Raw genomic sequence first — 54504 nt, 5'->3', positions numbered from 1 at the left:
CCCGGACGATCGGCCTGGCGGACGCTCCGGCGGCCCTCGCGGCGATGGGCGACGTCCCCGCGGCGGGCGCCACCGTCATCATTCCTTAGGGGGCGTCCGGTGGATCTTCGTCCACCGGACGCCCCCTGGTCCTTCTCGTGCAGGTGGGCGAAGACCCGGCGCAGTAGCGCGTGCAGCACCGCGCGTTCCCGCTCGTCGAGGGGCGCCAGGACCTCCTCCTCCAGGGCCGTCGTCTCGGAGGTCAGGTCCGCGAGGGCCGTACGGCCGGCCGCGGTGAGGGTCACGGTGACCCGGCGCCGGTCGGCGGGGTCCCGGGCCCGCTCGACGTGGCCGGCGGCGGCCAGGTCGTCGAGGACCTTGACCACGTCGCTCGGATCGATCCTCAGGCGGGCCGCGAGGTCGCGTTGTGCCTGCGGGCCGAAGTCCGCCAGCGCCGCCAGGACGGCCATGTGCCAGAGGCGCAGGTCGCGCGCCGCGAGGCGCTCGATGATCCGGCCGCGCGCCGCCTTCCCCACGCGCGACAGCAGGTACGGGGTCAGCGCCAGCAGGCTGGGCGGTGTCTCTTCCATTCCGCACAGTGTAGGGTGCGAACCAATAATGGGTCTGCACCTACGAATTTGGAGACGTCATGGACGTGTTGTATCCCCGTCTGCTGGTCAGCCGGTTCGCCGAGTGCTTCGGGTTCTATGACGCGGTGCTGCCCGAGCTGGCCGGCGCGACCGTCGCGCGCGGCGGCGCGGCCGGGCCTTACGCCAGCTGGGACGTCGAAGGCGAGGGAGTGCTCGCCCTGTTCAGCCGCGCGGCGATGGCCGCGGCCGCCGGCACCGCGGACCTGCCGGCCGACGCGCCGGCCCAGGACGGCGTCATGCTCGTCGGCCGGGTCGCCGACGTCGACGCGGGATACACGCTGTGCCTGCGCCACGGCGCGAAGCCGGTCGCGGCCCCGTCCGACCGGCCGGAGTGGGGCCCGACCCTCCGTAACGCCCTGCTCCGCGACCCGGACGGCAACCTGCTGGAGCTGCAGTCGTACTGACCCCCCGCCGCCGGCCGCGGGCGTCCCTGACGGTGGCGGCCGCGATCCGGCGGTTCCCCGGTGCGGCGGTCGCCCCGTGCGGCGGTCGCCCGGTGTGGCGGACACCCGGCCGTTCCCTCGGCACGGCGGGCACCCGGCGAACCCCGAGGACGGAATGGCACGGCGGGTGAAGCGCCTCCGCGTCCGCCCGCCAACCGATATGTCGCGATGTTTGGAGGACGAGCAGGCGGCTACTCTCCCATGCGGGCATCAGTCGCCGGAAATGAGGCGCAAAGCCCGCGAATCTCACAAGACCCTGCTGTTTGAACGGGTTCAAATCTCCCGTACAGTAAGGTCTCGTGACCCTCGCCGTTGGACTGCCGGAACAGCTCGCCGTACGCACCGTTCCCGTGCGCACGCCAGAGGACCTGCTGGCGCGACTCCCCCACTCGTCCGTCCTGGCCTGGGTACGCCACGGGGAGGGGCTCGTCGGCTGGGGCGAGGCCGCGCGCGTCGCCGTCCCGCCGGGCGAGGACCGCTTCACGTGGGCGCGGCAGTGGCTCACGGCGCTGTTCGACGCCGCCACGGTCGACGATCCCCTGCGGGTGCCCGGGTCCGGGCCGGTCGCGTTCGGCAGCTTCTCCTTCGACCCCCGTTCCGGGGACTCGGTGCTGATCGTGCCGCGCACCGTCCTCGGCCGCCGTGACGGCCAGGCCTGGTACACCACGATCGGCGAGCGCCCCGACCCGCTGACCCTCCTGCGGCCCCCGGCGCCGCCCGCCGCCGTCCGGTGGGCCGACGGCGACGTCACCGCGCCGCGGCACATGCGGGCCGTGGCCGCCGCCGTGCGGCGCATCCGCGCGGGACACCTGTCCAAGGTCGTTCTCGCCCGCGACCTGCTGGCCGTGGCCGACGAGCCGATCGACAGCCGGATCCTGCTCCGGCGTCTCGCCGACCGCTTCCCGTCCTGCTACACGTTCGCGTGCGCCGGGCTGGTCGGAGCGACGCCCGAACTGCTCGTCCGGCGCATGGGCGGCCAGGTCGAGTCGCTCGTGCTGGCCGGGACGATCGCACGCGGCTCGGACAGCGACTCCAGCGCCGCCAGCACCCTGTTCGCCTCGGCCAAGGACCGGGAGGAGCACTCGTACGCGGCCGACATGGTCCGCGCCGCACTGGCCCCGCTCTGCCGGGACCTGACGGTGCCCGCGGAGCCGGAGATCCTGCGCCTGTCGAACCTCATCCACCTGGCCACCCCCGTACGCGGCCGGCTCGAGGAGGACCGCTCGGTCCTGGACGTCGTCGGCGCGCTGCACCCGACGCCCGCGGTCGGCGGTACGCCCACCGACACCGCCCTGGACCTGATCCGCGAGCTGGAGGCCATGGACCGCGGCCGTTACGCCGGGCCCGTCGGCTGGATCGACGCCCGGGGCGACGGCGAGTGGGGCATCGCGCTGCGGTGCGCGCAGGTCGAGGGGCCGCGCGCCCGCCTGTACGCCGGTGGCGGCATCGTCGCCGGCTCCGACCCGGCCGCCGAGCTCGAGGAGACCCAGACCAAACTGCGCGCGATGCAGTACGCCATCGAGGGCTGACACCCTCCCAGTCTCGCCGATCCGGGGCTCAGCCCGAGCGGGACTCCACGAGCACGCCGATCCCGTCCAGGATCCGGGCGAGACCGAACTCGAAGGCGTACTCCGGGCTGAGCGCGGCCTGATGGGCCTCGCCCGCGGCGGAGCCCACCCGCGCGGCGACGGGATATCGGTCGGCTTCGAAGACCTTCGCCAGCAGCGGACCGTGCGCCGCCCACCATTCCTCGTCCGTCATGCCCGTACGGCTCTGCGCCTCGGCCGCCTCGACGAGCAGGCGCGCCGAGCTCACCGCGTGCTGCAGGACGAGGGTGAGCACCGCGTCCATCTCCACGTCGGTCAGCCCGATCCCCTCCACCGCGCGCAGTTCCTCGTCGTACTTGGCCAGCGTGTTCGGGCCGAGGGCCGGGCGGGCCGTCGCGACCTGGAGCATCCAGGGATGCCGCCGATACAGGGTCCAGTTGGCGCGGGCGACCCGCTCGAGCCGCTCCCGCCAGCCGCCGGGCGTCTCGACCGGGCCTGAGCGCTCACCGTAGACGGCGTCGACCATCAGGTCGATCAGTTCCGCCTTGCCGGGGACGTACGTGTAGAGCGACATGGCGCCCACGCCCAGGCGTTCGGCGACCCGCCGCATCGACAGCGCGGACAGGCCCTCGGCGTCGGCGACCTCGATGGCGGCCCGGGTGATCTGCTCGGTCGTCAGGCGCGGCTTCGGTCCCCGCCGGGGGCGCGCCCGCACGCCCCAGAGCAGCTCCATGGTCCGCGTGGGGTCGCCGCTGCCGCTGTACTCCGTCGTCACCTCGCGATTGTCTCCGACCCGGCTCCGTGGCGCGAACTCCGTATGGCGTACGGTATTCTATCCCGCACACTACTCCGTACGACGTACTGAGTTAAGGGGATGGGATGACCACGACCGACCTGGCCGTCGCCGCCGAAGGCCTGCGCAAGCGGTACGGCGACACCGCCGCCCTGGACGGCCTGGACCTCGCGGTGCCCGCCGGCGCCGTCCGCGGGCTCCTGGGGCCGAACGGCGCGGGCAAGACGACGACCGTACGGATCCTGACCACTCTGCTCCGGCCCGACGAGGGCCGCGCGACCGTCGCCGGATTCGACGTCCTCAGCCGGCCCGCCGAGGTCCGCCACAGGATCGGGCTGCTCGGCCAGCGCACGGCGGTCGACGAGATCCTCAGCGGCCGGCAGAACCTGGAACTGTTCGGGCGGCTGCACCACCTGGGCGCGCGCGCCGCGCGGGCCCGCGCCGCCGAGCTCCTCGACCGCTTCGGCCTGGGCGACGCGGGGGCGAAGCCCGTCGGTCGCTACTCCGGCGGCATGCGCCGGCGTCTCGACCTCGCCGCGGCGCTCATCCTCGCGCCCGCCGTGCTGTTCCTGGACGAACCGACGACCGGGCTGGACCCGCGCGGCCGCCTGGAGATGTGGGACGCCGTCCGCGCGCTCGCCCGGGAGGGCACCACGGTGCTGCTCACCACCCACTACCTGGACGAGGCCGACCACCTCGCCGACACCATCTCGGTGGTCGACCACGGCCGGGTCGTCGCCGAGGGCACGCCCGACGAGCTCAAGGCCCGTACCGGCGACGACCGGATCGACGTCGTCGTCCGGGATCCGGCCGCGCTGCCCGCCGCCGCCGAGCTCCTGAGCCGCGTCAGCGGGACCACGGCCGAGGTCGACGCGGACCTGCGCCGCGCCGGCGCGCCGGTGCGCGACCGCGCCACGGCACTCACCCAGGTCGTCCGGGCGCTGGCCGACGCGGGCATCGACGCCGAGGACATCGCGCTACGGCGCCCGACCCTCGACGAGGTGTTCCTGCACCTGACCGGGCACCGCGCCGGCGACGCCCGCCACGACGAACAGGAGGTGCCGGCATGACCGGCCACGTTCCCTCACTCCCCCGCACGCCCGCGGCCCGCTTGCGCTGGGCCCTCGCCGACGGATGGACACTGACCCGCCGCGCCCTGACGCACTGGGCGCGGCAGCCCGCCCAGGTCGTCGTCGGCCTGCTCTTCCCGATCATGATCGTCCTGATGTTCCGCTACCTGTTCGGCGGCCAGATGCGGGTGCCCGGAGGCGGTGGCTACGCCGAGTTCCTGCTGCCGGGGATGTACGCGATGACGATGGCGTTCGGGCTGGAGACCACGTTCGCCGCCGTCAGCGGGGACGCGGCCAAGGGCGTCACCGACCGGTTCCGCTCCCTGCCGATGGCCTCCTCGGCGGTGGTCACCGGTCGTGCCGCCGCCGACCTGCTCCACTCCGCGCTCACCCTCGCCCTGATGCTGGCCTGCGGGCTCGCCGTCGGCTGGCGCTGGCACGACGGCACGGCACGGGCCCTCTGGGCGATCGCGCTGCTGCTGCTCCTGCGCTTCGCCCTGCTGTGGGCCGGGATCTACCTCGGTCTCGTCGCCGGCGACCCGCAGCTGCTCGTGGCAGTGCAGATCCTGGTGTGGCCCGTCGGCTTCCTGTCCAACGTCTTCGCCGCACCGTCCACCATGCCCGGCTGGCTCGGGGCGATCGCCGAGTGGAACCCGCTCTCGGCCACGGTGTCGGCGACCCGGGAGCTGTTCGGGAACCCCGGATGGGGCGGCGGATCCTGGGCCGCCCGTCACTCCCTCCTGCTCGCCGTCCTGTGGCCGGTACTGATCACCTTGGTCTTCTTCTCCCTGTCCGTACGGCGGTTCCGGCGGCTGAGCCGCTGAGCGGCGCCCGTCCCGGCCGGAAGCAGCACCCCTCCGGCCGGGACGGAGCGCATACCCGCCCCGTCACCGGCCCGCCGATCGGCGCGCCCCCGCACGACGAGGAACGGCCACCCGCGCCCGATAAGGTCCAGGTCATGAGCGAATGGATCGAACTGGAAGGCGCGGTCAACGTGCGGGACCTGGGCGGCCTGCCCACGGCGGACGGCGGCGCCATTCGTCCCGGCGCGCTGCTGCGCTCGGACAACCTGCAGGACCTCACCCCGGCCGACATCCGCCACCTGGTCACCGGCCGCGGCCTGCGCAACGTCGTCGACCTGCGCAGCGAGTCCGAGGTGAACCTCACCGGTCCCGGCCCGCTCACCCGCGAGCCCGCGGTCACGATCCACCACCTGTCCCTGTTCACCGAGGGCGGCCGCTACACCGACGTCGACGCCGACACGATCGACACGGACAAGATTCTGCCCTGGCAGAACCGTCAGGAGGACGGCCCGGAGACCGACCGCTCCGTGGGCCACTACCTCGGCTACCTCGCCGACCGGCCCGACTCCGTCGTGCGCGCCCTGCGGGTCATCCCCGTGGGCACCTCGATCGTTCACTGCGCCGCGGGCAAGGACCGCACCGGCGTCGTCATCGCCTTCGCCCTGCATGTCGCGGGCGTGCCCCGTGAGGAGATCGTCGCCGACTACGCGGCGACCGGCGAACGCCTGGAGGCGATCCTCGCCCGCCTGCGTTCCAGCCCCATCTACGCGCAGGACCTCGACTCACGGCCCGCCGACACGCACATGCCGCACCCGCAGACGATGGAGAAGTTCCTCGCGGTCGTCGACGAGCGCTTCGGCGGCCCGCTCGGCTGGCTCGAACGCCACGGCTGGACCGAGGAGGACACCACCGCCCTCCGCACCACCCTCCACGATGGCAGCCGGTGACGATCAGTGATGGAATTCAACTCTGCGTGTTAGGCTTCCGCCAAGCCACCGGCACCGAGCATTGGGGAATCATGTCTGTTATGACCTCACTGCCCGAGTGGCTCTATCCCGGGCCGGAGGGCGGCTGGACGTCGGACGATCTGGACGCCCTCCCGCCCGACGCCCCGAAGCATGTGGAGCTGATCGACGGAGCCCTCGTCCTGATGTCACCGCAGACCAAGTTCCACATGCTGGTGGTCGACCTGCTGACCGACGCACGGCTGGGCATCCGTCCGCCGGCGGGTCTCACCGTCGTGCGGGAGATGACCGTCAAGCTCGGCCTGCGGCAGCGTCCGGAACCTGACGTGATGGTCGTCGCGGATCAGCGGCCGGACGATCTCGACCGCACGTACTACCTCCCCGAAGAAGTACGGCTCGTCGTCGAGGTGGTCTCTCCCGACTCGGAGGACCGCGATCGATTCACGAAGCCGATCAAGTACTCGGAGGCCGGGATCAGGTATCTCTGGCGGATCGAGCGGGACGGCCACCGGCCGGTCGCCTACACCTACGAGCTCGATCCGTCCATCCGGGCATACGTGCCGACCGGCGTCCATCACGGCCGGCTGCGGACGAACATCGGATTCGAGGTCGACCTGGATCTCGACCTGGGCCGGTTCGGCCACCGCTGACCGAAGGGTCATTGCGGCCGGAAACCGACCGCAATCCGCCGTACGGTGCCGATCATGGAGATGCTTCGTTCCCCCGAGCCGGCCCCGTCCCCCACCACGGCGGCAGAGGGCGTCCTCGGCCGGCGGGCGCTGAACCGGGCGCTGCTCGCCCGCCAGATGCTGCTCGTCCGCGAGACCATGCCGGCCGTCCGGACGGTGGAACACCTGATCGCGATGCAGGCCCAGGCCCCGCTCGCGCCGTACGTCGGACTATGGACCCGGCTCGCGGGCTTCCGCACCGAGGACCTCGCGGACCGGATCGAGGGCCGCGACCTCGTCCGCGTCGCGCTGATCCGCGGCACGATCCACCTGGTCAGCGCCGCCGACTGCCTCGAGCTGCGCCCCCTCGTCCAGCCCGTGCTCGACCGCGCCCTCAAGACGGGTTACAGCCGGCACCTGACCGGACTCGACCTCGAAGAGGTCGAGTCCGCCGGCCGGGCGATCGTCGAAGAGCGGCCGCGCACGTTCGCGGACCTCGGCGCGGCGCTCGCCGAACACCTGCCGGAGCGTGATCCCGGCGCGCTCACCGCGGTCGTGCGCACCCAGGTGCCGCTCGTGCAGCTGCCGCCCCGGGGCATGTGGGGGCGGGGCGGGCAGGCGGTGCACACGTCGGCCGAGTCATGGCTGGGCCGGCCTCTGTCGGCGGCCCCTTCGCCGGAGGCGATGGTGCTCCGCTACCTGGCCGCGTACGGCCCGGCATCGGTCAAGGACCTGCAGAGCTGGTCGGGCCTCACCCGGCAGCGCGAGGTGGTCGACCGGCTCCGGCCCCGCCTGCTGTCCCTCCGCGACGAGAAGGGCACCGAACTGCTCGACCTTCCCGACGCCCCACGGCCCGGCCCGGAGACGCCCGCTCCGCCCCGTTTCCTTCCCGAGTACGACAACCTGCTGCGGTCGCACGCGGACCGTACCCGCGTGCTCCCCGAGGAGCATCGCCGGCGGCTCGCCACCCCGAACGATTCTCCACGGCCGGTGTTCCTCATCAACGGCTTCGTGCACGGCACCTGGCGGATCACCCGCGAGCGGGATCGCGCGGTGCTCACCGTCGAGCCGTACGCCCCGTTGCCCGCCCTGGACCGTACGGCGCTCCTCGAGGAGGGCGCCCGGCTGCTGGACTTCGCCGCCGGCGGCGCCGACCACGACATCCGGATCGCCGACTCTCCGAGCGGGTGAGGCGCGGAGCGCGGGTCACACGCCGAGGAGCGACCGGACCGCGTCCTGCGCCGCCTCGCGCATGCGGGCGTGGAACTCGGCGTTGGCCGCGCGGTCGGTGCGCGCCTCCACGATCCGCAGCCCCTCCCTGGCCACGACCTTCGGCAGGTCGTTCAGCGACTCCAGCCGGGCGTACGGGATGCCGTGCGCCGCCGTGATGGAGGCGATGTCCACCTGGTGCGGCGTGGCGAAGACCCGCTCGAACGACTCGGGAAACGACGCCTGCGGCAGCAGCGAGAAGATCCCGCCACCGACGTTGTTGATCACGATGATGGCCAGGTCCGGCCGCTGATCCTGCGGGCCGATGACCAGGCCGTTCTGGTCGTGCAGGAAGGCCAGGTCGCCCAGCAGGGCGTAGGCGCGGTTGCCGTGCGCCAGCGCCGCGCCCATCGCCGTCGAGACGAGGCCGTCGATGCCGCTCGCGCCCCGGTTGGCGAGGATGCGGATGCCCCGGCGCGGGTGCATCGTCTGGTCCAGGTCACGGATCGGCATGCTCGCCGACGCCAGCAGCAGCGAGCCGCCGGGGATCGTCGCGACGAGGTCACGGACGAGTCTGGGCTCGGTCAGCTCGTCGGTGGAGTCCAGGACCGAGTCGACCGCGTTGCGCGCGATCAGGTCGGCGGTCCGCCAGGACTTCAGCCACGAGTCGTCGCCCGACACGGCCGGGATCTCCGCCTCCTGGGCCACCTGCGTGGCCGACCGGACCGGGTCCGGCCAGCGCGCCAGCGACGGGGAGACGACGACGTGCTGCTCGGCGCGGCGCAGGAACGACAGCAGCGGGCGGGACAGGCCCGGCTTGCCCAGCGTCACCACCACGTCCGGGTGGTGCCGGTCGACGAACTCCGGCACGCCCAGCAGGAAGTGGTGTGCCGACAGGGCGTGGTCGCCGTAGCGGGCGTTGCCGTTCGGCTCGGCCAGCACGGGCCAGCCCGCCATCGACGCCGCCGCGACGTAGCGCTTGACGTTGACCGCGCCATCGCCGACCACGAGGACGCCACGGCGGGTCGGGGGCACGTGCAGCACCGAGCCCGGCGTCGCGGCGCGCACCTTCGTCCAGGCGCCGGTGACGTCGCCTTCCAGGGGCTCGCACCAGTCCTCGTCCCCATCGGGGATGAGCGGCTCGCGGAACGCGAGGTTCAGGTGGACCGGGCCCGGGTCGGGCTCCAGGGCCGCGTGCCAGGCACGGCTGGCCAGCGACCGCCAGTACGCCACCATCCCGGGGCGCTCCTCCGGCACGCCGACCTCACAGCTCCAGCGCACCGCCGTGCCGTACAGCTTGACCTGGTCGATCGTCTGGTTCGCGCCGGTGTAGCGCAGCTCCGGCGGCCGGTCGGCGGTCAGGATCAGCAGCGGCACGCCCGCCTCGTGCGCCTCGACGACGGCCGGATGGAAGTTCGCGGCGGCCGTCCCCGACGTGCAGATCACCGCGACCGGGCGGCCGCTGCGCTTGGCGATCCCGAGCGCCAGGAACGACGCCGACCGCTCGTCGAACCGCACGTGCAACCGGATCTTCGACTGCTGGTGCAGCGCCAGGGCCAGGGGCGCGGACCGCGAGCCGGGGGCCAGCACGGCGTCGGTCATCCCGCAGCGCGTCAGCTCGTCGACCAGCACGGTCGCCAGCGCGGTCGCCGGGTTCATCGCACGCCCTCGGCGTCCGTCACCAGCGGGGCCCCGCCCAGCTCACGCTGCGCCTCGGCCGCCCGGCGCCGCCAGGCCGCGCCGCCGGCCTCGTACCGTCGCAGGGCGTCCTCGTCGACCTCCGGGCGGCGCACGTCGATCGCGCCGTCGGTCACCGTGAGCGGGTCGGTCACGACATCGCCCTCCAGCAGCGAGAGGGTTCCGAGGCCGCAGGCGTACGGCAGCTCGGGCAGCGCGGCGGCCAGCGCCGCGCCCGCGGCGAGCCCGACCGAGGTCTCGACCGCGCTGGAGACCACCACCGGCAGCCCGCACGCCTCGGCCACGCGCAGGGCGGCGCGCACCCCGCCCAGGGGCTGCACCTTGAGCACGACGACGTCGGCGGCCCCGGCCGCCCGGACGCGCAACGGGTCCTCGGCGCGGCGGATCGACTCGTCGGCGGCGATCGGCGTCTCGACGCGGCGGCGCACGGCGGCGAGCTCGTCCAGCGTCGCGCAGGGCTGCTCGGCGTACTCCAGCTCACCGAGGAGCCGCAGCATGCGGACGGCGGTGTCGGGATCCCAGGCGCCGTTCGCGTCCACCCGGACCCTGCCGCCGGGGCCGAGCGCGTCGCGGACCGCCTCGACCCGCGCGAGGTCGTCCGCCTCCGTCTGCCCGGGCTCGGCGACCTTCACCTTGGCCGTGCGGCAGCCGGACACGCGGGCGATCCGGTGGGCGGTCTCCGCGTCGACCGCCGGCACCGTGACGTTCACCGGGATGCGGGAGCGCAGCGGCGGCGGCCATCCGTCATGCGCCGCCTCCTGGGCCGCAGCGAGCCAGCGGGCGCACTCCTTCGGCCCGTACTCCGGAAAAGGGGAGAACTCCCCCCATCCGGCCGGTCCCCGCACCAGCATCCCCTCTCGCCGTGTCACCCCGCGAAACCGCGTGCGCATCGGGATGGCGAACCCGCGCAATGGCCTGACCCCCTGTCCGGAGACGTTGCTTCCCGCCTTTACCTTAGGGCCGCGCGTCGCCCGCTCGTGCACGGGCCGGTCAGTAGTACCAGGGGAAACGGGACCAGTCGGGGGCGCGCTTCTCAAGGAAGGAGTCGCGGCCCTCGGCGGCCTCGTCGGTCATGTACGCCAGCCGGGTCGCCTCACCGGCGAAGACCTGCTGGCCGACCAGACCGTCGTCGATGAGGTTGAAGGAGTACTTCAGCATCCGCTGCGCGGTGGGGCTCTTTCCGTTGACCTTCCGTGCCCACTCCAGCGCGGTCCGCTCCAGCTCGGCGTGCGGCACGACGGCGTTGACCATGCCCATGCGGTGGGCCGCCTCGGCGTCGTACGTGTCACCCAGGAAGAAGATCTCCCGGGCGAACTTCTGTCCCACCTGCCGGGCCAGGTAGGCCGAGCCGAACCCGCCGTCGAAGCTGGCGACGTCCGCGTCGGTCTGCTTGAACCGCGCGTGCTCGCGGCTGGCGAGCGTCAGGTCCGCGACGACGTGCAAGCTGTGCCCGCCGCCGGCCGCCCAGCCGGGGACGACGCAGATGACGACCTTCGGCATGAACCGGATCAGCCGCTGCACCTCCAGGATGTGCAGCCGGCCCGCGCGGGCGGGGTCGATCGTGTCGGCGGTCTCGCCCTCGGCGTACCGGTAGCCGTCCCGGCCGCGGATCCGCTGGTCACCGCCCGAGCAGAACGCCCATCCGCCGTCCTTGGGCGACGGGCCGTTGCCGGTGAGCAGCACGCACCCGACGTCGCTGGACATCCGGGCGTGGTCGAGCGCGCGGTACAGCTCGTCGACGGTCTTCGGGCGGAACGCGTTGCGGACCTCCGGCCGGTCGAACGCGATGCGCACCGTGCCCTGGTCGACCGCCCGGTGGTACGTGATGTCGGTGAAGTCGAAGCCCTCGACCGCCTTCCACGCGTCCGGGTCGAACAGCTCGGAGACCATGCGGTGTTCCTTTCCAGCCCGCCGGCGGCCCGCTGCCTGTCGGCGCCCGCTCTATTCAAGCGTGCCGGTGGTGGGGTCCGGCGGGCGGTGTCCCCGGGACATCGTCGGACTCCAAGTGCCGGCCTTCACATAGTAATTGAAGAATCAACCTGGGCTAGGCTGGGCCGCGTCATGAGCCGAAGCCTGCACGCCGTCGTCCTGCCGCCCGGCCCCCTGCTGTTCCGCCGTCTCGAGGCGGCGCTCGACGGCAGCGGCCCGGCGATCTGCCCCCTCTCCCCCGACCTGCCCGCCCCGGCCCTGGCCCGGCTGCTCGACGTGCTGCGCCCGTCGTGGGTGGAGACCCCCCACGGGAGACGGCGCCACGACTGCGCGCCCGGCCCGGCGGTGGCCGACGACACGGCGGTGCTGATCGCCACCTCCGGGTCGACCGGCGCCTCGAAGGTCGTGGAGTTGTCGGCGGCCGCGCTGCGGCACTCCGCCTCGGCGACGCTGGCACGGGTCTCCGCCGAGCCCGGCGACCGCTGGCTGTGCTGCCTGCCGACCAGTCACATCGCGGGTGTCCAGGTGCTCGTACGTTCCCTGGTCGCCGGCACCGACCCGGTGATCCACCCGCGCTTCGACGTGTCGCGGGTGGCGGGATCGGGCGCGGCCCACATCTCGGTGGTGCCGACCCAGCTCCGCCGCCTCCTCGACGCCGGCGTCGACCTGAGCGGCTTCCGGTCGATCCTGCTGGGCGGGGCCGCGCCGCCGCCCGACCTGGTGGAGACGGCGCGCTCGCGCGGCGGCCGGGTCTTCACGACGTACGGGATGAGTGAGACCTGCGGCGGCTGCGTGTACGACGGCGTTCCCCTCGACGGCGTGGCCGTCGAGATCGGCGCCGACGGGCGCATCCGGCTGGCCGGGCCGGTGCTGTTCGACGGCTACCGGCTCAGGCCCGAGCTGACCGCCGCCGTGCGGGACGGTGCCTGGTTCGTCACCCAGGACCTGGGCGTCATCGAGAACGGCCGGCTGCGGGTGCGGGGCCGGGCCGACGACGTCATCGTCACCGGCGGGGAGAAGGTCGTGGCGGGTGAGGTGGCGGGGGTGCTGGCCCGTCACCCCGGCGTACGGGACGTCGCCGTCGTGGGACGCGCCGATCCCGAGTGGGGCGAGCGGGTGACCGCCGTCGTGGTCCCCGGCGACGACCCGCCGGACCTGGAGGAGCTCCGCGCCTGGGTCCGCGCGGAGCTCCCCGCGTACGCCGCGCCGCGTCAGGTCGAGTTCGTGGAGGAGCTGCCGCTGCTGCCCTCCGGCAAACCCGACCTGCAGCGCCTGCGCCGCGCTTGAGGGCCCTGGTGCCTGTCTCGAAGCCCGCGGACGGGGACTTCGAGACAGGCCCTACAGCCGGTAGAAGTCGGTGTAGTGGTTCGGCGAGAACCAGGTCACGCCGGTGCTGCGGTTGACGACGATCCGGTACGCGTCGCGCGCGGCGCCCTTGGCGCGGGAGTACACGTCGTACTCGTAGTAGGTGGCGCCGCTGGGCAGCTCGCCCTCGCGGTTGTAGAACCGCCCGCCGGTGTAGTTGTACTTACCGTCCGGCCAGGAGTACCAGCCGCTGGTCGTGGGGTAGCCCTTGGAGGCCCAGATCGAGTCGGCCGAGCGGGCGTCGGCGCAGCGCGAGATCGTGCAGGAGCCGTAGACCGACGCGCCGGCGTGGGTGGTGCCGACCACGCCGGCCAGGGACGCGGTCGCGGCGACGGTGACGGCGATCCGGGCCGTCCAAGTGGAGCGAGGGCGGTGGCGGGTGTACACGGAGCCTCCTTGTCAGGGGGACGGTCATCCGTCATGATCAGCCTTGTCAGGGCTTCGATGAAGGCCCGAACCGCCAAAAAATGGTGAATTCTTCCCCAGGGCGAGGAGACCCGCCGGGGCGACGCCCCGGCTCGGCGGGGTCCCCGACTCTGGGAGAATCCGTCGTCGTGGTGGTACGCCCTGCAATCGTCCTCTTGGCGTTGATCGCCGCCGCGGGTTGCGCGAGTGAGCGCCACCCGCAGGCGCGGCCGAGCGCCTCCCTGGTGATCCCGACGCCGTCACTCTCCCCCACCGGCAGGCCACGGCTCGCCCGGCCCGGCGCGGAATGCGGCCAGGTCACCACGGTGCGCGGCGCCCGCGCCACCGTCCAGGTCGTACGCGGGCGGACCACCTGCGTCGAGGCGATACAGGTCTTCGAGAAGTACAACGACCCCGACACTCCCGCGGAGGGGACCGCGGGCCTGGTGGTCATCGGCCACTGGACCTGCGGCACCAGGGGCACGATCACCACGTGCACATCGAAGATCGCGACCATCCGGACCCATCCCTGAGGCCGCTCACGCCGGGTGACATCGGTCACACCGGGCCACGACCCCCCGGCCGGGTCTCCTCGCAGGTGACGAAGGGGGCTGATAACCTGTGCGGTTGGCCGACGAGGGGCGACTTCACCACACCCGGGCGCGTGCGCACGTGAAAGTTTTCGCTCTACGGGAACAACCCGGCCACAATCGCGCGTTTCCGATAGTGCGCGCGTAAGCAGACGACATACGTCCCGTACCGCTAGGACATCGAAGGGAGGGAGGTGTCCTCATGCCGCGAACCGCTGCTGCGACCATGCCCGCAGGGCCGACGCCTTTCGAGGAGCTTCTCGACCGTGGCCGTTCTCAGGGGCACCTCTCACTGGACGAGGTGCGTGCTGCCTTCCACGAGGCCGGCATCACCCCCACACAGGGCCGCTCCATCATTCGTGAGCTGACCGAGGCCGGAGTCCGGCTGGCCAGTGAGGACAAGACCGAGGCCGCGTCCACCAAGAAGAAGGGTACGGCCGCTGTCAAGAAGGCCAAGCCCGCCCGCGCCAAGAGCAAGACCGCCGGCAAGGCGAAGGCCGCCCAGGCCGACACCGGGGCACCCCGGGCCGAGGCCGACCCCGACACCACGGACGCCCCCGTCACCGAGCTCGAGTCCGATGACTACGAGGTCGACGCCCCGACCGACCTGGACGACCAGTCCTCGGTCATGGGCGACTCGGTGCACACCTACCTGAAGGCGATCGGCCGCCGGCAGCTGCTCACCGCGGCGCAGGAGGTCGAGCTCGCCAAGCGCATCGAGGCCGGGCTCTACGCCGAGCACAAGCTGGAGACCGAGACCGGGCTGTCCGACGGCGACCGCGAGGACCTCGAGCTCGTCGCCGAGGACGGGCGCCGGGCCAAGTCGCACATGCTGGAGGCGAACCTCCGGCTCGTGGTCTCGGTGGCCAAGAAGTACGCCGACCGCGGCCTGTCGCTGCTCGACGTCGTGCAGGAGGGCAACCTCGGCCTGATCCGCGCGGTGGAGAAGTTCGACTACACCAAGGGTTACAAGTTCTCCACGTACGCGATGTGGTGGATCCGGCAGGCCATTCAGCGTGGCTTCGCCGACTCCGCCCGCACGATCCGGCTGCCCGTGCACGTCCTGGAGATGCTGAGCAAGCTCAGCCGCGTCGAGCGGGACATGCATCAGCGCCTGGGCCGCGAACCGACTCCTGAGGAGCTGGCCGAGGAGCTCGACAAGAGCCCTGCCCAGGTCCAGGAGCTGCTGCGGACCAGCCGCCAGCCGATCAGCCTGGACTCGACGATCGGCGAGGACGGCGAGACGCGCATCGGTGACCTCATCGAGGACACCGACAGCCCCGAGGCGTCCGAGCTGGTCGACCGCCAGCTGATGGCCGACCAGCTGCGCCGCGCGCTGTCCGTGCTGTCCCCGCGCGAAGAGAAGATCATGGCGATGCGGTTCGGGCTGTACGACGGCACGCCCCGCACGCTCGACGAGATCGGCAAGCACCTCGGGCTGACCCGCGAGCGGATCCGCCAGCTCGAGAAGGAGTCGCTGTCCAAGCTGCGGCACCCGAGCAACGCCCAGCCGCTGCTCGACTTCGCCAGCTGACCGGACCCAGCCGACCGACGAAGGCCCGCCGGGAGCCCACGCGCTCCCGGCGGGCCTTCGCGTCCTCTCATGAGGCCGACGCCACCGCCGGCTACACCGCCACCCTCACCGTCCCGGCCTGAGCCTCCAGGCCGGGCGGTCCCGGACCACGCGATGAGGGCCCGCTCCCGGCGGGCCCTCATCGTCTCGCGGGCACCGCCCTCAGGGGATGAGGACCGGACGGCCGCGCAGGCCGCCCTTCTCCAGGAGCCGGTGGGCCGTCGCCGCCTCCGCCAGCGGGAACGTCCCCGCCACGCGCGGCGTGAGCCGCCCGTCCGCCGCGAGCAGGGCGAGCTCGGCCAGGCGCGGTCCGTCCGCCCGGATCCACACGTTGGAGACACGCGTGCCGCGCAGCGCCGGCGGAGCGGCCCCGCCGACGACGGCCGCGAACGCGCCCCCGCCGCGTACGGCCTCCAGCGCGGGCAGGCCGACGACGGCCGCGTCGATCGCGGCGTCGACGCCGCCCGGCACCGCCGAGCGGACGGCCGCCGGCAGCTCCCGGGTCCGGGGCACGAAGATCTCGGCGCCGAACCCGCGGACGAGATCCTCGTCCGGCTCCCCCGCGACCGCGACGACGCGGATCCCGCGCAGCGCGGCCAGTTCGGTGGCGAACCCGCCGACGGCACCGGCCGCACCCGTGACCAGGAGGGTCTGGCCGGCGCGGAGGCCGAGACGGTCCAGGGCCTGGTCGGCGGTGAGGACGTTCAGCGGAAGCGTCGCCGCCTCCTCCGGGGACAGCCCGGCCGGCCTTCGCGCGATGGCGTCCGCGTCGAGGACGACCTGGTCGGCGTGGGTGCCCAGAGGAAGATCGAGCCGGTCGGACAGCCCGATCACCTCCTCCCCCGGAGCGAACCCGGCCGTTCCTGGACCGGCCGCCTCGACCACCCCCGCGACGTCCCAGCCGAGACCGGTCACCTCGCGCGCCGCCATGATCCCGCCCTGGACCAGGGCACCGGCGCGGGTCGCCACGTCGACGGGATTGACCGCGGCGGCGCGGACCCGCACGCGCACTTGACCGGGGCCCGGTTCGGGGACGGGAACCTCGGCGAGCTCCAGGGCCTCCGGGCCCCCGTAGGAACGAACGACGACCGCGCGCATGGCGTAGTCCTCCTCTGTGCTTCGGTTGGCGATACACAGGAACCTACGGACCGCTACTCTCTATCGGGAAGTATGTACCTCAAAGTGCGTAAGCCACCCGGAAGAGTGTCATGCCGACCCAGACCGCCGTCGAGCGACGGGCCGAGGCCCGCGCCGCGTACGACGCCTACCTCGCCACCTGTCCCGCCCGTGAACTGCTCGACCGGATCAGCGACAAGTGGGTCACCCTCGTCCTCAACGCGCTGGCCGGCGGTCCACGGCGCTACAGCGACCTCGGCCGGGCCATCGCGGGCGTGAGCCAGAAGATGCTCACCCAGACGTTGCGGGCCCTTGAACGGGACGGCATGGTCACCCGCACCGTCACCCCGTCCGTGCCGGTCCGCGTCGACTACGAGCTGACCCCGCTCGGCGTGAGCCTGCTGCCGCTCGTCCAGGCGGCGAAGGAGTGGGCGGAGACGCACATCGCGGAGGTGCACGCCGCCCGCGCGGCCTATGACGCGCCGGCCGGCGAGCCGGCGTAGCGTCGCGTCACCGAGGCCCGCGCTTCGTCGTAGCGGCGGAGGACGACCCGGGCCAGCGCGTCGTGCACGCCCAGCGGCGGGGCGACGACGTCGGCGCCCGCGGCGAGCAGGCGGTCGTGGAAGTGGCCGGGCGCCAGCAGGTAGGAGGCGACCGCGATCCGGCGCGCGCCCTGGGCCCGCAGGTCCTGAACGACCTCGGTGAGGGCCGGTCCCCCTCCGGCCGCCAGGCCGTACGCCACGGGGCGGCGCAGGCGGCGGCCCAGCAGGTGCGCGGCGGAGGCCGCGTCGGCGATCCCCTGAGGGTCGGAGGTTCCAGCCGCGCCGAGCACGACCGCGTCGGCGTGCCGGTCCCGTCCCAGCCGGTCGGCCAGCGCCCCGGCGAGCAGCGGGTGGGGGCCCAGCGGCCGGGCGACCGTGGCGTGCGGGCCGGCGCGGCCGGGGATGTCCCGCAGCGCGTGGTAGCCGCGGCCGAGCATCAGCGGCACCGCGACGACCGGGTCCGGCCCGGCGGGAAGCGCGGCGAGGGCGTCTTCCAGGGACGGCTCGGTGATCTCGGCGTACGACTCGGCGACGGTCAGGCCGGGGCGCAGGGCGCGAAGCCGGTCGAGGAGGGCGCGGATGACGGCGACTCCGGCCGGGTCGCGGGTGCCGTGCCCGACCGCGAGCAGCGTCACACCGCCTCCGGGGCGCCGGTGAACCGGGCCGGCTCGCCGCGGACCGGGTCGCAGGCCAGCCGGTAGCCGCGTTTGACGACGGTCTCGACGAGCCCGCCCCGGCCGAGGCCGCGGCGCAGCCGCGCGACCGCCATCTCCACGGCGTGCTCGTCCGGGGACGGGCGGCCGGGGCTCACCCCGCCCGGCAGGGTCCGGCTCGGCAGCACGGTGCAGAGTTCGGCGCGGGAGACCACGTGGCCGGGGCGCCGGGCGAGGGCCCGGAGGATCGCCATCGGCGCCGGCGCGATCGGCTTCAGCTGCCCGTCGATCAGCACGGCGTGCCCGCGCAGCTCGATGGCGTGCCCGGCGACGGCGACCCGGCTGGACCGCCGGACCGGCAGTTCGGCCGCCAGCGTCCGTACGAGCGCACCGAGGCGGGCGCGCTCGGGACGCACCGTCGCCACGTCCCGCTCCTCCAGCGGCGCGGCGGTCACCGATCCGACGCACGCGGCGACCACCTGGGTGCGCAGCGCCTCCAGCAGCGGATCCTCGAGGTTGTCGTCGGCCGCGACGGCCAGCGTCGCGGACACCGCCGGGGCGCTCGTGAAGGTGATCGCGTCGATGGTGCCGGCGACCGCCTGCCCGACCAGCCTGCGCAGCGGCGTCGGGTCGTCCGTGCGGGCCCACTGGTACACCGGGACCTCGACCACGTCGGCGCCCGCGCGCCGGAGCGTGCCGATGAGGTGCGGCGTCGGATCGCCGTACAGCTGGACGGCGATCCGGCGGCCGCGCAGGTCCTCCTCCAGGAGATGGCGCAGGACCTCGTCGCAGTTCTCCGACTCGGGCGACCACGCCTCAGCCATCCCGGCGGCGCGCACCGCGCCCTTGGCCTTCGGCCCGCGGGCCAGGATCCGCACGTCGCCCAGACGCTTGATCAGGTCGTCCCGCAGCCCCCAGCCGTCGGCCGTCTCCAGCCAGGCCCGGAAGCCGATCCCGGTCGTGACGATCACGTCGTCGACCGGGTCCGCGAGGATCTCGCGGGTGGCCGCCAGCAGCTCGGCGTCGTCGGCGAGCGGCACCAGCCGGATCGCGGGGGCGTACACGACGCGGGCGCCCTTGCGCTCCAGCAGCGCCGTCAGCTCCTCGTGCCGCCGCGCCGCCGTGACGCCCACGGTGAATCCGGCCAGGGGCGCGTCCTTCACGACTCGGCCACCTCCACGCGGCCGCCGGCGCGCCGCACCCGGAACGTCGGCACGGACACGGCCGGGTCGTCCAGGCAGCGGCCCGTGGTCAGGTCGAACACCTGCTTGTACATCGGGGAGGCCACGGTGGGCAGCCCCGCGCGGGTGCCGACGATGCCCCAGGCCAGGACGTTCGCGCCGCTGAACGGGTCATGGCCGGACAGGGCGTACAGCGCGCCCTCGTAGGTGCGGAAGATCGCGACCTGACGGTCGCCGACCAGCGCGCAGACGCCGCGCTCGGGCTGCAGGTCGTCGTAGTCGCAGACGGCGGTCCACCGGGGGGCGGCGAGCGTGCCGGTTCCGGCGGGCGCCGATGCCAGGGTCTCGGTCAACGGGTACTCCCTTCAGTCGGCCCGCCCGGCGGCTGCCCGCGGGCCGGCCACGCGCGCGCCGGTCAACGGGTCACCTCCACCATCGCGGGCTTGATCTGGTCACGTTCGGGTTCGAAGACGATGCTCGGGTCGGGCATGCCGGGCGCGTTGACGAAGGAGACGAAGCGGCGCAGCTTCTCCGGGTCCTCCAGGATCGCCCGCCACTCGTCGGAGTAGCCCGCCACGTGGCGTTCCATGGCCGCGTCCAGCTCGGCGCAGATGCCGAGCCGGTCCTCGACGATGACCTCGCGCAAATAGTCCAGGCCGCCCTCGAGGTTCTCCAGCCAGGACGCGGTGCGCTGCAGCCGGTCGGCGGTGCGGATGTAGAACATCAGGAACCGGTCGATGTAGCGGACCAGCGTGTCCTCGTCCAGGTCCTGGGCGAACAGGTCCGCGTGGCGCGGCCGCATGCCGCCGTTGCCGGCGACGTAGAGGTTCCAGCCCCGCTCCGTGGCGATGACGCCGAAATCCTTGCTCTGCGCCTCGGCGCACTCACGGGCGCACCCGGACACCGCCGACTTGATCTTGTGGGGGGCGCGCAGGCCCCGGTAGCGCAGTTCGAGGCGGATGGCGAGGGCGACCGAGTCCTGGACGCCGTAGCGGCACCACGTGGAGCCGACGCAGGACTTCACCGTGCGCAGCGCCTTGCCGTAGGCGTGGCCGGACTCGAACCCGGCGTCGATCAGCCTCTTCCAGATCTCCGGCAGCTGCTCGACGCGGGCACCGAACAGGTCGATCCGCTGCCCTCCGGTGATCTTCGTGTAGAGGCCGAACTCCCGCGCGACCTCGCCGATGACGATCAGTTTCTCCGGCGTGATCTCGCCGCCCGGGATGCGCGGCACCACCGAGTACGTGCCGTTCTTCTGCATGTTCGCGAGGAAACGGTCGTTGGTGTCCTGCAGGCCGGCCTGCTCGCCGTCGAGGATGTGGCCGTTGCCGAGGCTGGCCAGGATCGAGGCGACCACCGGCTTGCAGATGTCGCAGCCCCGGCCGTGCCCGTGCTCGGCGATCAGCTGGGAGAACGTCGTGATCCCGCGCACCCGGACGATGTCGAACAGCTCCGCGCGGCTGTGGTCGAAGTGCTCGCACAGGGCCTTGCTCACCTCGACGCCCGCGGCGGTCAGCTCCGCGTCGAGGATCTTCTTGACCAGCGGCACGCAACTGCCGCAGCCGGTGCCCGCCCGGGTGCAGGCCTTCACCGCGGGCACGTCGGTGAGACCGTCCTCGGCGATCGCGGCGCGGATCGTCCCGGCGGTCACGTTGTTGCAGCTGCAGATGACGGTCGCCCCGGGCAGCGCGCCGCCCGCCGCCTCGGTGCCGCCGAACAGCGCCTGCTCGGGCGTGCCGGGCAGCTTCGCGCCGACGTACGCGCGGAGGGTCGGGTAGGACGAGGCGTCGCCGACCAGGACGCCGCCGAGGAGGGTCTGCGCGTCGTCGCTGACGACGAGGCGCTTGTAGATCCCGGCCACCGGGTCGGTGTAGATGACGTCGAGGGCGTCGGCGGACGGGTCGCCGAAGCTGGCGACGTCCACGCCCATCAGCTTCAGCTGCGTCGACAGGTCCGCGCCGGTGAAGCGCGCCTCCCCGCCCAGCAGCCGGTCCGCGACGACCTCGGCCATGGTGAAGCACGGCCCGACCAGGCCGTAGACCATGCCGCCGACCAGGGCGCACTCGCCGATCGCGAAGACCCGCGGGTCCTCCGTGCGGCAGGCGTCGTCGACGACGACGCCGCCCCGCTCCCCCACCGGCAGGCCGGCGGCGCGGGCGAGGTCGTCGCGCGGGCGGATGCCGGCGGAGAAGACGACCACGCCGGCGTCGATGACGACGTCGCCGGCCAGGCGCACGGCGCCGGGCTCGACGCGGTCGAGGCCGACGCCGGTGTGCACGGTCATGCCCAGGGCCTCGATGTGGCGGCGCAGCATCGCGCCGCCGCCCTCGTCGAGCTGGCGGGGCATCAGCCAGGGCGCCACTTCGACGACGTGGGTGTCCAGGCCGAGTCCCTGCAGCGCGCGGGCGGCCTCTAGGCCGAGCAGGCCACCGCCGACGACCACTCCGGCCGCCCGCCTTGACATAGTAAGGTCACCGCTCGTGGCCACGGCGGCGCGCAGCGCGTCGAGGTCGTCGATCGTCCGGTAGACGAAGGCGTTCTCGGCGCCCGGCACCGGCGGCACGAACGGCACCGACCCGGTGGCGAGCACGAGCGCGTCGTACGGCAGAGTCGCCCCCGCGTCCGTGCGGACGACGCCGGCGGCGCGGTCGATCGCGGTGACCCGCTCCCCGGTCCGTACGGTCACGCTCTCGTCGTGCGGCGGGTAGCCCAGGTCGGCGCCGTCGGTGAGGTAGGACGTCAGCGCGACACGGTCGTAGGCCGTGCGTGGCTCCTCCCCCACGACCGTGATCCGCCACCGACCGGCGGAGTCGCGCTCCCGCAGCGCCTCGACGAGGCGGTGCGCCGCCGGTCCATGGCCGACGACGACAAGACGGCTGGTCATACGAATTCAGTCCTCCCCGACGCGACTTGACCTCGATCTTGACCATCGGGCGTTTCGCGTCTGCGTCCCGCTTGTTACCGCTGTGCTACAAGCCGCTCACCTACGGCCTGACCTGGTGGGGAACGTCACCTCCTGGGTTCCGAGCCACTCGAGGATGCCCTCGACCGTGTCCCGGCAGCCGCCGCAGCCGGTGGTGGCGCGGGTCTCGGCGGCGACGTCGGCGACGTCCCGCGCCCCGGCCTCCCAGCAGGCGCGGATGCGGCCCTTGCTGACGTTGTTGCACACGCAGACCGTCGCCGCGTCCGGCATCCGCACCGGTGTGTCGGCGGGCGTGGCCGGGTCCAGCCCCTGGAACAACAGCGCCAGGCGGTCGGAGGGCACCGGCGCCGCCCGGTCGTACAGCTGGGTGAGCGTCCCGGCCGTGGTCGTCTCGCCGAGGAGGATCGCGCCGATCAGCCGGTCGTCCCGGATGACGACCTTCTTGTACGTCCCGCGCGCCGGGTCGGCGAAGCGGATCACCTCGGCCTCATCGTCGCCGAGACCCGTCTCGCCCATGGCGGCCAGCTCGATCCCGGCCGCCTTCAGCCGGGTGACCTGCCGTGATCCCTCGTACCGCGCGTCACCGCCGGTCAGCAGGTCGGCGAGGATCCGGGCCTGCTCCCACGCGGGCGCGACCAGCCCGTACACCGTGCCCTGGTGCTGGGCGCACTCCCCGATCGCGTGCACGTCCGGGTCGTCGACCGAACGGAGCCGGTCGTCGACGACGACGCCCCGGTCGACCGTGAGCCCCGCCGCCCGCGCCAGACCGGTCTCGGGCCGGATGCCGCAGGCCAGCACCACCAGGTCGGCGGGCAGGACCACACCGTCGTCCAGCTCGACCCCGGTGACCCGCCCCCCGGCGGTGGGGGCCCCGGTCAGCCGCGCTCCGACGAGCGTGCGGACGCCGAGGCCCGCGATCGTACGCCGCAGGACCCCGCCGGCCTCGGCGTCCAGCTGCCGCTCCATCAGGTGCCCGCCCAGGTGGACGACGGTCACGCGCAGCCCGCGCCCGGCGAGCCCGCGGGCCGCCTCCAGGCCGAGCAGCCCGCCACCGACCACGACCGCCGACTCCGCGCCGTCGGCCATCCGGATGATCGCCCGGCAGTCGTCGAGCGTGCGGAAGGCGACGACGCCCTCGGCGTCCAGGCCCGGCAGCGGCGGGACGACCGGGGCGCTGCCGGTGGCGAGCACGAGCGTCCCGTACGGGGTGACGGTCCCGTCGGCGCAGGTCACCGTCTTGCGCACCCGGTCGATCGCGACGATCTCCCGCCCGAGGCGGGCGTCGACGCCGTTGGCGGCGTACCACGCCGGGTCGGTCAGGCCGATGTCCCCGGGCGCGGTGACGCCGGCCAGGACGTTCGACAGCAGCACCCGGTTGTACGGCTGAGCGGTCTCGGCGCCGAAGACGGTGATCCGCAGGTTCCGGTCGCGGGCGCGCAGCTCGGAGACGAGCCGGGAGCCCGCCATGCCGTTGCCGACGACGACGATCTGTCCGTTCACTTCTTCTCCAGTCGGACGGCGCACACTTTGAACTCCGGCATCCGCGACGTCGGGTCGAGCGCCGGGTTGGTGAGCAGGTTCGCGCGGGCGGGACCGGCCCAGTGGAAGGGCATGAAGACGGTGTCGCGGCGGATCGCCGTGCTGAACCGCGCCATGGCGACCGCGCCGCCCCGCCGGCTCGTGACGCGGACGTCGTCGCCCTCCTCGATCCCCAGCCGGCCGGCCAGGTCGGGGTGGATCTCGACGTACGGCTCCGGCGCCGCGTCGACCAGCGCCCTGACCCGGCGGGTCTGCGCGCCGCTCTGGTAGTGGGCGAGCACCCGCCCGGTCGTCAGGTAGACCGGGTAGTCCGCGCAGACGTCCTCGGCGGGCCCGCGGTGGTCCACCGGGACGAGGCGGGCGCGGCCGTCCGGCGTGGCGAACCGATCGAGGAAGACCCGCGGCGTACCCGGGTGGTCCTCCCCCGGGCACGGCCAGAAGACGCCGGTCTCGGCGACGATCCGCTCGTACGTGATGCCGGAGTAGTCGGCGAGCCCGCCGGCGCTGGCCGCGCGCAGCTCGTCGAAGACCTCGGCCGGCTCGGCGCCGAACCGGCCGGGGGCCGCGAGCCGCTCGGCGAGGGCGGCGAGGATCTCCAGGTCGGTGCGGACCCCTGGTGGCCGGGGCCGCGCCGCCCGGCGCAGCAGGACCCGGCCCTCCAGGTTCGTGATCGTGCCGGTCTCCTCCGCCCACTGCGCCGCCGGCAGCACGACGTCGGCGCGCACGGCGGTCTCGGACGGCACGAAGTCGGACACCACGAGGAGGTCCAGCGCGTCCAGGCGGGCCTGGACGCGGCCCGCGTCCGGCGCCGACACGACCGGGTTGGAGCCGAACAGCAGCAGGGCGCGCGGGCCGCCGGGCGTGCCGAGCGCGTTCAGGAGCTCGGTGGCCGACAGGCCGGGGCCGGGCAGGTCGCCGGGGTCGATGCCCCAGACGCGTGCGACGTGTTCACGCGCCGCCGGGTCGTCGATCCTCCGGTAACCCGGCAGCTGGTCGGCCTTCTGGCCGTGCTCGCGGCCGCCCTGCCCGTTGCCCTGCCCGGTCAGGCAGCCGAACCCGGACCCGGGACGCCCCGGCAGGCCGAGCGCCAGGGCCAGGTTGATGAACGCCGTCACCGTGTCGGTCCCGGTGGCGTGCTGCTCGGCGCCGCGCGCGGTCAGGATCAGCGCGTTCGCGGCCTCTCCCAGCATCCGCACGGCCGTCCGCATCGCCGGCACCGGCACCCCGGTGATGCGCTCGACGCGCTCGGGCCAGTAGCCGTTGATGACGGTGCGGACGTCCTCGAAGCCCGCCGTCCGCTCGTCGAGGTACGCCTTGTCGATGAACCCCTCGGTGATCGCCAGGTGCAGCAGCCCGTTGGCGAGGGCCAGGTCCGTGCCCGGCGTGACCTGAAGGTGCAGGTCGGCGCGGCGGGCGGTCGCGGTCTCCCGCGGGTCGACGACGATGAGCCTGCCGCCCCGCTCGCGCTGGGCGGTCAGGTGCCGGACGAACGGCGGCATCGTCTCGGCGACGTTGCCGCCGGCCAGCAGGATCGTGTCCGCGGCGGCGATGTCGGTGATCGGCACGGGCAGGCCCCGATCCAGCCCGAACGCCCGGTTCTGCGCCGCGGCCGCCGACGACATGCAGAAGCGGCCGTTGTAGTCGATGTTCGGCGTGCGCAGCGCGACGCGGGCGAACTTGCCGAGCTGGTACGCCTTCTCGTTGGTCAGCCCGCCCCCGCCGAATACCGCGACCGCCTCACGGCCGTGTGCCTCCTGGATCCGGCGGATCCCGGCGGCGATCCGGTCGAGCGCCGCGTCCCAGGAGACGGGCTCGAGCGGGGCGTCCCGGCGGGCCCGCATGAGGGGCACGGTCAGCCGGTCGGGGATGTCCAGGAGCTCCCCGGCCGTCCACCCCTTCTGGCAGAGGGCCCCGCCGTCACCGCCGTTGGCCGGGATGTCCTCGCGGGGCGCGACGGTGGTGCCGGGGCCGACGAGCATCCCGCACTGCAGCGCGCAGTACGGACAGTGGGTGGCTGTGGGCGACATGCCTCGATCGTGCGGTTAGGGCGTTTCCCGGCGGGGTCCGTGGTGTTACCGGCCCGCTACAACCACTTCACCGATCCCTCTGACCTGCGGTGCGGCTCACAGCACCCCTCGCGCACGGGTGCGGGGAAGTTATCAACGCCGCATTACGCGCCATACACCGGAGAAACGGGCGGTTCCTAGCGTCGGCGCAGCACCCCAGCCAGAGGAGCCCGTATGACCATCATCGAACAACGCCTTCCCGGCGCCGGCCCGGCCGGACGCCGGTGGATCACGGACTGGCACCCGGAGGACCAGGGTTTCTGGGAGGAGACGGGAGCGAAGGTCGCCCGGCGCAATCTCGCGTTCTCGATCTTCTCCGAGCACATCGGGTTCTCCGTGTGGAGCCTGTGGTCCGTGCTGGTGCTGTTCCTCGGCCCGGCGTACCACGTCGACCCCGCCGGGAAGTTCCTGCTGACGACGGTTCCGACGGCGCTCGGCGCGGCCCTGCGCCTGCCGTACACCTTCGCGATCGCCCGGTTCGGCGGCCGCAACTGGACGATGATCAGCGCCGCGCTCCTGCTGGTCCCGGCGGTGTCGGTCGCGGTCCTGCTCCGGCCCGGCGTCTCCTTCACCACCCTCCTGGTCCTCGCGGCCGTGGCCGGGGTCGGCGGCGGCAACTTCGCCTCCTCGATGGCCAACATCAACGCGTTCTATCCGCAGCGCCTCAAGGGGTGGGCGCTCGGCATCAACGCCGGGGGCGGCAACATCGGCGTGGCCGTCGTCCAGCTGGTCGGACTGGCGGTGCTGGCGACGGCCGGCAAGGACCACCCGCGGCTGGTCGCCGGGATCTACGTCCCCCTCATCGTCCTGGCCGCGCTGGGCGCGGCCCTGCGGATGGACAACCTCGCCGGGATGCGCAACGACAAGCGGGCCATGCGGGACGTCATGCGGGACCCGCACAGCTGGATCATGTCGCTGCTGTACGTCGGGACGTTCGGCTCGTTCATCGGATTCGGCTTCGCCTTCGGCCAGGTACTGCAGGTGCAGTTCAAGACGGACTTCGACACGCCGATCAAGGCGGCGTACCTGACGTTCCTCGGCCCGCTGCTGGGCTCGCTGATCCGCCCCGTCGGCGGCTGGGCGGCGGACCGGCTCGGCGGGGCCAAGGTCACCTTCTGGACCTTCGTGGCGATGGGGATCGGCGCCGCGATCGTTCTCACCGCCTCCGCCGAGCGGTCGCTGCCGCTGTTCCTCACCGGGTTCGTGCTGCTGTTCGTCCTCAGCGGCGTCGGGAACGGCTCGACGTACAAGATGATCCCCGCCATCTTCCGCGCCAAGGCCCCGACGCAGGACGAGGCCCGCCGGCTGTCGAGCGCCCTCATCGGCGTGGCCGGCGCGATCGGGGCGTTCGGCGGCGTCCTGGTCAACCTGGCCTTCCGCCAGTCGTTCCTGACCTACAAGACCGGCGACGGGGCGTACGTCGCCTTCATCGCCTACTACGTCCTCTGCGCGGCCGTGACGTTCCTCGTCTACCTCCGCCGGTCCCCGCGACGGCTGCCGGGCGTGTGAACCGCCGCGTGGTGCCACCCCGGGCCGGGGCGGCACCACGCGCGCCGTCACAGGACCGGCGGCAGGCCGAAGTGCGGGAACAGCGCCGGGCCGAAGGTCGTGATCTCTCTGATCCGGCCGTCCTCGACGCGCAGGACGTCGAACTTGAACGCCCGGAACTCCGAGTCGCCCGGCCGCCGCAGGTAGCTGGCGGCCGTCGGCATCCGGTTCGCCGACGTCGGGACCAGGCGCCAGTCGCCCTCTCGGTCCTCCCCGAACGCCCGCTCCAAGAGCGGCACGACCGCCGCCAGGCCCTCGTAGCGGTACGGGTACGGCGGCATCGTGACGCGCAGGTCCTCGGCCGCGATGGCGACGGCGGCCGCCGCGTCACAGCGTTCATGCGCGTCGATGAACCGTTCGAGCAGCGTGCGCTCCGCGCCGCTCAGCTCACCCGAGGACCACTCGGTGCGGCGCGCCGGCAGGCGCCGCTGCATCGTGGTCCGGGCCCGCTGCAGCGCGCTGTTGGCGGCGGCGACGCTCGTTCCCAGCAACTCCGCCGTCTCCGCCGCCGACCTGCCGAGCACGTCGCGGGCGAGGAACGCGGCGCGCTGCCTCGGCGGCAGCCCCTGCAGGGCCGCGACGAACGCCAGCTCGATCGTCTCCCGCTCGACCACGACCGCGTCCGGCCCCTCGCCGGCGGGCGCGGCCGCGTCGAGCAGGCCGTCCGGGTACGGCTGCAGCCACGGCACCTCGGCGAACGAACCACCGCGTACCGGCCGGCGCGCGGTGCGCCGGAGCAGATCCAGGCAGACGTTGGTGGCGATCCGGTAGAGCCACGCGCGGAACAGCGCGCCCCCGTCGAAGCCCGCCCGGCCCCGCCACGCCCGCAGCAACGTCTCCTGCACGGCGTCCTCCGCCTCGTCGAACGAGGCCAGCATCCGGTAGCAGTGGACGTGCAGCTCCCCGCGGTGCCGCTCGGCGAGCGCGGCGAACGCCCGCTCGTCACCCGCGACGGCCGCGGCGATCTCGTCCTGCCGTGCCTCCACGGTCCCGGTCACGCCTCGCCACCGCGCCGGATCTGCTGGAGCAGCCAGCCGTTGCCGTCCGGGTCGCTGAAGGAGGCGAAGTTCGCGTAGTCGCGCTCTTCCGCGTCATGTCCCGGCACCGGACCGCCGGCCTCGTGGTGGAAGACCTCGCTCACCTCCACCCCGCGCCCGGTCAGCTCGGCGCGCACGGCCTCGATGTCGGCGACCACCAGGTGCAGACCCTGCACCGAGCCGGCCGTCTCCTTGTTCTTCATCAGCGCGATCGAGCAGGCCGAACCCGGCGGCGTGAGCTGCACCACCCGGAAGTCCTCCCCCGCGCTGAAGTCGACGTCCAGCCGGAACCCGGCCCGCTCCGCGTAGAAGGCCTTGGCCCGGTCGACGTCCGCGACGGGGACGACGACGAGTTCGAGCTTCATGTCCATGGTGCTTGTCTCCTCGGGTCCGGCCGGCCGATCACCGACGCTTCGGCCCATGTAACGACAGTCCTACGACGAACTCATCGGTGCGGCGATGAGAATCCGCAGCCGTGCGATATTTGACCGATCGGTCTACTTTCGACTAGCGTCCTGAGGTGTGGCGAGGACGAAGGAGTTCGATCCGGACGCCGTGCTGCAGAAGGCGATGGAGCTGTTCTGGGAGCGCGGGTACGAGGCGACGTCGATGGCCGACCTCGTCGAGCACCTCGGCATCGCGCGGGCCAGCATCTACGCCACCTTCGGCGGCAAGCACGACCTCTATCTCAAGGCGTACGAGCGGTACGCCCGGACCCGTGACCTCAACATCGTCGAGCTGCTGTCCCAGCCGGGGCCCGTCCTGCCCGCCGTACGGGCGCTGGTGCGCGCCTACGCCGAGGAGTCCGCGGCCGATCCGCACCGGCGGGGCTGCATGGTGGTGAACACCGCGGTGGAGCTGGCCGGCCGGGACGCGCAGGCCGCCCGGCGGGTCGAGGCGAGCTGGGACACCGTGGAGACCGCGCTGACCTCGGCGCTGACCAGGGCGCGGGCCCAGGGCGAGCTGCCGGCGGACAAGGACCCGCGGGCGCTGGCCCGGTTCCTTCTCGTGCTGCTGCAGGGGATGCGGGTGCTCGGCCGGGCCCATCCCGGCCCGGACCGGCTCAGCGACGCCGCGGACCAGGCTCTGGCCGTCCTGGACTGACCCGGCGGGCGACCGGCGCGCTCACGGCGCTGTCAGCTGCATGTGAGCCCGGCCGCGACGACCGAAAGGAGCCGGCGCCGAGGAACCTCGTCGTCGACGCGACGCGGAACCTCGGCGTTGAGGACGTCAGGAGGTGAAGCCGGCGAAGTAGGCGGCGGCCATGTCCTCCTCGGCGTGGCCCGCGCGGCCGGCCCGGCGGAAGCGCTCGCGGGTGGCCTCCATGACGTCCATCCGGACCCCGGCGGACGCGGCGGCCGCGCAGATCAGCCGGGTGTCCTTCTCGGCGTTGGTCACGGTGAAGGTCGGCGCGAAGTCGCCGGCCATGATGGCCGCGGCCTTCTGCTGGAACAGCGCGCTGTCCATCGGCCCGGCGCCGACGACGTCGCGGAACGCCCGCGGGTCGACGTCCAGGGCCCGCGCCAGGGCGAGGGCCTCGCCGACCCCGGAGACGAGGGTGAGGGCCCAGGTGTTCGTGACGAGCTTGAGCCGGCTGCCCGTACCGGCGGGGCCGAGCCACAACGTCTGCTTGCCGACCGCGTCGAACACCGGCTCCAGGGGTTCCCGCGCGCGCTCCGGTCCGGAGGCGAGCACGATCAGTTCTCCGCGTTCGGCGGGCTGCCGGCTGCCCTGCACCGGGGCGTCGACGAAGACGAGGCCGTGCCGTTCGGCGAGCGCGCGAAGGTCGTCCAGCGGGCCGAGGCCGACCGTGCTCATCTGCGCCCAGATCTGCCCCTCGCGCAGGCCCGGGGCGGCCTGCTCCATCGCCCGGAGCACCGCCTCGCCGTCGTTCAGCATCGTGATGATCACGGTGGCGCCCTCGACGGCCTCGGCGGGGGTGCCGGCGACCTTGAGCCCGCCGACGGCCTCGGCCTTCGCCCGCGTACGGTTCCAGGCCCGCAGGTCGATGCCCTGAGCGAGCAGGTTGCGGGCCATCGCCGCGCCCATGATCCCGGTTCCCAGCAGTGCGACGGTCATGGTCCGGCTCCTCTTTCTTGACTGATCGTTACATTTTTTGGGCAGGGGGCGGCGCCGGGCGCCCGCGCCGTCACGGCAGCACGCCGAGGGCGGTCTCGACGACGACGGCCAGCCGCCGCCGGTCCGGGCCGGCCTTGGCCATGACCCGCAGTCCCTGGATGGCCGTGATGAAGAAGTCGGCCAGCCCCGGCACGTCGGTGTCCGCGGGGAGCTCGCCGCGCTCGCGGGCCCGGGTGAGCGCGGCCGCGATCGACTCGCGCACCCCGCCGAGCGCGTCGGTGACGATGCGCCCCGAGACGGCGTCGTGCGGAAGCCGCTCGATCGCGGTGTTCGTCACCAGGCAACCGCGCCGGTCGGCGTCGCGCGCCGCCTCGTCGACGAGCGACAGCAGCAGGTCGCGGAGCACCGTGCGGATCGGGACGTCGCGTTCGAGCCGGGCCGTCATCCGCGCCGACGACAGCTCGGCGTACCGCCGGAGGGCCACCTCGTACAGTCCGTCCTTGCTGCCGAACGCGGCGTACAGCGAGCCGCGCCCGAGCCCGGTGGCCTCGACCAGATCCTGGATCGAGGTGGCCTCGTAGCCCCGGCGCCAGAACAGCTCCATCGCCGACCGGACCACCGTCTCGGTGTCGAACTCCCGCGTCCGTGCCATGGCCGGGACGATAGCCGTATCTGTAACGGTCAGTCAAGAAAGCTCCGGCGGCGCGTCATCCGAGCAGGAATGATCACCGCTCGCTACGTTCGGTGACGTTCAGTGACGCCTTCGAGAAGGGACCATCGGGTGAGGTATCCGAACCAGCGGGTCATCGCCGTCGTGCTGGGCGGCCTGCTCGCCGCCGTGACCATGGCCGGACCGGCGCGGGCCGACGCGCATCCGCGCGTCCCCCGGCCGATGATGGGCTCGTCGAGCACCGTCACGCCGGGGCGGGCCGAGGCGGCGCCGATGATCCCGACCAGGCGGAGCGTCGCGATCGCCCGCGCCCGCACGTGGCTCACCGCCTGGCACGGCGGGCCGGTGCCGTACAGCCAGAGCCGTTACCTGGCCGGCTGGCGCACCGACTGCTCCGGATACGTCTCGATGGCCTGGAACCTCCAGACCGCGGGCGGCGCGCCGCTCAACTACAACACCGACAGCATGCTGCGCGGCGGTCCCGGGTACCCGGGACCGGTCGTGCACCCGATCGGCTGGGGCGACCTGAGAGCCGGCGACGCCATCGGGTTCCTCGGCGCGGGCAGCGCCGGCGACGCCGGGCACGTGATGCTGTTCGAGCGGTGGGCCGACCCGGCGCACACCACGTACTGGGTGTACGAACAGGCCGGTGACGGCGGGACGCACCACCGTACCCACCGGGTGTCCTACAACCACTACCGGCCGTACCGCTACAACCGGATCCTCGAGGGCTGATGCGGCAGGCGAACGGCCGGTCACACCCAAGGAGCCCGGGGGTCGGGTCAGGGTGACCGGCCGTTCGAGTGCCACGCGGCCGGTGTGGTCACGAGGTGGCACGTGTGTTCGGCTCGGTCAGGGGACAGGGACGGTGATGTCAGGGCTGGACGTTCTCCAGGTCCTCCAGCAGACTCGGGTGCGCCGGCTGCCACCCGAGAACATCGCGGGTGTGGGCGCTGGACGCCGGCTGGTCCATCGCGAAGATCGGGCCGAACGGGCCGAAGGCCCCCTCCGATACCGCCTCGACCGGCAGGCCCAGCCGCCGGCCGATGACCGTCGCGATGTCGCGCACCGCGTCGCCCTCGTCGGCCACGGCGTGCCAGGACGTCCCCGCCGGCGCCGATTCGAGGGCCAGCCGGAACAGGACCGCTGCGTCGAGGGCGTGGACGGCCGGCCAGCGCTGGGTGCCGTCGCCCGGGTAACCGGCCACCCCGGTGCGGCGCGCTTGGTCGGCCAACAGGCCGGCGAAGCCGCCCTTGCCCTCATTGTGAACGGTGCGTGGCATGCGGACCGCCGTCGCGCGCACGCCGCGCGAGGCCAGTTCCAGCAGCGCGTTGACCGAGCGGCCGCGACCGCCCACCGGCCCGTCGGTCGGCAGCGGATCGGCCTCGGTGGAGGCGCGGCCCGGCACCCAGGGCGTCCCGGAGACGGTGACGATCGGTCGATCGCTGCTGGTGAGCTCTTCGCCCAGTGTGGCCATGGCCGCGCTCTCCTCGGCGATGGCCGCCGCGAGCACGTCGGGGTTGCTGTAGTCGCGTCCGAACGCCAGGGAGATGACGCCGTCGGACTGCGCGACGCCGGCCCGCAGGACGTCGAGATCGGCCAGCTCTCCGCGCAGCACCTCGGCGCCGGCCTCCTTGAGGGTCTGCTCGGAGGCGTCCGAGCGGGCCAGCGCGAGAACGGTGTGGCCGTCGCCGAGCAGTTCGGCGACGACGGCGGATCCGATGGTGCCGGTGCCGCCGGTGACGAAGACGTGCATGGAGGACTCCCCAGAGTGATGGGACTGATGTCGCATCACCGTAGCAGAGCGATGGGACACATGTCGCATCACTCTGTTACAGTGATGACATGGCTCGATGGCAACCGGGGGCGCGCGAGCGACTGGTCGTCGCCGCCGTGGATCTCTTCACCGAACAGGGATACGACGCCACGACGGTGGCCCAGATCGCCGAGCGCGCCGGAGTCACCAGAAGTACCTTTTTCAGGCACTTCTCCGACAAACGTGAGGTCCTGGTGGCCGGCCAGGAGACGTTGAGCCGCCTCCTGGCCGAGGGGATCGCCGAGGCGCCTGCCGGCGCCGGCCCGCTCGAGGCGGTCGCCGCCGGCCTCGAGCGCGCATCGAGCGAAATGGGGCCGGTGAACCGCGAGCTCGGCCCCCGTCTCAAGGCGGCCGTCGCGGCCAGCGCCGAGCTTCAGGAACGGGACGCGCTGAAGAGCGTCGGTCTCGCGAGCGCCATGACGACCGCACTCCTCGCCCGCGGCGTCCCCGGCCCGATCGCACACCTCGCAGCCGAGATGGGGGTCCTCGCTTTCAAACGAGGCTATGCCGAGTGGTCCGAAGCCGATCGTGATGACGACAGAGGGCTCGCCCCCCATGCGCTGGCCGCCCTGGAGGATCTTCGCACGGCGACCACGAAGCTGAGCTGATCTCCCCATCACCACCGACCCGGCGTCCCGATCCCGAGGGTGGCGCCGGGCGCCCAGGCACGTTGTGGTGCCGAACGCGGCGGCCAGGCGTGACCAGGAAGGCTCCGATCCTGCCCGATACCGGGCAGGATTCTTGCTCTTTTCATCCCAGACCCGGAATTATCGGCGTTCGTGGCCGGACAACCCCATGACGAGCTCGTCGCCCACCTCAGCCGTACGTCGGCGCTGAGCCCCGGCGAGGCGGCGCGCGTCGTCGCGGACGTGCTCGCCTACTTCGCCGAGCCCGCCGAGGACTTCGTCCGCCGGCGGCACGCCGAGCTGAAGGCGCGCGGACTGACCAACGACCGGATCTTCGAACGCATCGCCGCCGAGCTGCCGTCGCGGCGCGTCGCTCCCCCGGAGCTCTCGCTGCGCCAGCTCCGCCGCATCGTCTACGGATGAAGGAGACCTGATGTGCGGAATCGTGGCCTACGTCGGCCCGCGGGACGCCGTCCCGATCCTGACCGAGGGGCTGGCCCGCCTGGAGTACCGCGGCTACGACTCGGCGGGCCTGGCCGTCCTCGGCCGCGCGGGTGACCTGCGCGTGCGCAAGGCCAAGGTACGGGTCGGCGAGCTGGCGGCCGGGCTGCCCGCCCGCTTCAAGGGCGCGCCGGGCATCGGGCACACCCGCTGGGCCACCCACGGCGAGCCCAGCGACCTGAACGCCCACCCCCACATCGCCGGGACGATCGCCGTGGTCCACAACGGCATCATCGAGAACGCCGACGAGCTGCGCGCCGAGCTGGCCGCCGACGGCGTCGTCCTGTCCTCCGAGACCGACAGTGAGGTGCTCCCCCACCTGATCGCCCGTTCCGGGGAGGCGGAGCTGGAGGACGCCGTACGGGAGGCGCTGTCGCGGGTCGTCGGGACGTACGGCATCGCCGTCGTGGACGCGCGCCACCCCGGGGTGCTGGTCGTCGCCCGCAACGGCAGCCCGGTCGTGCTCGGCATCGGTGAGAAGGAGATGTTCGCCGCCTCCGACGTCGCCGCGCTCGTGCGCTACACCCGGCAGGTCGTGCACCTCGACGACGGCGAGCTGGCGACCGTACGCGCCGACGGGTTCCGCACCTCGACGCTGGACCGGCGCGCCACCCGCAAGGAGCCGTCCCTCATCGAGGCCGAGGAGGCCGCGTACGACGCCGAGGGCTACACGCACTTCATGCGCAAGGAGATCCACGAGCAGCCCGCCGCCGTCGAACGCGCGCTGCGCGGCCGACTGGACCTGCGCTTCCACACCGCCCACCTCGGCGGCCTGAACCTCGACCCGCGCGAGGCCCGGGAGATCCGCCGGGTGAAGATCCTCGGCTGCGGCTCGGCGTACTACGCCGGGCAGGTCGGGGCGCAGCTCATCGAGGAGCTCGCCCGGATCCCGGCCGACGCCGAGCCCGCCTCGGAGTTCCGCTACCGCAACCCGGTCGTCGAGGCGGACACCCTGTACGTCGCGGTCAGCCAGTCCGGTGAGACCTACGACACCCTCGCCGCCGTGCAGGAGCTGAAGCGCAAGGGCGGCCGGGTCCTGGGCGTCGTGAACGCCGTCGGCAGCGCGATCGCCCGCGAGTGCGACGGCGGCGTCTACCTGCACGCCGGCCCCGAGATCGCGGTGGCCTCGACCAAGGCGTACACCTCCACGGCCGTGGTGTTCGCGCTGCTCGCGCTGCACCTGGGGCGCATCCACGACCTGTCCCCCGCCGACGGGCGCCGGATCGCCGAGGGGCTGCGGGCCCTGCCCGCGCAGATCGAGGAGATCCTGAAGCAGGAGGACCGGATCGCCGAGCTCGCGCGGGAGTACGCGGCGTACCGCAGCATGCTGTTCGTCGGGCGGGTCCGCGGCCGGCCGGTCGCCCGGGAGGGCGCGCAGAAGCTCAAGGAGGTCTCCTACGTCCACGCCGAGGCGTACCCGGCCAGCGAGCTGAAGCACGGCCCGCTCGCCCTGGTCAGCCCCGAGCTGCCCGCCGTCGCCGTCGTTCCGGACGACGAGCTGCTGGACAAGAACCTGTCGACGATCGGGGAGATCCGCGCCCGGCGCGGCCGCGTGCTGACGGTCGGGCACCGGGAGACCGGCGACGACGCGATCGTCGTGCCGAAGAACGAGCCCGAACTCGACCCGATCCTGTTGTCCATCCCGCTGCAGCTGCTGGCCTACCACGCGGCCGTCGCGCTCGGCCACGACGTCGACAAGCCCCGCAACCTGGCCAAGAGCGTGACGGTGGAGTGATGGCGCTGCTGGCGTTCGCCGGGGTCGCGGCGCTGCTCACGCTGGTCCCTGGCCCGGACTCGCTCCTCGTCCTGCGGACCACGATCGCCCAGGGCCGCCGCGCCGCGCTGGTCGCCGCGCTCGGCGTCCAGGCCGGCTGCCTGTGGTGGGGCGCCGCGGCCGGCCTGGGCCTGACCGCGGTGCTCGCGGCCTCCCACACGCTGTACGCGGTGCTGCGCTGGGTGGGGGCCGCCTACCTGCTGTACCTGGGCGTACGGCTGCTGCTGCGCCGCGAGGCGGCGGGAGAGACGACCGTCCCCTCCGGGCGGAACCGGTTCCTCACGGGCCTGCTGACCAACGCCCTCAACCCGAAGGTCGGGGTCTTCTACCTGTCGCTGCTACCGCAGTTCGTGCCGCCGGGCGCGCCGATGCTGCCGTGGAGCCTCCTGCTGGCGGGCGTGCACGTCACCGAAGGGGTGCTCTGGTGCGCGCTGCTGGCCGTCCTGGCGGACCGGCTGGGGCCGCTGCTGCGGCGGCCGAGAGTGGGACATGTGCTCGACCGGGTCGCCGGCACGGCGTTCCTCGGGTTCGCGCTCCGGCTGGCCCTGCGCCCGTGACGCGCCGCCGTCCGCACCCTTGACCCGCCGCCGTCCGCGCCCGCCACGCGCCGCCCTCCGCGCCCGCCACGCGCCGCCCTCCGCGCCGGAGCCGGCCGGCGGCGCGTGCCCGTGGGGATGTCAGGTGGCGTGCCCGGTGGGCGGGCAGGCGAGTTCGAACGGCCCGATGTCGTAGCCGTGGCCCTGCGGCCGCCTGACGCCGTCGTAGTCGGTGGCCGGCGCGCCCAGCGGCGTGCCGGCGTCGGCCTCCGGCGCGGCCGGCCGGAGGTGGTAGTCGCCGGTGCCGTCGTCGCGATAGTCCACCATGCCCAGCCCCGCCGGGTCGACGACCTCACCGTCCGCCCTGCCGGGCGTCCACGGATCGTCCTTGGAGTTGTTCCTGCCGAACGTTCCGTAGCCGTTGTGGAAGAACAGGTTGTGCCCGTACTCGTTCCCCGGATCGTCGGCGTTGGAGTTTACGTTGACGCCGTACATCGCGTTCCGCGCGATGACGTTGTTCGTTATCACGAATCCGCGGGCAACCCCGCCCGCGTCGTCGTCGCCGGAGATGTGGATTCCGTGATTCCGGTTATGGAAGGTCAGATTGCCGGAGACGGTGATTCCGACGATGTTGTGGTTGAAGCGGATCCCGGACCCGGAATTGCCGTAGGTGAGGTTGTTCCGCACCAGGTCCCGGGCCGCGGACGGGTATATCCCGTGCTTGTAGTCGCAGCGGGACGACGGGCCGATGCGCTCGACCCGGTTGCCGGTGATGACGTTGCCGGCCTCCTCCCCGTTGTCGCCGATCCCGTCGCCGGTGGCCGTGTACCCGGACCGGCCGCCGTCGCCGTCGTCGTTCTGGCAGCCGATCGTGGCGACCCTGTACACGTGGTTGCCCTGGACCACGTCGTGGGAGGCGTCGAGGAAGATCCCTTCCGACGCCGTCGGGTCCGTGATCTCGAATCCGATGATGCGCACGTAGTCTCCGTTGTTGCGGAAGGCGAACCTGCCGCTCGACGGCTTGATCAGCACCTTCCCGGGAGGGTCGGCGACGAAGGTGACGTACGCGTCCGGCCGCCCGTCCTTGTCGTTCACGACCGGCTCCCGGTACGTCCCGGCGAGCACGTGCACGGTGACGCCGCCCCGTCTCAGGCTCATCGTGTCCAGGACCGCCGTGGCGTGCCCCATCGTCGCCCACGGGTGTCTCCTGGTCCCGTCGGCGGAGTCGCTGCCGGTCGCCTGGGAGACGTACCGCTGCAGGCCCGCGTGGGAGGTCACGCCGAGCGCCGCCCGCTGCGCGCCCGGGCCGCACAGGGCGGTCGCGCAGCCCGCCGGCAGTGCCGCCAGAGCGGCGGCGACCGCACCGGCCGATCGATGTCCACGCGCCATGGAGGATCCTTCCGGGTCGGGGAGGCCACCCGCCGCGCCGCCGCCCCTGTGAAGGCGGCGCGGTCGCCGCGCCGGCGCCGTCGCCTGGGGACGGAGACGCCGGGGGTGCACTGAACGGCGGCGACCTCAGGCTGACCTGGGAACCCACCGCTCGCAACGGGCCGGCTGCCGGGCCGAACAAAACCCGATCAATCGAACATTCCCCGCGCCTGGACGTGGCGGTCGGGTTCGCGCGCGGTCCTCAGCGGGCGGCGGTCAGCACGATCCTGCTCAGCTCGGCGTTCGACGCCGTGTCGCGGAGCCTCCCGATGAGGAGTTCCGCAGCCTCCTGCGGGCCGAGCGCGTGCAGGACGCGGCGCAGCCGGGTGGCGACCTCCAGCTCCGCCGGCGACAGCAGCAGGTCGTCACGGCGGGTGCTCGACCCGGTGACCTCGACGGCGGGGAAGATCCTCTTGTCGGCGAGCTCACGGCTCAGCCGCAGTTCCATGTTGCCGGTCCCCTTGAACTCCTCGAAGAAGACGTCGTCCATGCGGGAGCCGGTCTCGACCAGGACGGACGCGAGGATGGTCAGCGAGCCGCCCTCCTCGATGTTGCGGGCGGCGCCGAGGAACCGGCGCGGCGGGTGGATCGCCGTCGTGGCCACGCCGCCGGCGAGGATCCGGCTGCCGGCGGACGCGCCGAGGTTGTAGGCCCGTCCCAGCCGGGTGATCGAGTCGAGGATGACGACGACGTCCTGCCCGAGCTCGACGAGCCGCTTGGCGCGCTCGATCGCGAGCTCGGCGACGGCGACGTGCTCGGCGGCGGGCCGGTCGAACGTCGAGTGGACGACCTCGGCGTCGACCGACCGCCGCAGGTCGGTGACCTCTTCGGGGCGCTCGTCGACGAGCACGACCATCAGGTGGCATTCGGGATGGTTGAGGCGGATGGCCGTGGCGATGGACTTCAGCATCATCGTCTTGCCGGCCTTCGGCGGCGCGACGATGAGCCCGCGCTGGCCCTTCCCGATCGGCGCGATCAGGTCCACGACGCGGCCGGCCAGGTCCTTCCCGCCCGTCTCCAGGCGCAGGCGGTCCCGGGGGTGGAGCGGGGTCAGACTCGCGAACTCGGGCCGCGCGGCGGCGTCGTCCGGCGGCAGCCCGTTCACGGCGTCGACCCGGACGAGGGCCTGGAACCTCTGCCGTTCGTCACCTGGCCGCGGGCGGCGGGCCGCGCCGTCGATCCGGTCGCCGGGACGCAGCCCGAACCGCCGGACCTGCGCGAGGGACACGTACACGTCGGAGGGGCCGGCCAGGTAGCCGGACGTCCGGACGAACGCCTGCTTGTCGCCGACGTCCAGGACACCGGAGACGGGCGTCGCCGGATTCTCCCGCCCGGCCGGCACGCGGGAGGTGGTGATGGATTCGAGGGTGGTGGTCATGAAGGATCCCTTCGGGAATTCGGCGCCGTCGCGAGAACGGCACGCGGAATTACGAGGCGGCGCGTCGGGCCGCCGGAGGAATCGCGTACGGCGAAGCGGTACGCGAGGAAGCGATGAGCGCGATGGACACGACCGCTTTTCGCGGAGCCTTCGCGTCTTTCAAAGAATCGAGATGCCCGCCGGACACTCAGGCGGCGAAGAATGGGGCGATGTCTCTGAGAGACAAGATGAGGTGATGCCCCTGTGAAGAAATGTGGGGCCGGTGCCCCTCAGTGAGAGAACGCCTTTCCCGATCGGGCGGGAATCCCGGCGTCGCACCCAACATATAGCACAGAGTGCCCGGAGCACCAGCCGTCTTCCCGGGCCACCGGAACCTCGCTCCTGCGGGGGAGGCGGGGCGAGCCGCCGTTCTGCGAGGATCTCGGCGTGAAGTTCCTGGTCCGCCCGCTTTTCAGCATGACGACGTACCGCCTCTGGACGTTCCTCCTCGGCGGCACGGCGCTCCTGGTGCCGTACCTCCTGATCTACGCCGGCCTGCTGCAGATCATGGGCACCGCCGGGCGGCTGCCCGCCGACCAGGTGCTGCAGTCGGCGGTCATGCTGCTCGCCTACATCGCCGTCTCCAGCGCGGTGGCCTTCATCCCCGCCGTGCGGATCCTGTCCCGGACCGCCGCGGAGACGCTGCTGGACGTACGACTGCCCGAGGAGACCGCGGAGGGCATGCGCTCGTGGCGATCACGCCGGCGCACCGCCGTCTGGTGGGCCCTGCACATCGGCGTGGGCGGCGGCACCGGGCTGGCCGCCGTGATCGCCCTGCCGGTGGCCCCGACCCTGCTGCGGGCGGTGTTCGGCCACTCCGCGGCACTGGTCACCGGCGGGGCCCTGCTCCTGGGCGTCTTGGGCCTTCCTTTGATCATCTGCCTCGGAGCGGCCGTCGGAGCGCTGCTGGCCCGGCTGGCGCCGGCGCTGCTCGGCCCGTCCCCGGCGGACCGGCTCGTGCAGCTCGAACGGCGCGCGGAGCAGCTGATCGAGCGTAACCGGCTGGCCCGTGAGCTGCACGACTCCATCGGGCACGCGCTGACCGTCACCACCCTTCAGGCCGGCGCCGCGGCCCGCCTCCTCGACGCGGACCCGGAGTTCGTCCGCCGCGCGCTGTCGGCGATCGAGGAGACCGGGCGGACCGCCCTGGACGACCTCGACCACGTGCTCGGCCTGCTGCGCGAGGACCCGAGCGCCCGGACCCCGCAGCGGACGCTCGCCGACGTCGCCGCGCTGGTGGAACAGACCCGGGCCGCCGGCGTCGAGGTCCGCGCCGAGGTCGGGGCGACCGGTGGCATCCCGGCCGTGGTCTCCCGGGAGGCCTACCGCATCCTGCAGGAGGCGCTCACGAACGTCCTCCGGCACGCCGGCAAGGTCTCCGTCGACGTGCGGATCGAGGTCCGCTCCGACCGGCTCGAACTCGAGGTGACGAACCCGGTCGGGTCCGGCGCCACGCCACGGACCGGCGGCGGCAGCGGCCTGCGCGGCGTCCGGGAGCGCGTCGCCCTCCTCGGCGGGCACTCGACCGCGGGCCTCGACGGCACACGGTGGCGAGTACACGTCACGATCCCCGTCGTCCCCCTGCTCGAACTGGAAAGACAGTGACAGACATCCTCATCGCGGACGACGAGCCGCTGATCCGCACCGGCCTGCGCGCCATCATCGACGCCGAACCGGACCTCACGGTCGCCGGCGAGGCCGCCGACGGCGCCGAGGTGCTGCCGATGGTCCGCTCGGTGCGCCCCGACATCGTCCTGATGGACGTCCGCATGCCCGCCGTCGATGGCATCCAGGCCACCCGCACGATCCTTGACGCGGTCCCCGAACCGCCGCGGATCCTGGTCATCACGACGTTCGAGAACGACGACTACGTGTACGAGGCGCTGCGCGCCGGCGCGAGCGGGTTCCTGCTCAAACGGGCCCGCCCGCCGGAGATCCTGCAGGCGATCCGCACCGTCGCGCTCAGCGACTCCCTGCTGTTCCCCGCGGCGATCCGGGGGCTGGCCGCCCGGCACGCAGCGGGCCGCGAGGCCGACCGGGTGCGGCGGGCGCGGCTCACCGAGCGCGAGGAGCAGGTCCTCACCCTGATGGCCCGGGGGCTGTCGAACGCGGAGATCGCCGCGGACCTCGTCGTGAGCGTGGAGACCGTGAAGACCCACGTGGGGAACGTGCTGGCCAAGCTCGGGGCCCGGGACCGCACCCAGGCGGTGATCGCGGCGTACGAGTCGGGGTTCGTCCAGCCTCTGTGACCCGCCACCCCCTGCAACCGCCGGGAGCACGGATCTGTTCCCGGTGTTCCCGGCGGTCCCGGGGTCGCGAGGCTCCCGGACGTCCCGGCTCAGGGGCGAGCGCGGTCGCCGTTCTTGACGGAGGCGGCGTAGACGTCGACGTACTCCTGGCCGGACAGCTTCTGGATCGCCGCGATGATCTCATCGGTGACGGCCCTGGGGTCGGCGTCCTCGGCGAACCGCAGCGGCTCGCCGAAGCGCACCTCCACCCGCGCGATCCTCTTGGGCATCCGGTGGCCCATGGGCTGGACCCTGTCGGTGCCGATGAGGGCGCACGGCACCACCGGCGCGCCCGAGGCGAGGGCCAGCCGGGCCACTCCGGTCTTGCCCCGGTAGAGCCGGCCGTCCGGGGACCGGGTGCCCTCCGGGTAGATGCCGAAGAGCCTGCCCTGCCCCAGCACGCGCAGCGCCGTGTCGAGCGCGTCGGCCGCGTCCGAGCCGCCGCGGCGGTCGACCGGGATCGTACCGACGCCCCGGAAGAAGGCCGCGATGAGCCGTCCCTTGAGACCGGCGCCGATGAAGTACTCCTCCTTGCCGATGAAGACGACCTTGCGCGGCGCCATCAGCGGCAGGAACAGGGAGTCACAGAACGACAGGTGGTTGGAGGCGAGGATCGCGGCGCCGTCCGGAACCGTGCCGGTCGCCTTGGGCCGGAACACGATCCTCAGGAGGGGTCCCAGCAACACGTGCTTGAGGAGCGAGAAGAACACGGCCACCCTTCCACTGACGAGTGCCCGACAGTCTGGCGTCTCCGCCCCCGCCCGTCGTTGCCCACGGGTCACAAGAAACCGTTCACGGTTCTTGTACCGCGCCCTCACTTGACGCACACGGTCAGGGCGCTCGGCGCGTCACTCGGGATGCCAGTCCGGCGACCGCCCGGACGCGCGCAGCACCGCCTCCCACTCGTCGCCCGGGCCGGGCACCGGCAGGTGCGGCACTCCGGTGCGCCAGGCCGCGGCGATGACGTCGGGCCGGCGGGGCCGGTGATCCTTGTCGAGCGCGCGGGCCAGGTCCCAGGCGTGCAGGTGCCACTCGACGCACACCGCCCCGGCGTAGTCCCCCGCGGTCAGCTTCGTGCCCCGGTAGGAGAGGTACGGCTCGTCCCACACGTCGAGCAGCCGGTCGGAGTAGGCCTCGGCGGAGACGGCGAACGCGACGATGTGGTCCCGGCCCTCGGCGGGCGGCAGCACGGCGAGCTCGGCGGCGTTCTGCCGCGACAGCTGGCGCATCATGAGGGCGGCCGGGGCGTCCTGGGCGAACAGCCGGGACAGCCTGCTGTTCGGAGCGTCGTTGAGGTACTCGTGGAAGTTCTCCGCGACGCAACGCAGGTGGCCGGCCAGGTCGATGGCCTCCCACTCCCTGCACGGCGTCGGCACGGACCAGTCGGAGAAGTGCGCGGCGAGCTCGCAGATGGCGATGACGCCTTCCCGGCATGCGCCGAGAAGGTCTCGCCGATCAGGCGGCGTGCGCTCCAACTGATCCCCCCGGACAGAGCACTTCCTGCTGGCTCGCATCGCCGTGGCCGGGACGGCCGCTGTTGCCCACGACGACACCTGAGTCGGTAGAGTCTCAGAGTTCATCGGCCCGTGCCACTCCGACCGCGCCGTGTTCACGCTGGTGGGGCACTGCCTTGTCCCCGATAGACGAAATCCGGCGGCGATTTCATGGACAAGTGGCGACGGCACGAGCGAATCGCGCCGAGGGTCAAGGTCCCCTCTCGACCGGGTCACCATGGTGTGCCCTGCGATCGCGGGTCTTCGCGCGGCGACCGGTCCGCCCCGGACCGTCGGCGCTCCCGCGGCGGTGTCCGGCGGCGGCGCCCGGTGTCCGGGCGCCGCACGGCCGGTCCCGCGTGGTGGTGGAACGCCTCAGACGTGGGCGGGCGGGGTCGTGCGCACGGCCAGCTTGTGCGCCTCCCGCATGGTGCGCAGCCGGTCGACCTCGTTGATGTACGGACGGACGCTCGCCTTGGCCCGCGCCTTGCGCGCGGCGATCTGCGCGGCGCGGCGCTCCTTGGCGTCGCCGTGCTCGTACGTCTTCGGGCCCATCGCCACCCGCTGGGCCGCCTCCGCGGCGAGCAGCGCGGCGTACAGGGCGCGATCGTAGGCGACCGCCAGCGGGCGCAGCTCGTCGAGCGAACGGCCCTCGACCTGAGCGGCGTGGAACTCCCGCTCCGCGTCCTGCGCGGCGGCGAGCCGGTCGCGAAGCCCGGCGGCGAGCTCCTTGTCCGCGGCGTGGCGCTCAGCGACCTCCGGGCTCACCTTGCGACCCAGGACCATGACGGCTCCCCTTTTCTCCTCGATGCTCTCCGAGCCAAGGGTAGAGGGTACGGCGAGGTGACACGCAGCCGGGACGCTCTTCCGGCGACCGCCTTTACGCAGTAAGGTGCGATCATGTCGCAGCGGGAACCGCTCACGCGTGAGCGCATCATCGAGACCGCGCTCCACCTCATCGATGGCCAGGGCCTCGGCCGGCTGACCATGCGCCGCCTCGGCGACTCGCTGCGGGTCGAGGCGATGGCGATCTACCACCACCTCCCGCACGGCAAGGAGCAGCTCCTCGAGCAGCTGATCGCCCACGTCGCCGCGCTGCCGGTGCCACCCGGCGACGGCGAGCCGCGCGAGCGGCTGCGCTCCTGGGCGCACGCCTACCGGAGCCGGCTGCTCGAGCACGTCGGCGTGATGCCCCTCATCGTCACCCGCCGCAGCCCGGGGGCGCTCGTGACGACGACCCTCTCCGTACGGGAACTGCTGCGCGAGTCCGGCCTGCCGGAGGCGGAGGCGTCCGTCGGCGCGCACGTCCTTCTCGGCTACCTGCTCGGCACGGTGGCCCTGGAGGCCCGCGAGCGGGCGTCCGGAACGACCATCGACGAGGTCGACTGGGACCAGCGGTTCACCGCCGGTCTCGACCGCGTCCTGACCGGCCTCGCCTGACGGGGCGTCGCCCGGCCGGGCGTCCCGGGCGGGCGTTCCGGGCACTCGCCTGACACCACCACTGCCGCCGCGCGGCCGTCTCCCGTACGATCATGGGGTCCGAATCCGGTAATCACCCCCTTATACGGAGATTCGGGATGGCCCGCTACACCCGTCTACGGCAGCTCCAGGCCCTCGACCCGGAGCGCGACTACCAGGACATCTACCGGATCAGCGCCGAGTACGAGTTCCCGTGGGACCTCCAGCGGTCCCTGGAACTGGCGCTCTTCCGCACGTACGCGGTGCCGTCGATCGGCGGCCTGCTCGACCGGACCGGGGAGTTCGCGCGGCGCGGTCAGAAACGCTATGACGACACCGTCGTCCTGCTCTACGAGATGACACAGGACGGCGGGCTGGACTCCGAACGCGGCCGCGCCGCGCTCCGCCGCATGAACCGCATCCACGGCCGGTACTCCATCTCCAACGACGACTTCCTCTACGTCCTGTCGACGTTCGTGGTGGTCCCGGTCCGCTGGATGGCGGAGTACGGCTGGCGCCCGTACAGCAGGCACGAGGTGCGGGCCACGGTCAACACCTTCCGCCACATCGGCCGCCTCATGGGGCTCAAGGAGATCCCGGAGACCTACGAGGAGTTCGCGGAGTTCCTCGACGGATACGAGCGCAAGAACTACGCCTACTCCCCGGAGAACCACCGGGTGGCGGAGGCCACGATCGCCGTCTTCGAGGGCTGGTTCCCCCGATTCCTGCGCCCGCTCGCCCGCAAGGGCGTGCTGGCGATGACCGACGCGCCGCTCCGCCAGGCCCTCGGCCTGCCGCGCGCGCCCCGGATCCTGGAGGCCGCCGCGCCCCGTGTCCTCAAGGCGCGGGCGCTCGTCGTACGGCTGCTGCCGCCGCGACCGTCCTCCCGGCCGAAGAAGCCCTACACCCGGTCCTACCCCGACGGTTACACCCTGCGGGACATCGGCCCGGACCCGGCCGGCGACCTCGGCCGGCGGAGCGCCTGAGGCACCGTCTGAGGGCACCGCCCGGGCGCACCGTCCGCGGGCGGCGGCGCGGCTGCCCGGTCACGGCGACAGATCGTTGTCTGTACTGAGAGTTGTTCTTTGGCCGATTTGGATGCGGGTGCGGACCGATAAGCCGTAAAGTGATCTCTGTCACGAGGAGTCACTGGGGCCTTCGGAAAACCGCCCGCTCGGGCCATATCGGCGTGCGGGCGAACCGCAGCACACTCGAAGACGTCTTAGTGACATGAGGCAACCGCACCTACGAGTAGTCGAGACCGGAGGCACGCAGATGTGCCCGCACGAGCCGCCATGCCCCTCGGCGACCGCACCCGACCGTGAGGCCGCTCGCACCGTCACCTGCCACCCCGAGCAGGGATGGAGTCTGCTCTGCAACGGGGTCGTACTCTTCGAGGACACCGGCGAGCTGCTCCCCGACGGGGCGATCATCGCGCCGCACCGCCCGACCGACGTTCCGGCTCACACGGCGGCGTGACGCGTTCTCTTCGGGGGACCAGTCCGAAATGACCATCGACCCGGGGGTGCTCAGGGCCGGCCGGTGCTCCACCGGCGCAGCCACTCCCCCACCACCGCCCCCACCTCGGCGGGCCTCCTCGCCAGATCGTGCCGTTCCCCCGGCATGACCTGGACGAAGGTGGCGTCCGCGGGGTCCGGGACACCGAACGGATCACGGTCGCCGTTGACGACCACGACCTCCACGCCCGCGGCTCTCAGCTCGTCCGCGCGGGAACGTTCGGGTCTCCCGGGTGGGTGCAGCGGAAACGCCAGCGCGATCACCCCACGTGCCCCGGCCTTCAGCGCCGTACGGCAGGCGACGCGCGCCCCGTTGCTCCGCCCGCACTGAATCAGCGGCACATCGGGGAATCCCTTCCGCAGCTCGGCGACCACCGTCAGCCAGGCCTCGTCCTGCCGCGCGGCCGAACCGGGGGCGCGCCGCCCGGCGCGGCGGAACGGCTGCAGCACGCGCGCCACGGCCCCGCCGAGCGCGAGCGCCTCCTCGCGGACGGCGAGCAGATCCGGCGCGTCGACCCCGCCGTTCGACCCGTGGGTCAGCACGAGGAGGAAGGCCGGATCCGCCGGCTCGTCCAGGGTCACCTCGGCCGGCCCCTGCGGGGTCGCGATGTCCATGCCGAAACCGTACTCCGCGGCCGGCGACTCACCGTCACCGAGGTGCGGCGGGCGACCGGCCGGAGGGATGACTTTTCGGTCCCGGCTGGTTGTCCGTCATAGGGTTCCGGCAGGGATTCGGTCACGGACGGAAGACGGTCTCAGAGGAGAGTCATGGGGAAAGCCGCCGATCGGCAGAAGGTCAAACGCTGGCAGGACCTCCTCGCCAGCGAGCGGGACGCCGCGGCCCTGTACTCCAGCCTCGCCCGCGCCGAGCACGGGGAACGACGCGAGATCCTGGAGGAGCTGGCGAGCGTCGAGCTGCGGCACGCGGCCCACTGGGAGGGCAAGCTGCGCGCGGCCGGGGCGGAGGTGCCCCCGCCCGGAGCGCCCAGCATGCGGACCCGGCTGCTCGCCACGGCGGCGCGGCGGCTCTCCACGCGCACCGTCCTGCCGATGATCGAGCGCGCCGAACGCTCGGACGCGGGGCTCTACGACCGCGACCCGGACGCCGCCCCGGGGATGGCCGACGACGAGCGCGGTCACGCGCGCACGCTCGCCAAACTCATCGACGGCGGGAAGCCCGACCCGCGGGTGCAGATCTCACGCCGGGAGGGCTGGCACCGGACGGACCGCTCGGGGACACTGCGGGCGAGCGTCTTCGGGGTGAGTGACGGCCTCGTGTCCAACACCGCCCTGGTCATGGGCTTCGCGGGGTCCGGATCGTCCCGGAGCGCGATCCTGCTCGCCGGGACCGCCGGGCTGCTGGCCGGGGCGTTCTCCATGGCGGCCGGGGAGTACGTCTCCATGTCCAGCCAGCGGGAGATGTTCGAGCGGGAGCTCGCACTGGAGGCACAGGAGCTGGAGGAGACCCCGGAGGAGGAGCACGCCGAACTGGTCCTGCTCTACCGCGCGAAGGGCCTGAACCGGGCCGACGCCGAGCGCCTCGCCGACCAGATCATGAGCGACAAGAAGGTCGCGCTCGACACGCTCGCGCGGGAGGAGCTCGGCATGGACCCGGACGAGCTGGGCTCACCGTGGGGCGCCGCGGGCTCCAGCCTGCTGGCGTTCGCGCTGGGCGCGTTCGTCGTGGTCCTGCCGTACCTGATCACCGGTGGCGCCGTCGCCCTGGTGACCGCGATCGCGCTCGCGGTCCTCGCGCTGTTCGGCGTCGGGGCGGGCATCGGCGTGCTGAACGGACGGCCGGCCGTGCGCTCGGGCCTGCGCCAGGTCGTCGTCGGCGGCCTCGCCGCCGGGGTGACGTTCCTGGTCGGGCACTTGATCGGCACCTCCGTATCCTGACCCCGGCGCGCGTGGCGGCGCGCCACCCGGAAACAATCGGATCATGGCTGAGACCATGAGCGAACAAGAGTGGCGCGACTTCCTGCTGAGCGGCACCCGCACCGGCAAGGCGGCCGTCATCAGGACCGACGGCACGCCGCACGTGACACCGATCTGGTTCCTCCTCGACGGGGACGACCTGGTGTTCACGACGGCCGCGTCCGGAACCAAGGGCAAGGCCCTGCGCCGGGATCCCCGCGTCTCACTCTGCGTCGACGAGGAGACCCCGCCGTACTCCTTCGTCTCCCTGTGGGGTGAGGCGTCCCTGTCGGACGATCTCGGTGAACTGCGCCGGTGGGCGACCGCGCTGGGCGGACGGTACATGGGCGCGGACCGCGCCGAGGAGTACGGCGCCCGCAACGCGGTGCCCGGCGAGCTCCTCGTCCGCGTGCGGATCACCAAGGTCGTCGCCCAGCGCGGCGTCGCGGACTGACCTCCACGAAGCGCGGCCGCAGGCCGGGACCGGTCGCGACGGGCCGGGGCGTCCGGTCAGTCGGTGTCGGGCCAGTCCGGGGGCAGGACGGGAACGTCGGAGCCCATGGCCTGGCGGAGCCGTTCGGCGAAGCTGTCCCGCAGGGCGCGGCCCCACGCGTAGTCCCCGGGGACCTGGACGGCCTCCCCGAGCACGTCGTAGACCTCGGCGGGCATGCCTCCGGGGCCCTTGGCGTACCGGGCTGCGATCACGGCGTGCATGTGGTCGAGCGCCCCGAACGCCTCGCCGGTGAGCAGGGGCAGCGAGCCGGCGCGTACGGCGGCCTCCACCTCGTCCTCCCACCAGGCGTCCTCCCCGGCGGCGAACGTGCGGCGCAGGCGGGCCCGTACGTGCTCGCCGAGCGCCGGGTCGTCGAGGCCGCGCCGCCAGATCTCCTGGGCGGCGTCGTCCCGGCCGCGCAGGGGGAGCGTCCGGGCCAGCAGCTCGATGGCGAGGGGGACGACCTCCGGGTCGGCGTCCTCGCCCGGCGTCACGCTGCCGAAGGCATGGATGGCCTGCTCCAGGTGCGCGATGCCCAGGCTGACCGCGAGCCGGGCGTGCGCCTGCGGGTCGCGGCCCCGGTCGACGAGGTCCAGCGCGCCGGCGAGGACGCGCTGGGCGCGTGCGGGCTCGCCCCAGTCGATCAGCCGCAACGCCAGATCGTGGGCGGCGACCGGGGCGTACTCCTCGTCGCCGGTCGCGATGACCTGCTCCCACCACTCGCTCGCCTGCCGGGCGTCGCCCTCCTCGTCGGCGAGCTGGGCGAGCGCGAGGTACGCGGGCGGCAGGTAGGCGCGGTTACCGAAGTCGACGAGGGTACGCCAGGCGTCACGAGCCTGGTCGCGGTCGCCGGCCCGCTGCCAGGACAGCGCGAGGTGGTACGCGGCGCGCGCGCCGTACTCGGGGTCTCCGGTGGCGATCGCGAGCCGGTCGGCCTCCCGGGCGCCGTCGTCGTCGCCGCGTCCCTCCAGCACCACCGCCAGGCCCAGCGCCGCCTGCGCCCGCGCGGGCGTGTCACCGGTCTCCAGCACCCGGCGGAACAGCTCCGCGGCGCGGTCCAGGTCACCGCGCTCGGCGTGGTTGCGGGCTTCTTCGAGGGAGGTCGACGGGTCGGCCGTCGCCTCATCGGGGGTCGTGCTCATCGGCCCTCCCGATCGCACGACGGCCCGTCGGCCGGAATCCGGGGTGATGCCTCGTCGCTCGCACTCATTCTCCGTGCCCTTGGGGGTAGGCGCTGGCCGTGTTGTGGGGACGAGCCTAACCGGGCGAAGGCCGCTCCGTCCCCTCTCGCCGCCGGTGTCGGCCACTCCGGCGGCGGCGGGCGGGAAGGTGAACGGAACGCTCGGCGATCATGAGCACGATCGGGACAAAACGCCTAGCGCCCCCCACCGGATCGACCTTCGTCCGAGCGGCCCGGCCGCCGCCCGGGCTCCGGCGTCAGCTCTCGCGCGTCACGGTGAGCGTCTGGATCCTCGGCGGGTCCTGCGGGTTCAGCCGGATCTCGCAGCGCAGCATCCCGCGCTCGCCACGGACCTCCCAGACGGCGTGGGCCGGTGAGTCCGACCGGATGATCTCCTCCGGCGCGGCCGGATCGAGCAGCGGCCCCACCTCGCCGGCCAGGCGCTCGATCGCGGCCCGGCGATGCCCGAGGCCGAGGTCCAGGTCGACGTTGCCGGCGAACCAGGCGGCGGCCACGGCCGGATCCCATTCGCGCAGGAGCCGCTCGACGGCGGCCCGTGCCTCGGCCGTCTCCGGCCACAGGGCCACGGGATCCTGCGGGTCGGCCCGGTCCGCGAGGACGGCGCGCAGGGCGGCCGCCGCCGCCACCCGCCCCGTGGCGTACCTCGCGTTGGTCAGCACGACGACGCCCAGGCCCGTACGGGGATGCCAGCGCATGTGCGATCCGAACCCCGGATATCCGCCGCTGTGGGCGACGACCGGTCCCCAGACCGGGTCCTCTTGGATCATCAGGCCGTAGCCGTAGCCCACGGTGACGGGCATCGCCCCGTCGCCCGGGTTCCCCGCGGGCCGGGTGGGCGGCACGGCCCGGTGCACCTGCTGCATGGCGCGACGCGACGCCCGGCGCAGCGGCCCGCCGTCCGCGCCGTCGCGCGCCGGGAAGGCACCGGCGAGCCAGCGCATCCACCGGGCGAGGTCCTCGACCGTGCTGAACAGTCCGCCGATCGCGGAGAAGACCCCGGGACCGGAGAACTCCTCCGGGTGCCAGCGTCCGTCGAGGCGGGAGTGCCCCGTCGCGACGCCGCTCCGGGCCGCGACCGACGTGTCGAAGCCGGTCGCCGTCAGGCCGAGCGGGCGGATCAGGCGCCGCTCCACGAACTCCTGGTACGACGCGCCGGAGGCGGCCTCGACCACCTGGCCGAGGACGGCGTATCCCAGGTTGGAGTACTCGAACCCGGTCCCCGGAACGCCGACGAACCGGACGCCTTCGGCGAGCAGGCGCGCGAACTCCTCCCGGCTCATCGACTCCTGGCGGTCGGCCCACGGGTCGTCGGTGGGCAGGCCGCCCGACATGGACAGCAGCATCCCCACGGTCACCTGCGGGGAGTCGGTCGTCGGCAGCCGTACCGCGCCGAACGCGGGGACGTACCGGCTGACCGGGTCGTCGAGGCGCACCGCTCCCTCGTCGGCGAGGATCATGATGGAGGCGGCGGTGAAGCTCTTGGTCATCGACGCGATGCGGAAGGCCGTCGCCGCGTCCGGACGAGGGCCGTCGAGGTGCGCGGCGCCGTGCCCGGCCGTGTGGACCAGGCCCGCGCGGTCGACGATCCCATACGCGAGCCCTGGCGCGTCACCGTCGTCCACCAGCGCGCGGAACAGCGCGTCGGCCTCCTCGACCGCCCCGCCGCTCTCCGTCCGCTGCCCCACCGCCGTCATCCGCCCACTCCCTGCCGCGTGTCACCCGTCGGCAAGGAGATGTATCACGTGCCCGCCGCCGCGACCTCTCCTACCCCGTCGTCCACGAGGCGGAGACCAGGAAGAACGCGAAACCTCACCGTCGCCCTTGACCGACCAGACCGGACGTTCCGGACGCCGGCCCGGTCACACCGACGGCCTACTGGCAACGGCGACGGCGGGCTGCCGCACCCGGGGCTTCCCGGTAACCGTCGGGGCGGGCGCCTGACGCCCCGCGGCCGCCCGGCCGTCCATGGCGCATTCCCCGCGCCGGGCCGGGACTCGCCGGGCCGTCAGAGGACGTCGTCGTACCCCTGCCACCAGCCCTTCTTCCGCGAGTCGCGGGCGAGGCCGGTGAGCGTCTCGCGGACCTTCACGTCCGTGACGCCGTACAGGTCGAGGAGGTCGCGTGGCCTGGTGTGGCCAGGGCGGGTGATGGGCGGCACACCGGACGGTTCGCGCGACAAGGGCAGAAGCACGGTTCTGCCAATCGCACGGGGGGCGGCTTGTAGGAAGTTTCCTTTTAGCGATCTGTTGACGGCGAAAGTTTCCTTCTTCACGATCAGGGGCACCCGGGCAGGCCCGTCACGTCGGAACGAACGAACGGAGACAGAGAATGGGCTGTTCCAACAGCGGCTCTCCCGCGTACGGAGAGATGTCCTGGTTCTGCTGCGGTAGCTCCTGGGGCCCCTGCGGAAGCGCCGGGCACGGGGCCTGCGGCACCTGCAACTCCGGCTCGCACCAGTGCGCGTGGCCGAACACGTCCGACGCCTGCTTCGGGATCACCCATCCCGACCAGTGCGGCGAGGGCCTGGCTCGGCGCACGTGCGGCCACGTCTTCTACGTGACGAGCGTCTGCAGCGGCAAGTGCGTGAGCGTGTCGATCGCCGACTGCGGCCCGGACACCAACCCCTTCTGCGGCGAACGTTCCTGCTGCGGGTCGACCTGTTACACCAACCGGATCATCGACCTGACGCCCTCGGCCTACAGCGCCATCGCCGACCTCTCGACCGGGCTGTCCCCCGCCCGTATCGACAGCTGACCGGAGGCCCCGCCATGCCCCAGCCAGACCGCCGTCGTTTCCTCACCTCCGCCGTGCTCGGCGGTTCCGCCGTCGCCGGCGCGACCGCCCTCGGGTCGCTGGCCCCCGAGGCCGCCTTCGCCGCCCCTCCCAAGATCAAGCTCGACCCGGGCGCCCTCGACCCGAACTTCGCCGAAGGCCGCATCACCGGCATCAGCGGCTCCCTGCTCAGGGCCTCCGGCTCCGACCGGACCCTGCACCGCGTCCACGTCACGGACGGCACCAGCATCTGGAAGCTGCACCCGACGACCTTCGACCAGATCAAGGTCGGCGACGGGTTCTACGCCCGCGGTGTCCGCCTGCCGGACGGCTCGCTGGCCGCGGACGCAATCTGGGTGAACATCGTCAACCTGGACGCGTCGATCGCCGCCATCGAGGCCGCACGCCTGCACCTCGACCACAACGGCAAGCGGGTGATCGGCCACGTCGTCGGCGGCAGGACCGCCGCGGTGTACGGCTCCGCGCCCGCGGTCGCCGACCTGACCCGCCTGCAGGTCGGCCGGCACGTCAAGGTGATCGGGGCCTGGCGTCCCGACACCAACGAGGTGGACGTCGCGACCGTCTACTCGGGCGCGTGACCGGAAGGAGGCGATCCCCATGGCCGAGTGGCCGGCGTCGGTACAGCCGTTGTTCGTCGGCGCGACGCTGCTGTGGTCGGGCGGCCTCAAGTGCGCCGGCTTGTCAGCCGGCCGCGCCGCGCGGCGGTCCGCGTTGCGGTCACTGGTCGGCGAGGAACGGGCACCTGCCGTCTACCGGCTGACCGGCGCCGTGGAACTGCTGCTGGCGGCCGCCCTCCTGGCGCCGCCGGTGTACGCGGGCGAGGCCGTGGCGGCCGCCGTGCTCGCCACCGGGTTCCTGGCGTACCTGGCGTACGCCCGGATCGCCGCGCCGGGCTCCTCGTGCGGCTGCATGAGCGCGCGTCCCACGCCGGTGACCTGGCGCGGCTTCGCCCGGGCCGGGCTGATCCTGGCCGCGGCGCTGCTCGGCACGCGGGCGGGCCCCTGGTGGGACGCGGCGGCCGGTCACCCCTGGGCGGCCGGGACGCTGCTCGTCGGTGAGGCCGCGGCGCTGGTCGCGTTCTCGCCGGAGGCGGACCGGCGGTGGCTGTATCCCCTGCGGCGGCTGCGGGTACGCCTCCGGCACCCGCTCGCCGACCGGTCGTTCGACATGCCGCTGGAGTCCAGTCTCCAGCAGCTCCACGGCAGCACGGCGTACCGGCAGGTCGGCGGGCTGCTGCGGTCCGGGCTGAGGGAGAGCTGGGACGAGGAGGACGTCCGCGTGCTCTGCTACACCGCGGAGTACGAGGGGCGGCTCGCCACGGCGGTCTTCGCGGTGCCGCTGCGGCACTACCGGCCCGAAGAGATCCGTGTCGCCCTCGTGGACGAGTCGGCCGCGGCCACGCTGCTGGTCCTCGACGGCGCCTGACCCGCGGCCCGCGTCGCCGGACCCCAGGTCAGGCGGCGCGGGCCGTCGCGCGGGTCAGCCGCCCGCCATGGCACCGACGATCAGGAAGGGCTCGGCGCCCGTCGTGACCGGATCGGGCAGCGGGGTGTCCGGCGGGTCGTGGGAGAGGTCCCGCTCGCACGCGTAGTAGCGGACGAACGCCCGGCGGCGGAGGGTGCCGTGGTCGCGGATGGTGCCGCGCAGCACGGGGTACCGGGCCTCCAGGGCGTCGAGGACGGAGCCGGGCGTCGCCGGTGCGGCGACGTCGACCTCCACCTCGCCGTGGACCCCGGCGAGGACCTTCAGGTGCGCGGGCAGGACGACCCGGATCACGGCAGCGTCTGGACTTCGACGGACAGGACGGCCGGGAGATCCCGGACGATCGGCGCCCAGGTGTCCCCCGCGTCGGCCGAGGCGTACACCTGCCCGCCGGTCGTGCCGAAATAGACGCCGCAGGAGTCGAGCGAGTCGACCGCCATCGCGTCGCGGAGCACGTTGACGTAGCAGTGCTCCTGCGGCAGCCCCTTCGTCAGCGGCTCCCACTCGTCCCCGCCCGTCCGGCTGCGGTAGACGCGCAGCCGGCCCTCCGGCGGGTAGTGCTCGGAGTCGCTCTTGATCGGCACGACGTAGACGGTGTCCGGCTCGTGGGCGTGCACCGCGATCGGGAAGCCGAAGTCGGAGGGCAGGTCGCCGCTGACCTCGTGCCAGGACTCGCCGGCGTCGTCGGTCCGCATGACGTCCCAGTGCTTCTGCATGTAGAGGCGC

At 73.1% G+C, this 54504-nt stretch carries 57 protein-coding genes and 1 pseudogene (3 of these 58 cut by a window edge); 29 read left to right on the top strand and 29 right to left on the bottom strand.

Features of this window, described 5'->3' with window-relative positions; translation table 11 throughout:
- Positions 1–89, top strand: the final stretch of a protein-coding gene (locus NE235_RS01245) for a zinc-dependent alcohol dehydrogenase family protein (RefSeq protein WP_252798768.1). 946 nt of this gene lie to the left of the window's left edge; the window shows 89 of its 1035 coding nt (coding positions 947–1035); its start codon lies off the left edge, out of view; the stop codon is at positions 87–89.
- Here NE235_RS01245 and NE235_RS01240 read toward each other — a convergent pair.
- Positions 1–569, bottom strand: the 5' portion of a protein-coding gene (locus NE235_RS01240; protein WP_252798767.1) for a MarR family winged helix-turn-helix transcriptional regulator. The gene continues 22 nt to the left of window position 1, outside the view; 569 of the gene's 591 nt are visible here — the first part of the coding sequence; the start codon lies at positions 567–569; its stop codon lies off the left edge, out of view. The two genes, NE235_RS01245 and NE235_RS01240, sit on opposite strands and share 111 nt — an antisense overlap.
- A 59-nt stretch (positions 570–628) precedes the next feature.
- Here NE235_RS01240 and NE235_RS01235 point away from each other — a divergent pair, with 59 nt between their 5' ends.
- A complete protein-coding gene (locus NE235_RS01235; protein WP_252798766.1) occupies positions 629–1033 on the top strand; it encodes a VOC family protein in 405 nt (134 codons plus the stop codon).
- Between the two features lie 338 nt (positions 1034–1371).
- Positions 1372–2601: an isochorismate synthase gene (locus NE235_RS01230; protein WP_252798765.1), complete on the top strand. Its 1230-nt coding sequence runs from the start codon at positions 1372–1374 to the stop codon at positions 2599–2601.
- 28 nt (positions 2602–2629) lie between these two features.
- Here NE235_RS01230 and NE235_RS01225 read toward each other — a convergent pair whose 3' ends face one another.
- Complete coding sequence (locus NE235_RS01225; RefSeq protein ID WP_252798764.1) at positions 2630–3394, bottom strand: TetR/AcrR family transcriptional regulator; 765 nt, start codon at positions 3392–3394, stop codon at positions 2630–2632.
- Between the two features lie 104 nt (positions 3395–3498).
- Between NE235_RS01225 and NE235_RS01220 the strand changes: the two genes are divergently transcribed.
- The 5 genes from NE235_RS01220 (at position 3499) to NE235_RS01200 (ending at position 8109) form a co-directional block, all read left to right on the top strand.
- Positions 3499–4482 (top strand): ATP-binding cassette domain-containing protein, encoded by a 984-nt coding sequence (locus tag NE235_RS01220; RefSeq protein WP_252798763.1) that lies wholly within the window; start codon positions 3499–3501, stop codon positions 4480–4482.
- On the top strand, positions 4479–5306 hold the full coding sequence (locus tag NE235_RS01215; protein ID WP_252798762.1) for an ABC transporter permease: 828 nt from the start codon (positions 4479–4481) through the stop codon (positions 5304–5306). The genes NE235_RS01220 and NE235_RS01215 overlap by 4 nt, the downstream gene beginning before the upstream one ends.
- A 134-nt stretch (positions 5307–5440) precedes the next feature.
- On the top strand, positions 5441–6232 hold the full coding sequence (locus tag NE235_RS01210) for a tyrosine-protein phosphatase (protein WP_252798761.1): 792 nt from the start codon (positions 5441–5443) through the stop codon (positions 6230–6232).
- A gap of 80 nt (positions 6233–6312) precedes the next feature.
- Positions 6313–6900, top strand: coding sequence for a Uma2 family endonuclease (locus NE235_RS01205; protein WP_252798760.1), 588 nt, complete (start codon positions 6313–6315; stop codon positions 6898–6900).
- Between the two features lie 54 nt (positions 6901–6954).
- Positions 6955–8109, top strand: a complete 1155-nt coding sequence (locus NE235_RS01200; RefSeq protein ID WP_252798759.1) for a winged helix DNA-binding domain-containing protein — start codon at positions 6955–6957, stop codon at positions 8107–8109.
- A gap of 15 nt (positions 8110–8124) precedes the next feature.
- Here NE235_RS01200 and menD read toward each other — a convergent pair whose 3' ends face one another.
- From menD to NE235_RS01185, 3 genes are all read right to left on the bottom strand, one after another.
- On the bottom strand, positions 8125–9786 hold the full coding sequence (gene menD, locus NE235_RS01195; RefSeq protein WP_252798758.1) for a 2-succinyl-5-enolpyruvyl-6-hydroxy-3-cyclohexene-1-carboxylic-acid synthase: 1662 nt from the start codon (positions 9784–9786) through the stop codon (positions 8125–8127).
- Positions 9783–10715 carry an o-succinylbenzoate synthase gene (locus tag NE235_RS01190; protein ID WP_252798757.1) on the bottom strand — a complete coding sequence of 311 codons (933 nt, stop codon included), beginning with the start codon at positions 10713–10715 and terminating at the stop codon, positions 9783–9785. Before NE235_RS01190 ends, menD begins: the two co-directional genes overlap by 4 nt.
- Positions 10716–10815: 100 nt before the next feature.
- Entirely contained in the window at positions 10816–11715 is a 900-nt protein-coding gene (locus NE235_RS01185; protein ID WP_252798756.1) for a 1,4-dihydroxy-2-naphthoyl-CoA synthase, read from the bottom strand.
- Between the two features lie 171 nt (positions 11716–11886).
- Between NE235_RS01185 and NE235_RS01180 the strand changes: the two genes are divergently transcribed.
- On the top strand, positions 11887–13041 hold the full coding sequence (locus tag NE235_RS01180) for an AMP-binding protein (RefSeq protein WP_252798755.1): 1155 nt from the start codon (positions 11887–11889) through the stop codon (positions 13039–13041).
- Positions 13042–13092: 51 nt separating this feature from the next.
- Here NE235_RS01180 and NE235_RS01175 read toward each other — a convergent pair whose 3' ends face one another.
- Positions 13093–13506, bottom strand: coding sequence for a ribonuclease domain-containing protein (locus tag NE235_RS01175; protein WP_252798754.1), 414 nt, complete (start codon positions 13504–13506; stop codon positions 13093–13095).
- A 194-nt stretch (positions 13507–13700) separates the two neighbouring features.
- On the opposite strand from NE235_RS01175, the gene NE235_RS01170 reads away from it, so the two are divergent.
- Both NE235_RS01170 and NE235_RS01165 read left to right on the top strand, forming a co-directional pair.
- On the top strand, positions 13701–14057 hold the full coding sequence (locus tag NE235_RS01170) for a hypothetical protein (RefSeq protein ID WP_252798753.1): 357 nt from the start codon (positions 13701–13703) through the stop codon (positions 14055–14057).
- A 259-nt stretch (positions 14058–14316) separates the two neighbouring features.
- Positions 14317–15648, top strand: a complete 1332-nt coding sequence (locus tag NE235_RS01165) for an RNA polymerase sigma factor (RefSeq protein ID WP_252798752.1) — start codon at positions 14317–14319, stop codon at positions 15646–15648.
- Positions 15649–15849: 201 nt separating this feature from the next.
- Here the strand turns inward: NE235_RS01165 and NE235_RS01160 are convergent, their stop codons facing one another.
- Positions 15850–16785: an NADP-dependent oxidoreductase gene (locus NE235_RS01160; protein WP_252798751.1), complete on the bottom strand. Its 936-nt coding sequence runs from the start codon at positions 16783–16785 to the stop codon at positions 15850–15852.
- A gap of 110 nt (positions 16786–16895) precedes the next feature.
- Here NE235_RS01160 and NE235_RS01155 point away from each other — a divergent pair, with 110 nt between their 5' ends.
- The gene (locus tag NE235_RS01155) at positions 16896–17306 is read left to right on the top strand and encodes a winged helix-turn-helix transcriptional regulator (protein WP_252798750.1); all 411 of its coding nucleotides are present in this window, start codon (positions 16896–16898) and stop codon (positions 17304–17306) included.
- Here NE235_RS01155 and NE235_RS01150 read toward each other — a convergent pair.
- The 6 genes from NE235_RS01150 to NE235_RS01125 all read right to left on the bottom strand — a co-directional run bounded on the left by NE235_RS01150 (position 17276) and on the right by NE235_RS01125 (position 25668).
- Positions 17276–17980, bottom strand: a complete 705-nt coding sequence (locus NE235_RS01150) for a sirohydrochlorin chelatase (protein ID WP_252798749.1) — start codon at positions 17978–17980, stop codon at positions 17276–17278. The two genes, NE235_RS01155 and NE235_RS01150, sit on opposite strands and share 31 nt — an antisense overlap.
- Positions 17977–19161, bottom strand: a complete 1185-nt coding sequence (locus NE235_RS01145) for a uroporphyrinogen-III synthase (protein ID WP_252798748.1) — start codon at positions 19159–19161, stop codon at positions 17977–17979. The genes NE235_RS01150 and NE235_RS01145 overlap by 4 nt, the downstream gene beginning before the upstream one ends.
- A complete protein-coding gene (gene nirD, locus NE235_RS01140) occupies positions 19158–19532 on the bottom strand; it encodes a nitrite reductase small subunit NirD (protein WP_252798747.1) in 375 nt (124 codons plus the stop codon). Before nirD ends, NE235_RS01145 begins: the two co-directional genes overlap by 4 nt.
- Positions 19533–19594: 62 nt before the next feature.
- Positions 19595–22063, bottom strand: a complete 2469-nt coding sequence (gene nirB, locus NE235_RS01135; RefSeq protein WP_252798746.1) for a nitrite reductase large subunit NirB — start codon at positions 22061–22063, stop codon at positions 19595–19597.
- Between the two features lie 96 nt (positions 22064–22159).
- Positions 22160–23602, bottom strand: coding sequence for an FAD-dependent oxidoreductase (locus NE235_RS01130; protein WP_252798745.1), 1443 nt, complete (start codon positions 23600–23602; stop codon positions 22160–22162).
- Positions 23599–25668, bottom strand: coding sequence for a molybdopterin oxidoreductase family protein (locus tag NE235_RS01125; RefSeq protein WP_252798744.1), 2070 nt, complete (start codon positions 25666–25668; stop codon positions 23599–23601). Before NE235_RS01125 ends, NE235_RS01130 begins: the two co-directional genes overlap by 4 nt.
- A gap of 213 nt (positions 25669–25881) precedes the next feature.
- On the opposite strand from NE235_RS01125, the gene NE235_RS01120 reads away from it, so the two are divergent.
- A complete protein-coding gene (locus NE235_RS01120; protein ID WP_252798743.1) occupies positions 25882–27216 on the top strand; it encodes a nitrate/nitrite transporter in 1335 nt (444 codons plus the stop codon).
- Positions 27217–27263: 47 nt separating this feature from the next.
- Here the strand turns inward: NE235_RS01120 and NE235_RS01115 are convergent, their stop codons facing one another.
- A complete protein-coding gene (locus NE235_RS01115) occupies positions 27264–28253 on the bottom strand; it encodes an RNA polymerase subunit sigma-70 (protein WP_252798742.1) in 990 nt (329 codons plus the stop codon).
- A complete protein-coding gene (locus tag NE235_RS01110) occupies positions 28250–28663 on the bottom strand; it encodes a VOC family protein (RefSeq protein ID WP_252798741.1) in 414 nt (137 codons plus the stop codon). The genes NE235_RS01115 and NE235_RS01110 overlap by 4 nt, the downstream gene beginning before the upstream one ends.
- 151 nt (positions 28664–28814) lie before the next feature.
- Here NE235_RS01110 and NE235_RS01105 point away from each other — a divergent pair, with 151 nt between their 5' ends.
- Complete coding sequence (locus NE235_RS01105; protein WP_252798740.1) at positions 28815–29396, top strand: TetR/AcrR family transcriptional regulator; 582 nt, start codon at positions 28815–28817, stop codon at positions 29394–29396.
- A 126-nt stretch (positions 29397–29522) separates the two neighbouring features.
- Here the strand turns inward: NE235_RS01105 and NE235_RS01100 are convergent, their stop codons facing one another.
- Together NE235_RS01100 and NE235_RS01095 are read right to left on the bottom strand one after the other, a co-directional pair.
- Positions 29523–30371: an NAD(P)-dependent oxidoreductase gene (locus NE235_RS01100; RefSeq protein WP_252798739.1), complete on the bottom strand. Its 849-nt coding sequence runs from the start codon at positions 30369–30371 to the stop codon at positions 29523–29525.
- 70 nt (positions 30372–30441) lie between these two features.
- A complete protein-coding gene (locus NE235_RS01095) occupies positions 30442–31023 on the bottom strand; it encodes a TetR/AcrR family transcriptional regulator (protein WP_252798738.1) in 582 nt (193 codons plus the stop codon).
- Positions 31024–31152: 129 nt separating this feature from the next.
- On the opposite strand from NE235_RS01095, the gene NE235_RS01090 reads away from it, so the two are divergent.
- Complete coding sequence (locus tag NE235_RS01090; protein WP_252798737.1) at positions 31153–31776, top strand: NlpC/P60 family protein; 624 nt, start codon at positions 31153–31155, stop codon at positions 31774–31776.
- Positions 31777–31915: 139 nt separating this feature from the next.
- Here NE235_RS01090 and NE235_RS01085 read toward each other — a convergent pair whose 3' ends face one another.
- On the bottom strand, positions 31916–32797 hold the full coding sequence (locus NE235_RS01085; RefSeq protein WP_252798736.1) for an SDR family oxidoreductase: 882 nt from the start codon (positions 32795–32797) through the stop codon (positions 31916–31918).
- 89 nt (positions 32798–32886) lie between these two features.
- Here NE235_RS01085 and NE235_RS01080 point away from each other — a divergent pair, with 89 nt between their 5' ends.
- From NE235_RS01080 to NE235_RS01065, 4 genes are all read left to right on the top strand, one after another.
- Entirely contained in the window at positions 32887–33465 is a 579-nt protein-coding gene (locus NE235_RS01080) for a TetR/AcrR family transcriptional regulator (protein WP_252798735.1), read from the top strand.
- 171 nt (positions 33466–33636) lie between these two features.
- Positions 33637–33906, top strand: coding sequence for a hypothetical protein (locus tag NE235_RS01075; protein ID WP_252798734.1), 270 nt, complete (start codon positions 33637–33639; stop codon positions 33904–33906).
- A 10-nt stretch (positions 33907–33916) separates the two neighbouring features.
- On the top strand, positions 33917–35719 hold the full coding sequence (gene glmS / locus NE235_RS01070; protein WP_252798733.1) for a glutamine--fructose-6-phosphate transaminase (isomerizing): 1803 nt from the start codon (positions 33917–33919) through the stop codon (positions 35717–35719).
- Entirely contained in the window at positions 35719–36315 is a 597-nt protein-coding gene (locus NE235_RS01065) for a LysE family translocator (RefSeq protein ID WP_252798732.1), read from the top strand. The genes glmS and NE235_RS01065 overlap by 1 nt, the downstream gene beginning before the upstream one ends.
- Positions 36316–36435: 120 nt before the next feature.
- Here the strand turns inward: NE235_RS01065 and NE235_RS01060 are convergent, their stop codons facing one another.
- Both NE235_RS01060 and rho read right to left on the bottom strand, forming a co-directional pair.
- Entirely contained in the window at positions 36436–37683 is a 1248-nt protein-coding gene (locus NE235_RS01060) for a choice-of-anchor Q domain-containing protein (protein WP_252798731.1), read from the bottom strand.
- Positions 37684–37924: 241 nt separating this feature from the next.
- Positions 37925–39034: pseudogene (gene rho, locus NE235_RS01055) on the bottom strand (transcription termination factor Rho); the annotation flags it as partial.
- A gap of 492 nt (positions 39035–39526) precedes the next feature.
- On the opposite strand from rho, the gene NE235_RS01050 reads away from it, so the two are divergent.
- Positions 39527–40744 (top strand): sensor histidine kinase, encoded by a 1218-nt coding sequence (locus NE235_RS01050; RefSeq protein ID WP_252798730.1) that lies wholly within the window; start codon positions 39527–39529, stop codon positions 40742–40744.
- The gene (locus NE235_RS01045) at positions 40741–41388 is read left to right on the top strand and encodes a response regulator (protein WP_252798729.1); all 648 of its coding nucleotides are present in this window, start codon (positions 40741–40743) and stop codon (positions 41386–41388) included. The genes NE235_RS01050 and NE235_RS01045 overlap by 4 nt, the downstream gene beginning before the upstream one ends.
- Before the next feature lie 89 nt (positions 41389–41477).
- On the opposite strand, the gene NE235_RS01040 is transcribed toward NE235_RS01045, so the two are convergent.
- The 3 genes from NE235_RS01040 to NE235_RS01030 all read right to left on the bottom strand — a co-directional run bounded on the left by NE235_RS01040 (position 41478) and on the right by NE235_RS01030 (position 43706).
- Positions 41478–42137: a lysophospholipid acyltransferase family protein gene (locus tag NE235_RS01040; RefSeq protein WP_252798728.1), complete on the bottom strand. Its 660-nt coding sequence runs from the start codon at positions 42135–42137 to the stop codon at positions 41478–41480.
- Between the two features lie 138 nt (positions 42138–42275).
- On the bottom strand, positions 42276–42902 hold the full coding sequence (locus tag NE235_RS01035; RefSeq protein ID WP_252798727.1) for a maleylpyruvate isomerase N-terminal domain-containing protein: 627 nt from the start codon (positions 42900–42902) through the stop codon (positions 42276–42278).
- A 393-nt stretch (positions 42903–43295) separates the two neighbouring features.
- Complete coding sequence (locus tag NE235_RS01030) at positions 43296–43706, bottom strand: plectin (RefSeq protein ID WP_252798726.1); 411 nt, start codon at positions 43704–43706, stop codon at positions 43296–43298.
- Positions 43707–43820: 114 nt separating this feature from the next.
- Between NE235_RS01030 and NE235_RS01025 the strand changes: the two genes are divergently transcribed.
- From NE235_RS01025 to NE235_RS01015, 3 genes are all read left to right on the top strand, one after another.
- Positions 43821–44360, top strand: a complete 540-nt coding sequence (locus tag NE235_RS01025; protein WP_252798725.1) for a TetR/AcrR family transcriptional regulator — start codon at positions 43821–43823, stop codon at positions 44358–44360.
- Positions 44361–44497: 137 nt separating this feature from the next.
- Positions 44498–45364 carry an oxygenase MpaB family protein gene (locus tag NE235_RS01020; RefSeq protein ID WP_252798724.1) on the top strand — a complete coding sequence of 289 codons (867 nt, stop codon included), beginning with the start codon at positions 44498–44500 and terminating at the stop codon, positions 45362–45364.
- A gap of 289 nt (positions 45365–45653) precedes the next feature.
- Positions 45654–45857 (top strand): DUF5999 family protein, encoded by a 204-nt coding sequence (locus tag NE235_RS01015; protein WP_252798944.1) that lies wholly within the window; start codon positions 45654–45656, stop codon positions 45855–45857.
- A 50-nt stretch (positions 45858–45907) separates the two neighbouring features.
- Here the strand turns inward: NE235_RS01015 and NE235_RS01010 are convergent, their stop codons facing one another.
- Positions 45908–46510, bottom strand: coding sequence for an alpha/beta hydrolase family protein (locus NE235_RS01010; protein ID WP_252798723.1), 603 nt, complete (start codon positions 46508–46510; stop codon positions 45908–45910).
- Positions 46511–46663: 153 nt separating this feature from the next.
- On the opposite strand from NE235_RS01010, the gene NE235_RS01005 reads away from it, so the two are divergent.
- Together NE235_RS01005 and NE235_RS01000 are read left to right on the top strand one after the other, a co-directional pair.
- The gene (locus NE235_RS01005; RefSeq protein WP_252798722.1) at positions 46664–47791 is read left to right on the top strand and encodes a VIT1/CCC1 transporter family protein; all 1128 of its coding nucleotides are present in this window, start codon (positions 46664–46666) and stop codon (positions 47789–47791) included.
- A gap of 43 nt (positions 47792–47834) precedes the next feature.
- Positions 47835–48263 (top strand): PPOX class F420-dependent oxidoreductase, encoded by a 429-nt coding sequence (locus NE235_RS01000; RefSeq protein WP_252798721.1) that lies wholly within the window; start codon positions 47835–47837, stop codon positions 48261–48263.
- Positions 48264–48319: 56 nt separating this feature from the next.
- Here NE235_RS01000 and NE235_RS00995 read toward each other — a convergent pair whose 3' ends face one another.
- The 3 genes from NE235_RS00995 to NE235_RS00985 all read right to left on the bottom strand — a co-directional run bounded on the left by NE235_RS00995 (position 48320) and on the right by NE235_RS00985 (position 51694).
- Positions 48320–49444 (bottom strand): tetratricopeptide repeat protein, encoded by a 1125-nt coding sequence (locus tag NE235_RS00995; RefSeq protein WP_252798720.1) that lies wholly within the window; start codon positions 49442–49444, stop codon positions 48320–48322.
- A 295-nt stretch (positions 49445–49739) separates the two neighbouring features.
- Entirely contained in the window at positions 49740–51197 is a 1458-nt protein-coding gene (locus tag NE235_RS00990; RefSeq protein ID WP_252798719.1) for a serine hydrolase domain-containing protein, read from the bottom strand.
- A 311-nt stretch (positions 51198–51508) separates the two neighbouring features.
- Positions 51509–51694 (bottom strand): hypothetical protein, encoded by a 186-nt coding sequence (locus NE235_RS00985; protein WP_252798718.1) that lies wholly within the window; start codon positions 51692–51694, stop codon positions 51509–51511.
- Positions 51695–51831: 137 nt separating this feature from the next.
- On the opposite strand from NE235_RS00985, the gene NE235_RS00980 reads away from it, so the two are divergent.
- Genes NE235_RS00980 through NE235_RS00970 form a run of 3 tightly spaced genes read left to right on the top strand, consistent with a single transcriptional unit; the run spans position 51832 to position 53721 of the window.
- Positions 51832–52257, top strand: coding sequence for a septal ring lytic transglycosylase RlpA family protein (locus tag NE235_RS00980; RefSeq protein WP_252798717.1), 426 nt, complete (start codon positions 51832–51834; stop codon positions 52255–52257).
- 14 nt (positions 52258–52271) lie between these two features.
- A complete protein-coding gene (locus NE235_RS00975) occupies positions 52272–52874 on the top strand; it encodes a cell wall protein (RefSeq protein WP_252798716.1) in 603 nt (200 codons plus the stop codon).
- 19 nt (positions 52875–52893) lie between these two features.
- Positions 52894–53721 carry a MauE/DoxX family redox-associated membrane protein gene (locus NE235_RS00970; protein ID WP_252798715.1) on the top strand — a complete coding sequence of 276 codons (828 nt, stop codon included), beginning with the start codon at positions 52894–52896 and terminating at the stop codon, positions 53719–53721.
- Positions 53722–53775: 54 nt separating this feature from the next.
- On the opposite strand, the gene NE235_RS00965 is transcribed toward NE235_RS00970, so the two are convergent.
- Positions 53776–54072: a MoaD/ThiS family protein gene (locus NE235_RS00965; RefSeq protein WP_252798714.1), complete on the bottom strand. Its 297-nt coding sequence runs from the start codon at positions 54070–54072 to the stop codon at positions 53776–53778.
- Positions 54069–54504: the 3' portion of a WD40/YVTN/BNR-like repeat-containing protein gene (locus NE235_RS00960; RefSeq protein WP_252798713.1), read on the bottom strand. The gene runs 680 nt beyond the window's last position; 436 of the gene's 1116 nt are visible here — the last part of the coding sequence; its start codon lies off the right edge, out of view; the stop codon is at positions 54069–54071. Before NE235_RS00960 ends, NE235_RS00965 begins: the two co-directional genes overlap by 4 nt.

It is taken from the genome of Actinoallomurus spadix (assembly GCF_024055725.1).
Lineage (GTDB): Bacteria > Actinomycetota > Actinomycetes > Streptosporangiales > Streptosporangiaceae > Actinoallomurus > Actinoallomurus spadix.
This window is presented reverse-complemented; position numbering and strand designations above follow the sequence as displayed.

What these genes read in the sequence shown, in the direction of transcription:
- NE235_RS01065 (WP_252798732.1), top strand. Translation starts at nt 35,719, where the DNA reads ATGGCGCTGCTGGCGTTCGCCGGGGTCGCGGCGCTGCTCACGCTGGTC.
- NE235_RS01100 (WP_252798739.1), bottom strand. Translation starts at nt 30,371, where the DNA reads ATGACCGTCGCACTGCTGGGAACCGGGATCATGGGCGCGGCGATGGCC.
- NE235_RS01030 (WP_252798726.1), bottom strand. Translation starts at nt 43,706, where the DNA reads ATGGTCCTGGGTCGCAAGGTGAGCCCGGAGGTCGCTGAGCGCCACGCC.
- NE235_RS00990 (WP_252798719.1), bottom strand. Translation starts at nt 51,197, where the DNA reads ATGACGGCGGTGGGGCAGCGGACGGAGAGCGGCGGGGCGGTCGAGGAG.
- NE235_RS01015 (WP_252798944.1), top strand. Translation starts at nt 45,654, where the DNA reads ATGTGCCCGCACGAGCCGCCATGCCCCTCGGCGACCGCACCCGACCGT.
- menD (WP_252798758.1), bottom strand. Translation starts at nt 9,786, where the DNA reads ATGAACCCGGCGACCGCGCTGGCGACCGTGCTGGTCGACGAGCTGACG.
- NE235_RS01200 (WP_252798759.1), top strand. Translation starts at nt 6,955, where the DNA reads ATGGAGATGCTTCGTTCCCCCGAGCCGGCCCCGTCCCCCACCACGGCG.
- NE235_RS01020 (WP_252798724.1), top strand. Translation starts at nt 44,498, where the DNA reads ATGGCCCGCTACACCCGTCTACGGCAGCTCCAGGCCCTCGACCCGGAG.
- NE235_RS01235 (WP_252798766.1), top strand. Translation starts at nt 629, where the DNA reads ATGGACGTGTTGTATCCCCGTCTGCTGGTCAGCCGGTTCGCCGAGTGC.
- NE235_RS01205 (WP_252798760.1), top strand. Translation starts at nt 6,313, where the DNA reads ATGACCTCACTGCCCGAGTGGCTCTATCCCGGGCCGGAGGGCGGCTGG.
- NE235_RS00980 (WP_252798717.1), top strand. Translation starts at nt 51,832, where the DNA reads ATGGGCTGTTCCAACAGCGGCTCTCCCGCGTACGGAGAGATGTCCTGG.
- NE235_RS01005 (WP_252798722.1), top strand. Translation starts at nt 46,664, where the DNA reads ATGGGGAAAGCCGCCGATCGGCAGAAGGTCAAACGCTGGCAGGACCTC.
- NE235_RS01110 (WP_252798741.1), bottom strand. Translation starts at nt 28,663, where the DNA reads ATGGACATGAAGCTCGAACTCGTCGTCGTCCCCGTCGCGGACGTCGAC.
- NE235_RS01010 (WP_252798723.1), bottom strand. Translation starts at nt 46,510, where the DNA reads ATGGACATCGCGACCCCGCAGGGGCCGGCCGAGGTGACCCTGGACGAG.
- NE235_RS01210 (WP_252798761.1), top strand. Translation starts at nt 5,441, where the DNA reads ATGAGCGAATGGATCGAACTGGAAGGCGCGGTCAACGTGCGGGACCTG.
- NE235_RS01125 (WP_252798744.1), bottom strand. Translation starts at nt 25,668, where the DNA reads ATGTCGCCCACAGCCACCCACTGTCCGTACTGCGCGCTGCAGTGCGGG.
- NE235_RS00975 (WP_252798716.1), top strand. Translation starts at nt 52,272, where the DNA reads ATGCCCCAGCCAGACCGCCGTCGTTTCCTCACCTCCGCCGTGCTCGGC.
- NE235_RS01085 (WP_252798736.1), bottom strand. Translation starts at nt 32,797, where the DNA reads ATGCACGTCTTCGTCACCGGCGGCACCGGCACCATCGGATCCGCCGTC.
- NE235_RS01095 (WP_252798738.1), bottom strand. Translation starts at nt 31,023, where the DNA reads ATGGCACGGACGCGGGAGTTCGACACCGAGACGGTGGTCCGGTCGGCG.
- NE235_RS01080 (WP_252798735.1), top strand. Translation starts at nt 32,887, where the DNA reads ATGGCTCGATGGCAACCGGGGGCGCGCGAGCGACTGGTCGTCGCCGCC.
- NE235_RS01160 (WP_252798751.1), bottom strand. Translation starts at nt 16,785, where the DNA reads ATGCGCGCGGTCGTCGTTCGTTCCTACGGGGGCCCGGAGGCCCTGGAG.
- NE235_RS00970 (WP_252798715.1), top strand. Translation starts at nt 52,894, where the DNA reads ATGGCCGAGTGGCCGGCGTCGGTACAGCCGTTGTTCGTCGGCGCGACG.
- NE235_RS01220 (WP_252798763.1), top strand. Translation starts at nt 3,499, where the DNA reads ATGACCACGACCGACCTGGCCGTCGCCGCCGAAGGCCTGCGCAAGCGG.
- nirB (WP_252798746.1), bottom strand. Translation starts at nt 22,063, where the DNA reads ATGACCAGCCGTCTTGTCGTCGTCGGCCATGGACCGGCGGCGCACCGC.
- NE235_RS01120 (WP_252798743.1), top strand. Translation starts at nt 25,882, where the DNA reads ATGACCATCATCGAACAACGCCTTCCCGGCGCCGGCCCGGCCGGACGC.
- NE235_RS01060 (WP_252798731.1), bottom strand. Translation starts at nt 37,683, where the DNA reads ATGGCGCGTGGACATCGATCGGCCGGTGCGGTCGCCGCCGCTCTGGCG.
- NE235_RS01155 (WP_252798750.1), top strand. Translation starts at nt 16,896, where the DNA reads ATGCCGACCCAGACCGCCGTCGAGCGACGGGCCGAGGCCCGCGCCGCG.
- NE235_RS01190 (WP_252798757.1), bottom strand. Translation starts at nt 10,715, where the DNA reads ATGCGCACGCGGTTTCGCGGGGTGACACGGCGAGAGGGGATGCTGGTG.
- NE235_RS01000 (WP_252798721.1), top strand. Translation starts at nt 47,835, where the DNA reads ATGGCTGAGACCATGAGCGAACAAGAGTGGCGCGACTTCCTGCTGAGC.
- NE235_RS01180 (WP_252798755.1), top strand. Translation starts at nt 11,887, where the DNA reads ATGAGCCGAAGCCTGCACGCCGTCGTCCTGCCGCCCGGCCCCCTGCTG.
- NE235_RS01025 (WP_252798725.1), top strand. Translation starts at nt 43,821, where the DNA reads ATGTCGCAGCGGGAACCGCTCACGCGTGAGCGCATCATCGAGACCGCG.
- glmS (WP_252798733.1), top strand. Translation starts at nt 33,917, where the DNA reads ATGTGCGGAATCGTGGCCTACGTCGGCCCGCGGGACGCCGTCCCGATC.
- NE235_RS01215 (WP_252798762.1), top strand. Translation starts at nt 4,479, where the DNA reads ATGACCGGCCACGTTCCCTCACTCCCCCGCACGCCCGCGGCCCGCTTG.
- NE235_RS00995 (WP_252798720.1), bottom strand. Translation starts at nt 49,444, where the DNA reads ATGAGCACGACCCCCGATGAGGCGACGGCCGACCCGTCGACCTCCCTC.
- NE235_RS01185 (WP_252798756.1), bottom strand. Translation starts at nt 11,715, where the DNA reads ATGGTCTCCGAGCTGTTCGACCCGGACGCGTGGAAGGCGGTCGAGGGC.
- NE235_RS01165 (WP_252798752.1), top strand. Translation starts at nt 14,317, where the DNA reads ATGCCGCGAACCGCTGCTGCGACCATGCCCGCAGGGCCGACGCCTTTC.